Raw genomic sequence first — 55,193 nt, 5'->3', positions numbered from 1 at the left:
CCCCATCACCGCCGGCCGCGCCCGCCGCCGCGCTGGTTCGCGGGCCGGGGGGCCGGGGGTCAGGGCAGCCACGGGGCTGCCGGACTGTGTCAGTCGTCGCAGTCGTCGTCGTGGTCGTGCTTCGCCTTCTTCGACGGCTTCTTCGACGCCTTCGCCGACGGCTTGGTCGCCGACGGCTTGGTCGTGGACGGCTTCGTGGTGGACTTCGCCATCAGCTGCGCCGCGGCCTGCGGCTGCTGACCGCAGTTGTCGGACCGCTCGTCCGAGCAGGCGGTCAACGCGGCTGCCGCCAGGACGACCGCCGCGACGCCGAGCGCCAACTTCGTCATGCGCTTCATGGGCTTCCCCTTTGAACCGGAGGGGACCTCGGTGGTCCCGGAGCTCCCCATCACCCCCGGGCACCGGCGCCACCGCGCTGGTGCGCGAGACGCTGGCGGCCGGGGGGTCAGGGCAACAACGGGGCAGGATCAGCGGACCTTCGGGTCAGCTGGTGCCGGAGCGGGCCTGCTGGACCTGCTCCGGAGTCGCGCCGTAGACCCGGGCCACCTTGGTGAAGGCCTCCGCCTTCAGCACCGCCATCGGGTCACCCGGGTTGGCGAGGACCTCGTCGATCGCGCCGCCCGCGAGCTGGGCGGCGATCCGGGTGTTGATCTCGTCCGACATGTCGAGCTCCTTCCGGAGCCGGGGCAGTCCCGGAACTCCCCTTTCCGCCCCGGTCCGACGGCGCATCAAAACTGCGCTTCGGGCCGGGGGTTCAGGGCAACCACGGGGCTGCTGAGCCGCCTGGTGGTCGCGCGATCGCGGCCACCAGGCGGTGATGCATCCCGCCGACAGGGCGGGGAACGCCGGCCTCACGGAGCCGGTATCCGGGTGACGATCTCGCTGTCTCTCACCTGGAACAGGGCGAATCGCACGGGCGGGTGGCACACCCCGCAGGGCGTGTTCTCCAGAGCCGAACCGCTTGGCAGCTGCGACAGCACCCGAAGGTGCTGCTCTCGCCGACGGCATCCCCTGCCGCCTCGGGGGGCGATCTGTCTCATCTCGCCCTCAAGCTCGGGACCCGCTGCTCCTCCACACCCGGGGGTGTCGTGCCTGCCAGCACGAAGGAGGAGCAGCTGCGGCCGGGCGGCTCGGCGTCCGTCCCCGAGGGGTCGGACGGCGCTGCCGTGGCCGGCGCCTACGCGCCGGTCCCGTGATTGCAATGCTCATGACACGCTGTTGAGTTCTGAAGGTCCGGTTGCTGCAGGATTCAGTCCCCCCTCGGGGTCTGCCTCCGCGCATTCGATCCACCGCTCTCGCGGTGAGCCACCGTTAATACACTCGGAGTGATCACTTGGTGGCAGAGCTGGGCCTAGCCAGGTCCCCAACCCCCGCGCCGCCCAGACGAGTTCGCCTGGGGGTGGTTCGCGGAGGAAGGGCAACAGCTAGAACTGCTGCTCCATAGGGTGGTGAACGGCCAGGTGGCGCTAGCCCCGGCCTGCGGCCTTCGCGGCCTCGATGCGTGCCTGCTGCTCACGCGCCTGACGAAGAGCCTCTTCTGCCTGCTGGCGGGCCTGATCCTGCGGCGTCACCGGGGACCACCGGCCTGGTGGTCGGCGACCGCGAGGCTGACCCGGGCCGCGTGCGCCTCGACCGAGGCGGCGAACTGCTGAGTCGTCAACGCCGGTTGAACCGGAGCCGGCGCCTGCGCCTGCTGTGCCTTGGACTGCTCGGTGGCACTCATGCGGCCACCTGCCCGTTCGCGTCGACTCGGACGGAGACGGCGAACCGGCCCTTGGTGGTCATGATGGCCACGGTGGCGATGTCACCGGTGTGGCTGACGTCCTCGGACTCCAGGGCGCACACGATGGACTCGAAGCCGACCGGCGAGACGGCCCCCAGGTCGAGGTTGCCCACGGCGCCGAGCTCGACGGCGAGACCCAGGAACGTGAACATCGCGGCGAAGCGGTCCTCGGCGATGTCCTCCTCGGACAGCCCGGCCGCCAGGAAGTCGGCGGTCCTGCTGGTGGCCGGCGCGGTGCGGAACTCCAGCACCGGCGCTACGGCCGAGTCGTTCATGGTGGGGTCGGTGTGGTCGGACAGTCCGACCTGCGGCAAACTGCTCACGGCGAGTTACTCCCTCAGTGAAGTTGAGGTTGAAGGTGATCGCCGTGGTGCGGCAGGCGTGCCGCACCAGCTGCGGGTCCGGGATTGCGAGTCCCGGGCCCGCAGTGTTTTCACCGGGTTGCGAGTCCCGGGTCAAACACAGCGATCTGGTCTGCCACCAGCAGCATCCGGGTTGCGAGTCCGTACCGCTTGGCGACGTGACAACAATCGCATGACGGCTCGTCAGAGTCAAGAGTGTTCCGGAGCTCTTGCCATATTCAAGGAGAGTTCCGGAGTTCTGCGCGATGTGGTTGACTGTTACGACACTCGCGCGAGTAGACAGAAAGGAGGCCGAAGCGTGGCAGGCAGCACTCGCTGGATGGAGCTCGCAACCCATCTGAAGAAGGGCATCGACGACGGCACCTACGCCGTTGGGGAGCAACTCCCCAACTACAAGGAACTGGCGGCACAAGGCTGGACTTCGACCGGCACGGTCAGGGACGCCTACCGGTCGCTCGTAAGCCAGGGCTACGCCGTGGTCAAGCACGGAAGCGGGTGCTTCGTCCGAGACCGGAGCGTCGTCAGCATTCCCCTGAGTCGCTACGCGCAGGCCAGCGGACTGGACGGGCTGGGCCCCTGGGAGACCGCAACCCGGCAGCAGGGTCTGGCCGGCGAGATGGTTCTGGTCGATGTCACGACGGTGGAGGCACCCGTGAGCATCGCGGCGAAACTCTCGCTCTCCGAAGCAACCGGGTACCAGGTGACCTGCCGAAGTCGCCACGCGATCATCCGCAACGCGGCGTCTGGTGATGAGGTCCTGCAGATCCAACAGGCCTGGTACCCAGCCGAGGTTGCCCGTCGCTGCGGACTCGACCGCGCAGGGAAGCGGGAAGGTGGTGTTCTCCCGGCACTTGCTGCGGCGTACCACCTTGGAGCCGCGGGCACGGAACGCGTCGGTTTCCGTCTCGCCACAGAAGCTGAGGTAAGCACCCTCAACCTGGCTCCCGGCTGGTTCGTCCTCCGGGCGGAACGGTTGATCACCGACGAGTCCGGCACCCCGCTGGAACTCCTCCAGATCGCGGCCGTGCCAGATCGAGTCGACTTCGTCTACGACGGGCTGAACTACCAGCGCCTGCCGTCCTAAGCCCTTCCGATCGCTGACTTGGTGCACCATGCCTTCCCTCCCTCTCAGCGTGACCTGGGAAAGGAGACAGGGATCTGAGTCAGATCGCCATCACATCTGCGTCAACATCTTCATGAACACGATCATCAACATGTCTTCAACATCGGCATCAACAGGTGATTCACGCTCTGCCCCCTAGGCTTCGGCGGGTGAGCGATGAGAGGGGCGGGGCTGTGGCCAGGGGAAATCCCGATTGGCGTCCGGACAAGTTGCGCGTACAGCGGCGAGCGCATGGCTTGACGCTTGAGCAGGCGAGGGAAGCACTGCGCAACGCCTGGGAGTGGGCGGGGCTGACGGATGATCCGCCGGCCGCCAATCCGCAAACGCTGAGCCAACACGAGAACGGCGAGGTGTACCCAGGACCGGACTACCGTCGGGCCTACTGCCTGCTCTACCAGTCGACCGAGCCAGAGCTGGGCTTCCGTCGTGCCTGGCCGGGCGAGGAGTTGCCGAAACTGCAGCTGACGCCTTACGACGATCAGCGCAACGGCCAGCATGTGCTGGCTGTTGAGCGCGCCCTGCTGAAGATCACGGCCAGCTCCGACGAGGGTGACTCCTACGGCGTCCAGCAGAAGATCATGGATGCGTGGAGGCGGCGACGGACGGGGGGCGACCCCCATCGGCCGACCCTCGTCCTAGTCGGCGGCTTCGCAGGCAGCGGCAAGACCGAACTTGCCAAGTTCTTCACCGCGCTCACCGGCTGGCCACTCCTGGACAAGGACCCGCTCACTCGGCCACTTGTGGAAGGCCTGCTTGTTGCCCTTGGTGGCGATCCGAATGATCGCCACACGAACCTCTACCGCGAGAAGGTCCGGGCACTGGAGTATGAGTGCCTGATGCAGTCCGCCTACGCGAACGTCGAAGGCGGCATCAGCACGATCCTCAGTGCGCCCTTCATCGCCGAGATGGCCTCTGCGGACTGGATGGCCAGGCTGATCAACAAGTGCGAGGCGAAGGGCGTTGACGTCTCGCCGATCTGGGTGCAGTGCGATCCGGAGTCGATGCGGGAGTACATCAGCCACCGGTCGGCGGCCCGCGACTCCTGGAAGCTCCGCCAGTGGGACGACTACCTCAAGACCATCGACACCGAGCTGCGCCCGGTGGTACCTCACTTCGTAGTGGACAACCGGGCCGGCGCCGCTGTCAGCCTCGCCGACCAGGCCCGCGCGGCCGTTGCTGCGGCGGTTCGCTCATGAGCAACACGGGCATCATCCTGTACGGTCCCCCTGCTGCAGGCAAGGACACCGTAACCCGCGAACTCGCCAAGCTCTCATCGGAGTTCAGCCTGTTCTCGCGGGTGAAGATTGGCCCGGGCCGTTCCACTGGCTACCGTATGGGCACGCCGGCGCAGCTCGCCGAGCTGCGAGGCAGAGGCGCGGTGGTCTACGAGAACTCTCGCTACGAGAGCACGTACGTGACTGACCGGCCCGGGCTCGACGCGGCCTTCACAATCGGGGTTCCGGTCATGCACCTCGGCCAGATTGAGGGCGTCCGGGCTGTGCAGGTCGGCTACCCCGCACAGTGGCTGACTGTCCTGCTCTGGTGCCCTCGTGAGGCCACCGCCAGCCGTTCGGCCGGACGCGGCGATGCGGATACTCCCGCACGCCTCTCGGCATGGGACGCCACCCGGGACGACCTCGACGCCCACCCGGAGTTCGGCTTCGACCTGGTCATCGACACCACCCAGCTCACCCCGGAGCAGGCAGCTGAGCAAATCCGTGCCACCATCGCGCCTCAGGCCGAGCAGCGGCTTCTGCTGATCGACTTCGACGACACATTGATCGCCCGGCTCCCGGCGGTCACCGCCTGGGTCACCGAATACACCGACCGGCACCGGCTCCCGGAGACGACCCGCGATCGGATGCTCTCCGCCATGCGCGTACGGGCCGACCGCGATGTCCTTGACACCCTGGTCACCGAGCTCGACCTGCCTCACAGCGCCGAGGCCCTCTGGGCGCTCTACAGTACTGAGTTCCCGAAGACCGTTCGACCTTTTCCTGGCGTCACCGAGGCGCTCACCGAACTTCGAGCCGCAGGCTGGAAGGTGGTCATCGCCACGAACGGCGGGTCAGCGATCCAGCGCGCCAAGCTCACCGTCTCCGGGATCGCCGATGTAGTCGACGGGATCTGCATCTCGGAGGAAGCCGGGGCTCGCAAGCCCGACTCTGCCCTCTTTCACGCGGCCGCCGCTGGCATCGGTCTGCGCCTGGTAGATGGCGGCTGGATGGTTGGCGACAACGCCGACCTGGACATCCGCGGCGCCCAACAGGTCGGGCTAAGGACCGCGTGGGTCTCTCACCATCGTTCCTGGGCTGATGGGCCAGCCCCGACCGTCAGCGCACCGAACACCCTCACCGTGCTCAACCAGCTGCTCAATAAGGAGGCGTAATCGTGGGTCATACCCTTGGGATCCTCCACCCAGGCAGTATGGGAGCGGCCGTCGCTGCCTGCGCGGCCTCAACTGGCTCCACTGTGCTGTGGTGCTCTCAGGGGCGCAGCCCCGCAACGGTCGCCCGCGCCGAGCAGGCGGGCTTGGTACCAGCAGCCAGCTTGGAACAGCTCCTGGAGCGTAGCGACGTGGTGCTCTCACTGTGCCCGCCGGCCAACGCTGAGGAAGTCGCCCGCCAGGTCGCTGCTGCTGCCTTCGCTGGAGTCTTCGTTGAAGGCAATGCGATCAGTCCTGAGCGGGCCGCGCTGATCAGCGAGGTGGTCGGCGTCAGCGCACGCGCTGTGGTGGACGGTGCGGTCATCGGCTCACCACCTGTTGGTGCTAAGAAGGCCAAGCTCTACCTCTCCGGCCCCGCCAGCGCGATGGAGTTGGTTGCCAGCTTGTTCGCCAATACGGCTGTCGCGACTCCGGTGGTGGGCGAGCAAGTCGGTCAGGCGAGTGCTCTCAAGATCTCCTACACCTCGTTCCAGAAGGCCAGCAGAGTCCTCGTAGCGCTGGCGTACGGTCTGGCCGAGCATCACGGCGTCGGCCCAGCGCTTCTTGACGTCGCTGGGAAGCGGCAGGGGAGCTATCTGTCCGAAACCGATTACATCGCCACGACCGCGCGGCGAGCGTGGCGATGGGCGCCTGAGCTGGCCGAGGCAGCCGATGCACTGCGGGAGGCCGGGCTGCCGGACGAAGCGATGCGGGCCGTCGCTGAGACGCTCCGAACCTGGACCACCGCTAAGGATGACGCAGCTCTCACTGTCAAGGACGCACTCCACATGCTGAAGAGCTGACGGTGAGCAACTACGGGCCGGTGGTGTGATGAACGGTCAAGCCCGACACACACGCGCGAGGAGTGCAATGGCGTGGCAGGAGAGGGTGTCTGTGGGCGTAGGATCAGACACGGACCGCAACTGCTCGCGGGGGGTGGAATCCCTGCAAGGCGGTGAAGGTCCAGAAAGCCCAAAGCCCCGTTGCAACCGCGGCGGGGTGGAATAGTCCCCACCGGACTCGGTTGCCCGGGGCCGGGGGGTCAGGAGCTTCGTCGTAGTCGCTCGACTGACCCCGCACACCTACTAGGAGAGGTGGCGCTGTGAATCAGCGTACCCGTAGTTCGACTCGCCGGTGCAACAGCACCCGGCCGGTGTCGCGCGGCTCACTGCCGCGCCCGGCCGCTACGAGCTTGTTCAGGTCTGAGATTTCCCAGGTCGGCGGCGTTGCCCGCCGCGTTGGGTTCACCCGTCCGTGTGACGCCCGCGCTGTTGGGCTGGTCCGTTCGGGTTGTCCTGCGCTCCGTGTCGTCAGGAGCGTGGTGTCTGCTGTGGCCGCCTTGGGCGGCCAGCCCGGCGCGGGGGTGGGGATGACCTAGGCCTACTGGGGCGGCGCGTCCGTCCGCTTGTCCTCCTGCCAGGGAGGGCTTGCGGTAGCGCCGCCCGGGAGCCCACCGGGTTAGCAGCCCGGTAGTGCGCCCAGATGTGTTCCTCGTGAGTGACCGCCTTCGCCTTGTCGGGCGTCGGCCTGTCGACTCGCACTTTCATTCGGTTCTGCGGAGAACCGCTTCGACCCGGTGAGGGGCTTCTGCGTGCCCTCCCCGCGTCAGTAGGAGAGCAACGTCATGATGCAGCATCGCGCTGCCATTTTCCACTCCGGCGTGCCCGCACGTCGTCGAAACCGCCCGTTTTCGGCCTCTCCGGCCATGCGGGCCATTCGCGGTTCGCGCTCGGCTGAGCCGCAGCCGACCCGTGGCCGTGGGTGGGTTCGTGCTGTCACGACTCAGGCCGTCTCGCCGGAGGCACTGCTCCTGGGCGAGCCGATGCGCCTGCGACTGCCGGCGGCTGTCCACGCCCTTCTGGCGAACAAGACAGGGGCCTCGGATCCCGTATCGGCCAGTTCGGCAGACACGGTTCCGAGGACCCTGAGGTCGGAGTCGGAGTTGGCGGCAAGCGCCGACGGCCCGCGGTCAGCCCTCCAGGACTGGAGCGGAGACCTTCTGCTCCACGAAGGCCCACTGGCCTCCGGGCGCCGAGAGCGGCGTGCCGGGCGGGACGGTCATCCAGAGCGATCCGTCACCATCGACGAGGACCAGGCCTTGCGCGTGCAGGGAGTGCAACGACTCACGGATGTCGTCGGACGTGGAACCCATCGATTGCTGCAGCTCAGCCGCAAGGGCGCTGTCCCGCAGGATCAGGTCGAGGTGACCGGCAGCGGCGAAGGGCACCTTCGGTCCGTAGAACGTCCGGTACTCCAGCATCAGGCGCATCGTGAAGACCTCGCCGGAGTCTGCACCGTAGGTCTCCGTGAGCATGGCGATCACCTCTTCGTCGTCACCGACGGGGGTGTGCCACTCCTCGTAGTAGGCGCCCGGCGGCTTGAGGGAGTGCAGGGTGCGCGGACGCGGCGTCATGACCGGGCGGGGGCCGATGCGTTCGGCTGCCGCTGCGCGACGGGTGGCTTCGCGGGCGCGGCGCGCGGCGGGGTTCTTCTTGGCTGCCATGTACGTCACAACGATTGCGGGCTCCCTGCGGCACGTCGTTCGGGGGTGGCGCTGTGACGGCACAGTCTGCCGCCCAGCACGGGGCGCCCCGCGCTCACAGGACGTCCGTCGGACCGATCCCGGGTCAGCGAGTAGCTCGCGGCCGCGGATGGGTCCGTGCTGTCCCGAACCAGGCGGTCTCGCCGGAGCCGCTACTGCTGGGTGAGCCGATGCGGCTGCGGCTGCAGGCGGCGGTCCACGCCCTGCTGGCGGACGAGTCGATTGTGGGGCTGTCGGACGCCGCGCGCTTGGCCGCCGTGGTGGTCTACGCCAAGGGCGCGGTGGCGAGCGGCCGGACCGTGCTGTCTTCCGGCAAGCTCGCCCGGTGGCTCGGTGTGAGCGTCTCGATGGTCAGCCACAAGGTGCTGCCGCCGCTGCGCTCCCGCGGCGCCCTGCGGACCCTGGTGGTCACCAACGAGCACGGCGAGCCGGTGGCCCTCGACCTCAGCCTGGAGCCGGTGGCTCGGCTGCGGCGTGCCCGCGATGTCCGGCACCCGCTTGCCCTCTCCCTCCCGGAGTTGGTGACGCTGAAGCGGCTGTGCGAGGCGCTGTTCGGTACGGGGCGGACCCCGAAGAACTCCGCGCCGACCCCGCCCGGCCTACTCGCGCTCCGCGAGCGGGAGCAGCGGCACGGTGCGGCGACGGACCGTCTGGCGCTTCTGTTGCTGGTGCTGTCGTGCCGGGAGGACGGCCGGCTGAAGCTGTGCTCGGGTTCCTTGAAGGCGCCGGAGCTGGGCCGGGGTGCTGCCACCCTCGGTCTGCTGATGCGGGGCGGCGCGAAGGCGGTCACCCCGGCGGTCGCCGACCGGGTGCTCTCGCGGCTGGAGGTCAGCGACCTGGCCTTTGTGGAGCGGGACGAAAACGGCGTGCCGACGGGCCGGGTCATCCTGGTGCCGGTGGCAGAGAGCTACGCGGCGGTGCGCCCGGGCAAGAAGGTGCCGGGCGCGCGGCCGGCTGCCCGTCCGGAGCTGCGCGAGGTCGAGGTGCCGCAGGCTGCTGCGCCGGCGGCTGCTGCGGCGTGCGCGGACGCGGAGGCCGTGCAGGAGGCTCTGGCGGCTTCTTCGTTGCCGTCGGTGAGTACCGAAGGAGATCTTGAATGCCCCGAGCGGCTGACGGAGGCTCAGGAAGGCTCTGGACCTGCGGAAATGCCGGTCGAGGCGTCTGGTGCGGCGGTTTCGGCGAGTGCCGACTTCCACGCTCCCCACGCTCTTGTGGCTACTCCTGGTGATCCTGTTGACGAGGTAGATGGCTTTTCCGGCGCTTGCGCCGTTGGGGTTGACCAGCGTCGGCCGGAACGCGCGAGTGCGCGCGAGAATGCACCGGAGTCCGACCTGCCCCGACTTCGGCTCGTCGGTGGCGAGGACGGCCCGCTTCGCGGGGAACAGCCCGAAAACTCCAGCTCGATCGGCACAACACCCGGCCCGCAGATGGCCCGCCAGCCCCGGAGAGGGCACCTGTACGCGGTCACCCGCACCGCTCCCCCGACCGACCTGGCCATGGCGATCGCTCCGGTGCTCGCCGTGTGGGAGTGCTTGGACCGGCCCTGGCTTCGTGACAGGGCGGCCACCGCGGTTCGGGAGCAGCTGACGGCGATCGGTCGGTGGACCGGCGAGAGCCGAGCCCCGGAGGTGCTGGCGGAGCGGCTCAAGTACCGTCTGAAGCTTCAGGGCGGCGCTGCCAAGGTCACCTCGCCGCTCGGCTGGCTGCTCGACAAGGGCCTGCCCCAGCGCAAGATGTGCGCCCACGACGGCTGCGACGACTCGATCCGGCTGCTCACCGGCGAGGACTGCACCACCTGCACGATGGGGGTGGTGGACCGCCGCTCCACCCGCAGGGCCATCATCCAGCAGGTCGTCCGGGCCACCCCTGGCTTCACCTTCGAAGAACGACAGCCGATGATCGACGCACAGCTGCGCGAGGACGCCCAGGACCGCGCGGAGCGGACCGCGCACGCCCTGGCTCTCAAGCACGCCGAAAATCAGCGCCTGGCGCAGGCGGAGGAAGCCGCCCAGGCCCGCCGCCTGGCACGGCCCTGCGCCGACTGCGGCATCCAGGAGGCAGATGGGCTGTGCACGCTCTGCACGGTCAAGCGGGCCACCCAGGCCGCGATCGTGGAGGTCGTGAACCTCGCACTCGTGGGCCGTGCCGATCTGAGGGACCCTCAGAGCGTCCGGGCTGTCAACACGCAGGTGCGGGCGGAACTTCGGGAGGAGATGCTCAGCGCCGTACCGGCCGGCGCCGACCAGCACGGTGCGCACTCCAGCTACATGCACACCGCTCAGGCCGCGGTCCAGATGTACCGGGCCGAGGCTCTGCGCAAGCTCGCCTGCAGCCCCGAGGCTGACGCCGACGCCGCGCTGACCCAGGAGGCCGAACTGCGCCGAATGGGCAACCCGGACAGTGACTCCGCCCAGCGGGCGGCCCGGCGGACGGCTCAGGAGAGCCGACGCCGCACTGCCCGGCACCTGCTGGAAGCCCGCCTGGCGGCCGTGCTGGCGCTGCGTCAGCACGGTGGCCGCCCCTGCGCGCCCGCCGGTCGCTGATGTTCCGCGGCCATGCAGGAACCACTCGATTTGAGTGCCACGTACGGAAGGATGGACTTCATGACCAAGCAGCCCGCCCCGCCCGGCAGCCCCATGCGCCCGGTCGGCATCGAGGGACAAGACCTCGCCTGGGACCTCCTGCGGGCCTACAAGGAGAACGCCCGGCGCCGAGGCGACTTCAGCCTGCGCTCCGGGCTGTCCCGAACACCCATGCCGCGGTTCCGGGTGAACAACGAACCCGAGCTGGCGCTGAGGATGTTGATCGAGGAGCTCCAGCAGGTGGAGATGTACCAGCGCATCGCCCCGCTGGCCCACCTGCAGGCAGCCTGGGGCTGGATCGTCGGACCTGAGATCGCCGAGCACGCGCGGCCGATCGCCTTCAACGCGAACTCCGGCCTGCTCACCCTCGCAACGGACTCCACCGCCTGGACTACCCAGCTCGGCCTCCTGTCCCGGCAGTTGATCGCCCGGGTCAAGCACGAGCTCCCCCACGTAAACGTCCGCGCCTTCGAATTCTCCGCGGAAGCGGCTGGCAGCAGAACCTTCGACCCCGCTACCGCCCACCGCACTCCACCGCCAAGGAAGTACCCCGACCCGGTCCCCTACCGGCCGCGAACGGCCCTGCCCGGAGCCGAAGCCGCACGCGCGCACCTTCACCATCGCCTGGAGGCCGATCAGGCCGGGCGAGCCGCCCGGCGCCAGGAGGACGAGCGGACGCTCGCGGTCCCTGCCGGCTGGCTGAGCGGCACCGAGAACCTCAACCCCCGCCCGCCCTCTGCAGCAGCCGAGCGCAAGCGATTCGCCGCCGCCACCGCGGCCGCGCTCCGAGCCCGGCAGCGCCACTACGCCCGGCCCGAAGCCTGACGGCCATTCAGCACAGCGCCACGAACGTGGTATGACCATGCACAACAGGGCATTAAGTCAGCGGAAACCGAGTACCACCGAGGGGCTGGGACCTGATGAGCGACGACACCGAACCGGTCACACCGGCCGAGCCCGACCCGCAGCCGGCCGACTACGACCTGGACGAGCGCGGCCTGCTCAGCGCCATGATGCGCTCGCCCAACGTCGTCGCCGACGTCCTGGAAACCATCGAATCAGCCGACTTCCGCCTCCCGGCCCACGGCCTGATCTACCTGGCCGTCCTGGAGCTCTACGGCCAGAACGAGACACCAGACCCCATCGTCGTCGGCAAGCACCTGGCCGACCTCGGCGACCTGGACAAGGTCGGCGGACAAGCGTACATCGACGCCATCGCAGCCACCGACCCCAGCGCCCGCCGGGCGGTACAGCGAGCACAACGCATCCACCAGAGCGCCGTCCGCCGCCGCCTGGGCGAAGCAGCCGTCAACATCGACCGCGCCGCCGCCAGCGGAGCACCGATCGAAGACGTCATCGCGCTCGCCGAGGCCGAAGTGTTCTCCGCAGCCGACCCCAACCGCCACCGACTCCACGTCCCCCTCCTGAGCACGTTCATCGAAGAAGCCCTCGACTTCATGGAGCTGGCCGGCACACCCACCGCACCCATGAGCGGTATCCCCACCGGCTTCGCCGCACTGGACGCCCTCACCAACGGACTGCAGAACGGCAACCTCATCGTCATCGGAAGCCGCCCCGCCATCGGGAAGAGCACCCTCGCGATGGACATCCTCCGCAACTGCGCCATCACCCACGGCATCCCCGCAGCCCTGTTCACCCTGCAGATGCGCCGCAGGGAAGTCTCCCTGCGACTGCTGTCCGCAGAAGCCCGCGTCGCCCTGCACCACATGCGCAGCGGCAACATGACCGACGAAGACTGGATCAGAGTCGCCCGTCGAATGCCCGACATCGCCGCTGCTCCGCTCTACGTCGACGAGTCTCCGAAAACGCTTCTGGAAATCAGGTCGAAGGCGCGTCGCCTCAAGGCCCGCAACGACATCGGGCTGATCGTCATCGACCCTGTTCAGCTCCTCCATTACGGCCTGCGCCAGTTTTCCAGCCGCTACGAAGAGGTCAACGAAATCTCGCGGCACGCAAAAGCGATGGCCATGGAGCTGGACATCCCCGTCGTCGTCCTGTCCCAGCTCAACAGGGGACCGGAGCAACGCGCCGACAAGCGTCCACAGCCCTACGACCTGCGGGATTCCGGAACGCTTGAGGATGATGCGGACCTGGTCATCCTTCTCCACCGAGAGGACGCCTACGAGAAGGAATCACCTCGGGCAGGTCTGGCCGACCTCATTATTGCCAAGCATTCGCAGGGGCCGAATGCCACAATCGAAGTAGCATTCCAGGGGCATTATTCGCGATTTGTCGATATGGCACCGGATATTGCCTGACTTTTTGTAGCGTCTCAGATTCCGTGTCATTTTCTCAGCCGCAGTCTCACGCCGATGTCATGTCGCAGGTCAGCGGCTCGCATCGAACGGGAGTGCTGAGGAAATGACATGGATCGTGAGACTGCGACCGCCTGACACGGCGTGAGACAGCGGAAGAACGCCCAGCTCACAGCGTCGGCGGATGACACAGGGATTGAGAACCTACACGAGGCCTGCCAGGCCGTCGGGCGAGCAACGTGCACACCGGAACGACACCCCGGCTGCCGCGAGTGGATTCATCGCCGGCGCATGACGATCCATCACCCCGCGACGCACAGACCGTACTCACGGTCGGCACGAGGTTGCGTCCCGGACCGGTCGAGTAGTGCATGATGGTGCGTCAGCGTCAGAGATGACGGGTGCGGAAGGGGACCGCTGATGCAGACGAGGACCGGCAGAGACGGCCTGCAGAACGCGCGCCTTCACGCAACCAGCCCGTCCAGGACCCTGCGCTCCCATGCCGAGGGCCGATGCCGCTGGTGCGGCAACCGAATCGTCTGGTTTGACCGTTATGACGGCGGACGCATCCCCCTCACCCCCGTCGAGTTCCCCAAGGCCGGCATCCCCCAGCGCTACCGCTGGACCGTGAGCGGCGGCCTCGCCCAGCCAGGCAGCCACGGCCGGCTCGACCAGTTCTGCCGGATCGCCCACCCCGCCATCTGTCCCGCCGCCCAGCACGAAGACCTCGACGAGCGTCTCCTCCCACTCCTGCAGAGCCTCGGCGTTCTCACCCAAAAAATGATCCGAGCAGGCGAGTTCACCCCGCCCCCGCAGAGCGAAGCGGCCACCGAAGAGGCCGTCCAGGACGCCGAACCCGAAGCGGCACCAGCAGCCGACAGCCGACCCGTCCGACACGTCATCGCCTGGAACGACCGCCTGCGCATCGCCCCCGGCCCGGTCGACGACCTGCGCTGCGTCGCCTTCGACGACAACACGCAAGAGCGGTGCGACCGCCCGGTGTTCGACGAGACCGAAGGATGCTGGCAGCAGATCCCCCTGCCCCCGCCGGCGACCCGCCGCCGCACCGCCGCCCCACGCGGGGCGATCTGGGTCTGGGAGCTCACCCCCCTCGCCTACATGGACGCCCTGCGCTGGGTCCGCCAGCACTGCCAGGCCCACCACGGAAGCGACGCGACCAACGCCGTCGCCGTCGAGATCGTCGACTTCCACCCCGACCGGCACGCCGCCTACCTCACCCGCACCCGCCCCGAGGGCTACCAGGACGCGGAGAAGGACACCGGCGCCGAGGAGCCCAGCGGCCCCAAGCGCACGACCTGCGCAAGTACCGACTGCCACAACGCCACCCTCGACCGCCGCGCACCCAAGGGCTGGCTGTGCTGGCAGTGCACCCGAACCGCCAAGCGCCGCGTCACCACACACCGCCGCTGGCAGAGCGACCCGACAAGCGAACAACCCGCACGCCCCTGGCGCCGCCTCCCGGGGCAAGGAGACGCACCATGACCACCCCCTACCTGGCTCGGGGGATGAACCCCGTCTCGTGGGTCACCGAAGGCTTCCCGCCCGTGCTCCTGCACGTCCTCGCCAAGAACTCCGGCGGGCTGCCTCCGGACGTCCCGGCCCTGGTGCACGACCAGCTCGCTGTCCGCACACCCGCCGAGATGCGGGAAAGGATCGAGCGGCGCTGGTACCTGCTCTACTCCGGCCTGCACAACGGCGAGCTCAAGAAACGCGCCGACGAGATCGCCGTCGCCCTGGTCCGACCAGGCAACTGCACCGACCCCAACTGCGAAGACGGCGACCTGCGCGACGAGCGCGGCACCTGCGTCCTGTGCCGCCCCAGCCGCTCCGAGTTCAACATGCGCGCCGAGGACATCCCGGACGGCCGCCGCTCCTCCCCCGAGACCGTCGCCCGTGCCGCCGCCTCGATCCGCGCGCAGCTTCGCCGTACCCACGGCACCAGCCGCAGCGAGAGAAGCCGCCACACCCTGCGCGACAACCTTCCCGCCTACCAGCCGGCGCCCTACCTCCTCCGGGAGCCGGAGGAACCGGCCGAGGACGACATCGCACAGGAACCACCGGCACCACGCTGGCGCCTGCGCGAACCCGAGCACCACTTCGCCGGGCAGAGCACCGCCCCGCTCACCCAGGAGCAACGATCGTGAACCTCCGCCCGGCCAGCCCCACCGTCCTCGCCGTTCTCCTCGCCGACGGCTGGCACGACGTCGAACCCGGAACCTTCACCACCGGCACCTTCAGCAGCCCCGCCGGCGGCCGCCAGCACGGCAGCAGGCGCAGCGCAAAGCAAACGGTCGGCTTCGCCTTCACCGCCACCGACGGCCAGCGCATCGCCGGGCCGTTCACCTCCGTACACGCCCTGCGAAGCGCCCCAGCCTTGGAAACTGCCCCACAGCTGCCGCAGTGGTGCGGCAGCTGCAACGACGGCAAACCGACCGCCAACCCCAGCGAGCGGTGGGTGGAAAGCGAAAACGGAAGGCTGAGCCGCTGCCCCGACTGCAACCCGAACGCCGGAGCGACAGCGGATGCTCAGCACCTTCCATGGTGCGGACGGTGCCAGGCATCCGCCGCCCGCTGGACCTTGTGGAGGTACGAGAAGGACGGCAACGTCTATCACCAGTCCATCCCCTGCCCGCAGTGCCATCCGGACCCTCAGCAGCTCCTGATCAAGGTTCCCCGCGCCCGTGCCTCCTACGAAGCCTGCATGACGCTGCTGAAGATCAGCGCCGAAGGTCGCGCCCGGCCCTGAGCCTGCGCGGGAGACGACGAAAGGGGCAGCCGGGCGAGTTGTCCGCTCGGCTGCCCCTACGGGCTGCTGGTCAGTGCCCGGTGTACCAGGTCGGTCGGGTCGGTGTTGCTCCCGCGCTGCATGAACTCCAGCACCAGCCACACCTCGCAGGGCTGCCCGGGCGCTCGTCCAGGGGGTCGCGGTGGGCGGTGCGGGTCGCGCTCGGGTCCACCGACAGGTGCGCGGCGGCGGTGTTGACGTCGGTGGTCTCCACCTGGCCCGGGTCCTCGGCGTAGGACTCGTACTCGTGCGGGTCGTCCGCCAAGTCCGCCTCGGTCAGCACGGTCTTCCAAGGCAGTGGCATGCCGGTCCACTCGGCGTCCCCGTGGCGCCAGTAGCCCCGGATCACCTCGCCGTCCTGGGCCGCCGCCCAGGTCACCGCGTCGGCGAACGGGTCCTGGTAGTACACCTGGGCCCGGCCGCACGCCGTGCTGAGCCGTTCGATCACCTCGTGCGGGCCCCACGTGGTCGCCCCCAACGGCTCGTAGGCGTAGATCAGCCGCCAGCCCGTGTACTCCCGGGTGACAGACACCCGGTGCACCTCGTCCGGCGAGTACTTGGCGTCCTCCGACTGTGCCTCCTGCAGGGGTGGCGCGAGTACTGGGGAATTTCTGATGCAGCCCGGCTGGATTTCCTCTCTTCACGAACCTCTTTGCTGGATACCTTTCCGGGGTGAAGACACTACGGAAAGTGGCTCTGTTCGCGGCGGCCTGCCTGGCTGCTCCCCTGCTTACATCGTCCCCGGCGGCCGCAGCCGACCGGGAGTTCTGCGGGAAGACCGTGTCCGGCGCGATCCTCGACAAGTACATCGCGCTGGGCGACCTGTCCTCGCCGCTGAAGTGCCCGGAGACGGGCGAGATGGCCACTCCCGACGGGCGTGGCCGGTACACCCGCTTCCAGGGCGGCTCGATCTACTGGTCGGCGGCGACCAGCGCCCACCCGGTATGGGGGGCGGTGCGCGACAAGTGGCAGGCGATGGGCTGGGAGCGGTCCGCGCTCGGCTACCCGAAGTCGGACGAGCTGAGCAACCCGGGTGGCAAGGGGGTGCGTCAGGTTTTCGAGGGTGGCACCGTGTACTGGTCGGCGGCGACCGGCGCCCACCCGGTGTGGGGGAGGATCGGCGCGACGTGGGGCGAGTACGGCTGGGAGAACAGCGCGTTCGGCTACCCGGCGTCCGACGAGACGGACGGCACCGACTCGTGGACGGATGTCGATACCGGGCAGGTCCACACGTACCGGATGGTTACGCAGAGGTTCGCCTCGGGTGCGACGCTGTTCTGGATTCCGGGCGGCGCGACGGAGGGCTGCGGCGGCGAGTGCACCGGCTACGAGGTGAGGGCACCGGGCAGCCTCATCAGTCGGGTGCGAGTGAACCTGCCGACGGATTCGGACAGGTTCGTGCTGATGGTCTTCCCGACGGATGCCGGGTTCCGGGGCGGCATTGACAAGGCCGTCGCCGGATGGCAGGAGGTGTGGACGAACACGCCGAATCCGCTGCGCCTGGATACGGCCGACGAGGCAGAATCTCTGCGTCTGCAGTATGCATGTCACGCCGCGTACGCGCGCCAAGAGTCCGACGGCAGCTGGAACACCGGCAATTCGTGGGATCTTGAGTCGGACAGGCCGAATGTCAGCTGGACGTACGCCACGAACGCCCTGTCTGTAGCGATTCACAAGTGCAACTGGACTTGATCACGTGCTGATCGCAAAAGCCCGGGACAGGTGCGGTCTGACCAAGCAGTCAGAATGAGTGCGGCCGGTGCGCGCAGGGAGCACCCCGGTGACTTCAGGCCGGGTGGGGTGTTGGCCTTCCCGTGTGTCAACGGTCACCCAGCCCGGCCGCGACCGATCCCGACCGGCCGCATCACCACCTGTCCGGCCGGCCTCTGCTGACGCACCATCAAGGCGCAGCAGTCCGGGACCTCCTCGGCTGGGTCTTCGCGCTCCGATTGGCGGGCGTGGAGGCCCAGCTCCTCGCGGTGGCCACTCGGTCAGGGCGGAGTCTGGGCTGAGCCCGGCTGACCCGCCAGCGGCCGTCGCCGCACTGAGGGCCGCCGGCTGGAAGGCCGGAACGTCGGCGCCCCGGGGCACGCTGTCCTTCCCGGGGTCCTGACCGCTACTGCGAGCGGAAGGGATCCCCGATTATTGGCTTTCTCCGTGTGCCCTCGGGGGTGAAGGTCAACGATCTGCGGAAGGAGCCGCCGCCGAAACGCACTGCAAGGAGAAACGGTTGTGCATGCTCGGGCGGCCACGGTTCGGTCCCCGGTTCGCTGCCGTTCCACAGGTGGAAGACCACCATCGGCTGGTGCAGATCCTCCGGGCAGTAGCCAAGCGTCTTGCCGTACAGAGGATTGTTCCCTCCGAACAGCACAGAGGGAGGGCCGAACTCCGCCGTCACGTCAGCCCAGGTGCGGTTGACTGCGGCCCACCCCCGGACTTGGCCTGTGAGGGCCTCGTACTCCTCGGCTGTGAGAACCCGATCGGGCTTGAGCCAGCCGCGCCGCTGTGCGAACTCCGCATATACCGAGGCGACTTCGTAGCCGCCACCCTGCGCGGGAAAGACTTCCTGGAAGGCCCCGCTGGGGCCAATGGAGGTCCAGAGCCCCTGCTCTTCCCAGCCTTGGACCAGCTCGGACCACTCCTCGGGCTGGCCCTCCACGAACAGCAGGTGGTCAACCAGGACCCGAAGGGCCACCTCGCCCCCGAACATCCCGGGCCGGCGAAGGGCGAGGTTGAGCTGATCAATGAGGTAGTCGTGGATCTTTTCGGCAGAGGCAAGCTGAGTAGGAAGCGTCACGCACTCAGTTTTCCGCATGAAGATCACTACGATCCACCAACGGGAACGAGTGGATGCATCACAAACTCGCGATCGGCCGGTTTGTGGAACGGTGTCCGGCCCGGCGGGGTGAGCGCGGTGTCGTTCAGGATCCGGGCAACGGTGTCGTCCAGGGAGCTGTCCTCTCCGACGACGACTTCGTGACCGTCGGGCAAGAGGTCCAAAGGCCGGTACCAGCCGGCCATCTGCTCGGCGCTCACCTCGGCGGACAGCGGCCGGGTGGCGTGGCGCCGCACTGTCTCGGCGAAGTCGACGTCGAGGTAGTAGAGGAAGCTGCGCCCGCGGTGGCGGGCCACCAGGTCGCTGAGCATCGCGCCGTACCGGCCGGCGTCGAGAATGCCCTCGACGACAGTGTGGAAGCCGCTGTCGCGAGCGTGCCGGGCAACCAGGCCGATCAGGCCGATGTTCGCGCCGCCGGCGACGTCCCGCTCACGCAGCACCTCACGGCGCAGCTGGTCCTGACCCACGATGGCCAGGCCCCGGCCGTACACGGAGCGGATCCTGGCGGCGGCGCTCGACTTCCCGGCACCACTCGGTCCGCGAACGACCACCAGCACGGTGTCCGGCGTGCCCGCTCGGGCACCGGCACCCCCGGTGGATGGCTTCTCCACGTCGTCGTTCACACCGCTGACCGTACCCATGGTCGGGGCTGACCCATCCTCATTTGTCCGGCTGCAACATTGGACCGCGTGCCTTGTCCGTGGTTGTGCAGCAGCTGCTCACAGTCACGACTGAGCTGCCGTGGTCGGCCGCCTGACCTTCACCGGTCGGCGTGGTCGTCACCCGGCGATCGAGTCTGAGGATCTCGTAGATGGTGTCGCCCCAGGTGGCCCACAGGCTCAGCTGCTCACCGTGGATGAGGTGGATGCCGAGTTTCGCGGCGTCCCGGGTGGCTTGGTCGGAGAAGGTGGAGTTCGTGCAGACCACGGCGATGTCGGCGTCGTGGAGGTCGCGGGCGGTGCCGTTGAGCTCGTAGACCACCCGGGGGTTGATAGCCCCCCGTTGCCGGTACTTCGTCTGGATCACGAACCGCCGTCCGTCCGGGGCGACGGCTATCAGGTCCGCTCCCTGGTCACCGGGCCCGCCACTGGCCCGCAGCAACGTCAGCCCGTCGCGGGTGAGGAGCCGGGCGGCCAAGTGCTCCAACGAGGTGCCGTCGAGGGAACGGAGTTCCTGCGGGGTGCAGCCTGCGCCGCTCGCCGCGAAGGCCTCCCGGCGGCGCGAGGCGGCGATGAGGCGGCTCGCTTCCTGGTTGGCCTGGATTCTGGTCGCGCAGAACTGCTGCCATACCTCGGCGGCGGCGCTGTGGCTGGACATGACGGCGTCGGCCGCCCTGCGGGCGCTTTCGTCGGTGAGGAGGGCGTGGGGGACCCTGCCGTAGGTGGCTTGCAGCCGTGTGAAGGCCACGTCTCCGGCTTGCTTCGCCTGTCGTAGGAGCTCCAGGTGGAGCCGATACGAGGAGACCGTGGTCCTCAGGAGGCGTTCGGCCTCCCAGCGGAGTGAGGGGTCGTAGTCGTCGGCCTTCAGCAGTTGTTCTTCGCGTGCTCGTACCTCGGCGGTGACGAGGTCGAACCACTCGTTGATCTCGTCGTAGGCGGTGCGGGCGGCCCGGGCCTCGGCCTGGAGGAGGAATGCCGCGAGCACGTCGTCCTCAGTGGCGGAGCCGATGAGATTTCCGATGACCTGCCGGAGATCGCGGTGCTTATAGCGGACCGGTCGGACGGGGGAAGAATAGGTCAGCTGGAACTGGTGGGGGGACGTGCCGGTGGCGCGTTCGTTGAGGATCACCGGCGCACCTTACAGAGGGTCACCGACACGGTCCGCGCGGGGCCTTCGGCAGCTGTGACCGGTGCGCCTTCGTCGAGGGCGGCAGGCGGTGTGACCGGTGCCCGACTCGTACGGGTGAATCGGGTGAGAGCGGTACCCAGCTGGCTGGGCTGGTCGGTACCTTCGGCCGTGGCGAAGGGGGATGCGGTGCTGTCGGGGCGTAGGTATCGGCTGGAGCTGACCACCGAGCAGGCTGCTCTGGTCGAGTCGTTCGGCTCGATCTGCCGGGCCGTATGGAACGTCGGGTTGGAGCAGTACCGGGAGTACCGGCGTCGCGGTGGGTCGATCGGGTATGTCGAGCAGTGCCGACAGTTGACGCAGGCGAAGGCGGAGTTCGGGTGGCTGGGTGAGGCGCCGTCGCATCTGCTGCAGCAGACCTTGCGTGACCTGGAGAGTGCGTGCCGGCGGCACGGTCCGTTCCGGGTCCGGTGGCGCTCTCAGCGCCGGTGGGCGCCGTCGAGGGGGGGGGCGGGGCGGGCCCCCCCGCCCGGGGGGGGGGGGGGGGGCCCCCCCGGGGGGGGGCCCCCCCCCCACCCCCGCAGGGGGGGGGTTTGGGGGGGGCGGGGCCCGGGGGGGGGGGGGGGGGGGGGGGGCCCCCGGGGGGGGGGGGGGGGGGGGGGGCGGGCCCGGGCGGGGACGCCCATGCCGGTGGAGCGGGTGTCGCGCAATGTGGGCCGGGTAAAGCTGCCCAAGCTCGGATGGGTGCGGTTTCGCTGGTCGCGTCCGCTGGGCGGCGAGGTACGGGCGGCGACAGTGTGCCGCGACGGGGGGCACTGGTACGTCGCGTTCCGGGTGGACACCCCGATGAAGGAGCGGACGGTGTCACTGGAGCGCGGCCGGCTTGGGGTCGACCGCGGTGTGGTGCAGACGGTGGTGGCCAGCGACGGGCGGATGTTCAACCGGGCCTTCGTGACGGCGGGCGAGGCCGAGCGCCTTCGCCGGCTGAACAGGCAACTACACCGGCGGTGCAAGGGTTCGGGCCGGTGGCACGCGACGGCGGACGCGATCGCGTCGGTCAACGTCCGGGTTCGCCACCGCCGTGCCGACTTCAACGCCAAGACGGCCCGCGAGCTGGTGACCGGGTGCGCGCTGCTGGTGCTGGAGGACCTGAACGTGCGGGCGATGTCGTCCGCGGCCGCCGGGTACCCGGGAACGGGCCCGGCTCAACGGCGCGGCCTTCACCGCTCGATTCGGGACAAGGGCTGGTTCGCCCTGGAACTGGCCTTGCGCAACGCGGCGCGGACTACGGGGACAGCCATCCGGAAGGTGGACCCCGCCTACACGAGTCAGACGTGCCCGCGGTGCAGGCACGTGGACAGGAAGTCGCGCAAGAGCCAAGCCGACTTCGTGTGCACGTCCTGCGGACACCGTGAGCACGCGGACGTGGTGGGTGCGAAGAATGCTCTGGCCGCCGGGCTCGGCGGCTACAGGACGTGGAGACCTCCAGCCGATCGGCGGGTCCGTGAAGCGTCAACCCCCTGTGAGCGGGCGGCCGCCGTGCTGCCTCGCCCCCGGGAGTCCGCAGCGGCCGTCGGGCCGACGCGGAGGAGGCCAAGCAAGGGTGTGTGTTCTCCCGGACAGCTACCACTGTGGTGATGGTCGGCCCAGCACGACAGTGGGGTGGTGGAGATCCGGAAGGGTGAGCTGGACCGCTGGTGCGGCTCCTCGCACAGCAACATGAAGACGGCCATGCGGATCCTGCGGGGCACCGCGCTCGCGGAGGGCGTCCGGCCCACGGTGGCCGACGCGCCCGACGCCGGTACAGAGGGATCGGTGGAGTCCCTCCGCCTGCAGGTGCTGCCGCTGTGGGACGCGATGGCGACCGCGCAGAGACCGGCTCGACGCTGCCCGGAAACCGGTGAGCGTCACCCGCTGGTACTGGACCAGACCGAGCTGAAGGTGCTCTTCCACCTGGTCGAGCATTTGTTCGCGCCGGGCTGGACCCGAAGCTGGGTCCACCAGCAGATCCGCACGGCGCGCAGCACTGCCCGCCACGTCCGCTCCGCCCGCCGGAGCACTGGCGCCGATGGTGGCTGACTGGCCCGTCCGCGCGACCTACGCCTCCGGCCCTTGCTCTCCGGGCCGGTCGGGCACGGTTCACGAACCGTGCGGCTTCCTCATCCTGGCCATCAGACGACCGTCGTACCGGAGGACCAGGCCGCCATCACGGTCTCCAGGCTCGCGTCCGGGTCGAGCTTCACGCGCCGCATATCCTCGCACCGCACGTCGGCGCCCATGAGGGCGATCGTCTCGCCGTCCTCGTCGTACAGCTCGAACTCGTGGCCGTCCCAGTCCTGGGCCATGGCCTCCGGGAGAGTGCCGAAGTCTCCCTTGGCGATCTTCTCATCGCCACTCGGGCGCAGCACGATGTATGCGCGCACGACAACGGCATCCGGCTTCACGGTCTTGGCCATGGCAGATCGACCTCTTTCAGGGGCTGAGAAGTGGATTTGGTCGGTGACTGCCGACAGCAGTGACGCTACGTACCGGGCGGGCAGGCCTCAACTTGCCGGGCGCGGCAGGAATTTGACTGGCGGGGCGCAGATGGGCGAGTCCGGCGGGCCGGCGGCGGCACCTGGTCGTGGCCGCGGACGTGGTCGGCGATCCCGACGCGGGTGCGAGGCGATGTTCGGGCTTCCTGAGCTGGGCCACAGGTGTGAGTAACGAATTGATAACGATGATGCTTCTGGCCGCCTGGCCGCCTGGCCGCCGGCAGATCCGGGGCGTGCGCGGCACCGCTCGCCACGTCCGACGGCCCCGCCAGAGTGGCGGAACGGCGGCCACCCCCGAGCATCAGGGGGAGATGGCCAGCCTGGTCCGCCAGTAGATCCGGACCGCGCGCAGCACCGCCTGGCACGTCCGCCGACCCCATCGAACCGGTGGCACAGATGCCTGATGACCTGCGGGCTGCGGGCCTTCGGCATGTGGAAGCCCAACTGGATCAAGAGCACGTTCGACGGCAACTATTGGAACGGCCCCAACCTCGCCGCGAGGGGACCTTTCAAGGTCGACCCGAACCTGCGTGAAGGCCGGATCAAGCGGCTTGACGGCGGGCTGCTGTCCGTTCAGCTCTCCGGCCACAACCTGCTGCCGATCCTGGAGTCGCTGCGGACTGGGTCCGCCGGCGAGGGGCTGGCCAACGCGGCGCGCTGCCGGACTCTTTACGGGAAGTTCGCCGCCTTTGTCGCCCTGATCGACCCGGATGCGCCGGCAGGCCGCAGTACAGGGGTCGAGTACCGGATTAACGACAGCATGGCCCTCGTCGCAGCGGCGTAGCCCGGCCGCTCCCGGTACGCCGATTGCCGGGAGCGTCGGAACGGCACCGTGGCCCTGGCCGCTGCTTCAGACGGCGGGCAGGTTCAGGTAGCCGCTAGGCCTGGTGGCGCCAGCCCGTACGTGCGCCAGTCCGTTGACGAAGATGGTGGCCCCGTTGTGGAAGCGCACCGCCAGGCCGTAGCCGATCGCCGGCGCAGGGGTGCGGTTGGAGAAGGTGTCGACGGAGGCGACCTCGTCACTCGCCGCCGCGACCGCGGCGGCGAGTGCCTCCTCGACCGCGGCGGTGCGCAGCGGCTGGGCGGTGAGGTCTGGTGCCGGCCGGGGTTCGGCAGAGGGCCCGGTGACGGCGGGGCCCTCCTCAGTGCTGTAGACGTCGCCGGGCGCCGACACTGCCGTGATCTGCCACCAGAACTGGGCACCCGAGGCGAACTGGATGGCGATGCCATTGGGATGTGCGGTGTGCTCGGCCTGGGCGAGAGTGGCTACCCGTTGTACGCCCGGCAGGTCCTTCGCCACGTTCACCAGCAGGGCCTCGAACCGGGGTGGGCGCACCGTCATCATCTCCTTTGGATCATCAGGCCAGCGCGTGTGCTGCCCGACGTGCCGAATCGTACTGATGTTCCCTGCTTGCCATCGCGGGGCGAGCCGGTGGGGACTGGCCACCCAGTCTTAGCCGACGGGCGGGAGCAGCCGGCGCCCGTGGCGGGCTGATCACCGCCGGGTGACAGCGCGGCGCTGCGCGGGCTGTCGGTGCGAAGCAGGGGCTGGCCGCTGTTCGCCCGGTCCGGCCCGTAGCCGGCGCTGAATGCCAGGCTGGGGATGAACCGGGTCTTCGCCGCGCCAGAGTTGTAAAGTCTTTACATGACTACGGAGTCGCAAGGTCGTCCGGATCTCCCGGCGAACGTTCCCACCGTGGCGCTGGCTGACGCTCGCGCTGAACTTTCCAAGATCGTGACGCTGGCCGAGCACACCGGCCGGATCACCGCCATCACCCGCTACGGCAAGCCTGTCGCCGCAGTCGTCCCGGCCGCGCTGCTGCACCTGCTGTCCGGCGCGCACATCGGCCCGCGCCCCATCGAGTCGTCGGAGATGGAGCGGCTGGCGTCCCGAGCCCGTGCTGCCAGCCAGCGCCTGTCGAGCGAGGACATCTCTGCTGCCGTCGATGACGTCCGGGCCGAGGGCGTGGGGCAGGCCGAGTCCGCACACATCCGCGTCTTTGCGGAGTCCGCCGCCTCGACGCTGGCGGCGGCCGCGCAGTCAGGCGAGCCGGGGATCGTGGCTTGGAACGTGCTCGCCGCCCGGGTGCACGAGCTCTTCGAGAGTCGCGGGGCCGACCCCGAAATGGTCCAGGCCTTGGCCGCGCTGCCGGAGGACCTGACGATGGCGGACCTGCTGGAAGCCTGGGCCGAGAAGCAGCAGGGCGGCAGCCGGTGATCGTGGTGGATGCCAGTGCGGTGGTCGAGGCCCTTGTCGGGGCGGGGCCGACGGCGGACCGGGTGCGGCAGCGCCTGGTCGGCGAGGACGTCTACGCCCCGGCGCATCTGGACCACGAGGTGTCGAGGGTGATCGGCCGGCTCCTGCAGAAGAAGCTGCTGTCCGAGGAGGGTGCCCAGGCGGCGATCGAGGACCTGGACGCGCTGGAGGTCCAGCGGATTCCGATCCCGGGCCTGCTGCTGCGGGCGTGGGAGCTGCGGCACAACACCTACGTCGGTGACGCGATCTACATCTCACTGGCGGAGACGCTGAGCTGCCCGCTGGTGACCACCGACGGCAAGATGGCAGGAGTGCCCGGCATCACCTGCGCCGTGGAGCACATCCCCAAGGTCTGACGATCGCGGCCGGTCGGGCCCGACGGTTCGCCGTCGGGCCCTGTTGGGGTGCTGTGGTGGTCGCGGGCCTGGTGCGGAGGGTCGTCGCCCCCGGAGGGCGTCGTGTGCGGGGGCGGTTTCGGACGTTCGGGGTTGGAATCGGGAAGAGGCTGGCCTGCGCGGAGGGCGGGGCAGGGGTCTGGTGCGGTCTGTCCGTGCTGGTCGTGGGCGGAGCGGCGGGTGGCGGTGGGGTGGCCGGGTAGTGCTGTAGTCCATTGCTCTTACTGCTGTAGAGAGGGCAATCTCAGTGCTGTAGAAGTGCACAGCACTTGATGGATTGAGGGGGCAGCACCATGACGTTCCACTACCAGCCGCTCGCCAACGGCATCAGCACCGACCACCCCGTTCCCGACCTGCCGTTCGTCGACGACACCCACATCCCCCTGGACGAGGGTCCCGAGGCGATCGAGGCTGTCGGCCGAGGTGTCGGCAACGGCATGTGGGGCCGCTACGACAATCTCCCGGACGGCGCCTGGCACGCCTTCACCACCGACCCGATCCGCCACGACTACGGCTGGTCCGTGCGCTATCACCCCCTCCACGGCCGCACCGTCCTGCTGATGAGCGACAACGACATCGCCTCCATGCACAGCCACTGGGGCGGCTCCGAGCTGCTCTTCCGGGCAGGCGGGTACTGGTGGGACGGCACGACCTGGTACCGGCCGGGACAGATCTGGCACCCCGTCCACCAGCGGCACGAACACCGAAGGGTCACCGCACCGGTCACCGTGACCGCCGCCGACCTCCTCGACGCGAGCGCCGACCCCACCCGCGCCTACGTGGCCAAGGTCGCGAACTTCCGGCCCGGAGCCGGGACGGCCCGCATCTGGACCGACCACCTCGCCCTGTGGGCCCGCACCCAGGGCACCCGCCCCGGCGCACTCCCCCTGGAGCGGGCCGTCGTCAACCTCGCCAGCCCCGAACTCGGCGCAGACCAGCTCATCGGGACCCCCGAGGTCGCGGCCCTCGCCGGGATCTCCGCCTCCACCCTGCGCTCGTACATCACCCGAGGCGAGAACTCCGTGCCGATGCCGCAGGCCACGGTCGGCGGCCGCAACCTGTGGTCCAAGCCGGTCGCCGCAGACTGGGCCGAGGCACGCCGGCGGTCGGCAGAAGGCGTGGAGACGATGCTCTCGGCCGGAGAGGAAAAGGACCTGTCCCCCGGCGCGGCCGAGGTCCGCGCCCGCTTCGCCACCCGCTTCTTCCACGCGCTGTGGCACCCGGCCATGCGCAAGCGGTGGGTCCTGCGCAGCCGCAACGAGACGGACGTGCAGGACGTCGCGAACGAGCTGGCGTGGAGCGTCGCGGCCAACCTGAACGAGCTCATCCCAGCGGAGCCGCTGAGTGCCACCGTCCGGCACGCCGTCCTGGACGTGTGGTCCGATGGCCTCGAACTTCAGCGCCGGGACCCCGCGTTCGAGCTCAATTCGTTCCACCTCAGCCTGAGCGTTCCGATCGTCAAGATGCTCGACTGGTACATCCGGCACGACCCGTCCTGGGCGATGATTACCCTGCGAGAGATCCAGTACGAGGCTTCCTCCCGATTGGGGATCTCCGCCGGGCTCAGCGGCCGGGCTCTTCGCCGGGCCCTGTCGATGGACGGCAAGCTCGACGAGGCCCTGCGGGAGGAGTACCTCGACCGCGTCTTGGCCGCCGACGAACCGGCCTGACCCGGACCTCGATGCCCCCACCCTCCGCATCAGCGTTCCGGCCAGGGTGACGAAGCGCCTGTCCGCGGCTGCGCTTCCCCATCCGCTGTGAGGCGGAGCCAAGCCCTCGTGCACGGCGGCCGACCGACCTGGACGATCCCGCCCACCCGCCACGTCTGGCTCGATGACCTGCGCAGGGCCGCGAAGGCCAAGCCACCGGTCAACGACACCGGCCGTGCCCTCTCGGAATGCCCAGTTCGTCGTCGGCGAGCGGGCCCCGCACGTCGTAGCGGTGCGGGGCCCGCCCGGCTGTCGGGCCGGTGTCGGATTTCAGCGTCGCAGCGGCTCGGCCTGGCCCGCGGCCTGCCGGATTACGGCGAACTCCTCAGGCCAGCGGGCCTCCCACGCGCTGATCACCGCCTCATCGGTATGCCGGAACAGGAGCTCGATCTCCCCGGGCCGGCCATCCCCCGGCGCCAGCCGCATCCGGCATCGGGACGCGCCGCTTTCCCGGCACGCGTGCCCGTCCACCTGCAGGGGCAGGCCGGCTGCGGGATCCGTCAGCAGGGCCGCCAGCCGGTCGTGGTCGAGCCGGTGGCCGGGGATGAACTCCAGATCGAATTTCCAGCAGTCGGCGAACGTTCCAGCGGTGGTCCAGCCGGTGACCAGCGCAGGCACGCCGGCCGCGGTGAACACCCCCACCCGGCGCAGCAGGGCGCTGCCGAGCCAGTGCGGACGGGGACCTGCGGTGGCGGGATCGAACCAGGTCAGGTCCCTGGCCTCCTCCCGGGTCGCCGGTCCGGTGTTCCAGAGCGGGCGGTGGCCTCCGGTGCGGAGCTCGGCTTCGAAGTCGGCGGTCAGGGTGCGCCATTGCCCGGCGGAGATGCCTCGCAGGACCACGCTGGCGTTGGTGCCGGCCAGCCGTAGGACGGGCGCGCCGGTGCGGTCACGGTCGGTACGCAGGCCGGGAACTCCGCTGACCTGGCTGTCGGTGTCGATCGAGGGCAGGACGGTGCTGACGAACCAGCGCAGGTACGACGGCGTGGAGGTCAGCTTGAGCTCCAGGCCCTGCGGGGTCGGGCTGACCTGTTCGAAGCCGAAGGGGGCGACTACCGCCTCGACCGGCCACGCGCAGCAGTGCATGATCCACCACTCCAGCTTCTCCTGGGCCGGGTCGGCGGGGTGCGGCACCGTTGGTGAGCCGGGGCCCAGGGCGGTGAGGTGCCGGACGGCTGACTGGTGCGGCTCGCGCGTGAGCTGGGAACGCTGGGCTGCGAGTCGGGTGAGCTTGGCCGGGGTCACGGCTGGTCCCTTCCGTGCCGCCGGCCCGGCGCGTCGGGATCGTCGATCGGGGTGCGATCGGATGGTGATGAGCAGCGACTACGGGCGGCTCTACGGAGCCTTCGGGCCGGGGATGCGGGAGAGACCGGTTCCCGCTCGGCGTGGCCGCCACACGGCCAACCAGATCATCGTCCACCGGATGGTTCGGATGCAACGACCCCGGCGTGCGTGTCTGCGGCCTGGCCGTCCCGCGCTCGGCACCCGTCGGCGTTAGCGTCAGCGCGGGGGCGAGGCCACAGGCAGTCGAGGCGGTGGCTCACACCATCTGCAGCCCTGAGGGGAAGCAGCTGCGGCAGTCCCGGTCGTGGAAGGCCTCGCGCGTCATCGCCTGGTGGTTGGCGGCGAAGACCTGCTCCCACAGTTCACGGCTGTACTCCAGGTACCGGACCGGCTCCGTGGCCTGCATCCCGCGGTCGTCGACGACGAAGTAGGGGAACCGATGCCGGGCGGCCGCGGTCCGCGGGTCGGCCCCGCGGGTGACGGCGGCGGGGTTCACCCAGATCCGGGCGATGCCGTCCACGGAGCCGTCCAGGTAGACGAAGCGGTGCCGGTCCAGCCAGGCCAGCTCGGCCTCCAGCCGCTTCGGCGTCAGGCCGAACTCCTCGGCGGCGAACGCGAGCCGCAGGCGCACCGGTGCGTCGCCGTCGAGCAGGCCGCCCAGGAGGTACAGCGTGCTGGCTGGCTCGAAGTCACCGCGGCGGGCGCGGAACGGCCGCCCGGCCGCCGTGCGCTCCGCCCTGATCTGGCTCCAGTACAGGTACGTCGAGGCGATCACGCCGGGCCCGGCGCAGATCGGGCGGGTACAGATGCAGGTCATCGTCATTCGTCGTCCAGATCGTCGTCCGGGTCGTCGTCGTCATCGAAGTCGAAGTCGAGGTCGAGGAAATCATCCAGCTCGGCCACCGCGGGGCAGCCCTGCACGCAGACCGGGTCCCACACCGTCCCGGTCCACCGGTGCCCGCAGGCCAAGGTGGAGTCGTCGAGGGCCGCGAACGGCTCCGTGGCGAGGGCCTCGCGTTCGGCCGTGCAGTAGCCGTCGCGGTCGCCCTTGTCCGGATGCCCGCACTCCAGCAGGTAGTTCACCTGCACATCGTCGTGCCGCCCAGGGCCGGGGACGCGACGCCGCGCCCTGCCCCGGTGAAGTTCCCGCGCGGGACCAGCAGCGCCGGGTCGTCGCCCAGCCGCGTGCGCGGATCAGCGGCCCGCCGGCCGTTGCGCGCACCGACGACCGCCCTCGTGAAGCTTGTCCCCTACGCCTACAACGGCGCCGACGCCGTTGCGATCCGATTCCCGGCTCAGCCGACGCGGGCAGCCGGGGCCGCACCGCCCTGTCCCGGCTGCCCGCGGCAAAACCGGCAGAGGCGATGGCATGTTCGCGTCCGAAAAGCCGCAGGTCAAAGCCCTGGCCATGGCAGATCGAAGGGTCTAGTGTCTCCGCCACGGCAACCCCACCACATCACCACCGGGCTGCCGGGCAGAGCAGCCGTGCCACGCCCCCGGCACGGCCGGCCTCCCACCGGCCGGGCCCCGCCGAGCGTCCCCCGTCGCTCCCGGGCCCGGCCGCTGCCGCCGACGGCCCGGTGAACCGGGGCGCCCCGGATCCGGCGTCAGGTCCCACTGCTCAAGGATGAGCAGATCAGGCAGACGTGACGAAAGCGGTCGGATCGCGTTGAGAGGGAGGAATCGGTACAAACGCGGGACGGGGTTGGTATGGGTAAGAGCGCGCAACGGAAGCGGTTGGGCAAGATCAAGGGGTGGAAGCAGCAGCAGGGGTCGGCGCGGCCGGCCGCACCCGCCGTCGGTGCCGTGGTGGCGCAGGTGAGGATGGCCACCGCGGCCATGGACTTCGGGCCGATGGACACCCCCTGGGACGCCTTCACCGGTACGTACCCCACGGTGGCGGACGCGATCGCCGCCGCGGAGGACACCGGCGCCCTGACGTGCTTCGCCTTCGACGAATGGGGTGAGTACGAGCGGGGCGTCCGCAGGGGCCCGAACGGCTGGTTCTACGAGGTGACGTTGTACCCGCGGATGATGCTGCGGCAGTTGGTGAAGGCGTGCTGGCTCAACGCGGTGGACCGGGACCAAGCGGTGGAGCAGCTGCGGCGGGCGTTGGCGGAGTACGTGCCCGAGGCACTGCGCCGTCCGGAGATCGAGGTGGTGCACCGGCCGTCGACCACGACGGTGCCACGAATCGGCTGGACGCAGTGCCTGTCCGCAGCCGGGCTGGAGACCTGGGAGGACGTGCACCTGGTGGAGAAGGAACTCCCCCTGCACGACCTCGCGACGGTTGCCGAGGGCCAGCCTGACGGCCAGCGGTACGCCTCGACCGTGTCGGAGCAGACCTTCGCGCTGTTCCGCTCGCACGGCCTGGCGGCGCAGGCCTGCGCCGGATGTGGCATGGCGGTAACCGACCGCCACCCGCACTGGCCGGGCGTCTGGGCGGCCGTGGAGCACGAGTTCGGTCCGACCTGCGACCGGTCACTGCTCGGACGCACCGAGTCAGCGCAGCGGGTCGGGCACGTGGTCGAGGAGGCCGACGCCCGGCCCGCCCAAGCGCTGACGGGTCAGGAGCCGACGGTCGTCTGCCAGAACTGCGGGGTGCGGGTGAGCGATCAGCACCCCGACTGGCCGGGCACTTGGGCCGAGGCTGGCAGGCACAGCGATCCGGTCTGCGCCGTGATGGGCTCGATGGGCGCTGACGACGCCGGCGAGTACGACCTGCTCGACTGCGTCTACCCGCACGTCCCCGACGGCGCGGACAGTCCAGCCGCTGCCGCGATCGCCGCCGCGAAGAAGGCACGCTACTTCCTGCAGCACTGACCAAGCCTACTCAGCGGGGTTCTCGCCGCGCAGGTACTGCCGGGCCGAGAAGCCGATGGCGCCGAGGAGACCCAAGCCACCTGCGGCGAACGTCACCAGTGGACTGAGGTTCAGGGCCTTGCCGGCTGCAATCAGCGCGGTTGCCAGCAAGAAGGCCATGATCAAGCGGTAGAACACCTGCGGCATTTCTTCCTCTTCCTGAGTTCGATGCGCTCATGATGCGAGGGCCGGATAAGCAACCGCTAAATGATCAGCTACGGAGCAGATGCCCTTCAGCCCGGCGGCCTCCGGGTGGTCGCGTTCCCGCCCGGACGCGCCCCGGTGGAGGGGCTACGGTGATCTCGACACCGGCGACCAAGAGGTCCGATGACCCGGGGCAGGCAACCCGCCCACACCGTCGTCACGGAGGCCCTGCGGACCCGGATCGCCGCCGGCGAGTGGCCACCAGGTGAGCGCCTGCCATCACGGGCCGCCTTGGCAGCCGAATACGGCGTCGGCGACGCGGTCGTCCAGCGCGCCCAGGAGGCTCTGATCCGCGAATGCCTTCTCGACGGCCGGGCCGGCTCCGGCACCTACCTCTCCCAGGACCGCCCCCGGCACCAACTGCGCCTGGACGCGGACGCCAAGTTCGGAGTCCGCCCCGGACCAGCCGGACACTGGGCGCTGCTGTGTCGCCGAGAGGGCCCGGTGACCCTCGCGTACTTCGTCCAGGACCGCCCGCTACCCCTCGGCACCTGCCTTGCATCGCAGCTGGTCGGGGAATGAGAGGCGGATACGACGTCGAACCGCATCCACTTCGGATATCTGCACTGTCATCTCGTCGCCTACCTGGATGGCGCTCTCGCCAGCCCATTGCGACAGCTCAGGGCCGTGGATCAGGCCGTCCATGCCCTCGTCGACGCCCACGAAGACGCCGAACGAGAGCACCCGTGTCACACGCCCGGTGAAAACAGAGCCCACCCGGTCGATCCATGCCAGCCAGGGATTCGGCTGCAGGGCGATCAGGGACAGGGTGGCCTGCCCGCGCACCTCGGCGTCGATGCCGAGGACCTCGCCAGTCACCCGTTGTCCAACCGTCAGTGCCTCACCGCAGGAGGACAGCCACTTCCACGACACCTCCGGCGGCGGAATATGGCCCACGGACGACTCGGGCGCTCCGTCGAGATCGACCAGCACACCGAACTGATGGATCGAGGCAACCACTCCCGAGCACACCTCGCCACGACGGAGGGTCGCCAGAAAGTCCTTGACAGTCGAGGAAGGAAGCGGATCCGTCACGACCCAGACCCTACGCCGCCCGCACTCCCACGAACACACACGCGATCAACCAGGCCCCGGCCCGCGCACCGGGCGTGGGGGTGCGCTGAACCTTCCCGCTGGCCCTCCAGCGAGGCCTCCACGAAGGTGTCTACCCGCGGTCGCGGTGAAAGCATGGATACTTCGCGGGGTTCTGACCGCCGGACACACCGGCCGCTGCCCAACTAGGGCCGCCTGATTTGGCGTCAAGTCGCCCGCGGCGTACGACTGTCCGCCCCAGCCGATACGCTCGCGAACCGGCCCGATCCAATTTGCCCGGCCGTACCGCCGACAGCCTGCCGGAGTTCCCCGTGTTCCGAAGTACCATGCTGTACCGCACCGCGCTGACCATCGACTGTGCCCACAGCGAGCAGCCGCCCGACATCTTCAAGACCGTCCGCCGTGGCGCTGCCTCCTGGCTGGACAGCAAGAACTACAGTGCGACGGCCCTCGGCTCCTCCGGGCTCCACCAGCTTGATGCCAGTACCACGCTCGACGTTGTCGGGTCCTACGGCCCCGATGGTGACGAGGTCGGCCTGCGCCTGCAGTTCGTCGAACAGCGAGCCCAGCGGTGGACCACCACCGTCACCGCTGTGGGGCCGGACGCCGATCTCACCGGCCTGGTGGCGATCGACCTGGAGTGCCACGGCACCGGACCCGCTCCCGCGAGCGGGCCGCCCCGCATCATCCGGGAGCTCGTTGCGGCACTGCCGGTCATCGACGGCCTCACCACCGACGTCGACGGGGTCTGGGCGCCCGTCACCCGCCTGACCGACTCGCCGCAGAAGATCGGTGCTGACGACGTCGAGCAGCTCCTGGCCGTCCTCACCCACCAAGACCGCCGTCGGCCCGTCATCGTCGCAGCCCGACCCCACCTGGAGTCAGCCGACTGGACGTGGCGGACCGGCAAGATATGGGAAGGCGCCGCTGGGTTCGCCTCGCTCTACCTGCTCACCGACGCGGCCGCCATCACCGCGTTCCGACGCGAGATCGGGCCGGACCACTGGGTGGCTCCCGGCGCCGTGCGCACATATCTGCCCGGCGTCGACCCGGCGTGGGCCTCCGATGGCTACCGCCACCGCTACCTGTCCCATCAGCGTCTCAGTGACCGGCGGGACGGGGCCTGGCAGCACATCGCCGGTGGCGCCCAGGAGCACACCCTCGACTCGCCGGTCCCGGAGCGGCTCGCCCGCCTGGTCCTGCTGAACACCAGCCCCGTGCAGCTGCCCCACCAGCAACCGGCGTCCGGAGCGCAACAGCACGAGAGCGTCGCGGAGGACCAGCGGGAGGTCGGGCGGCTGACCGGGATGGTGTCCGCCCGGGATGAGGAGATCATCCGTCAGCAGCGCACGCAACTGAGCCTCCAGCAGCAGCTCAACGACGCCAACGCCAAACTGACCGTGTCCGAGGCCAACAACGACAGCGAGCTCGCCCAGCACCTCGACTCCCTCGACCTCCTGGACCGGGCAAACCGGGAGATAGGCCGGCTCCGCGTACTCCTCCTCGCCTCCGGTGCTGGCAGCGAGGCCTATGCCGAGCAAGACACCGAGGACGCTCCCCGTACCTTCGAGGATGTCCTGGAGCGGATCACCTCCCTGCCGGGAGTCCAGTTCACAGGCGACCGCTCCCGCACGCTGCTTCTCGACGACACCGATACCCGCAAGGTGCCGGGATGGGCCCGCAAGGCATGGCTGGCCCTGCAATCCCTGAGCAGCTACGCCGAGATCTCCACCGGCGAGGGCTTCAAGGGCAACTTCCGGGAGTTCTGCCTGCGCAGCCCGCGCGGAGCGGTCGTCATCTCGGGCAACACCATCGCGATGGTCGAGTCTGCGGAGACCCTTAACCAGTGGGCCGCAGAGCGTGTGCTGCCGGTACCGGTTCTCGTGCACCCGGACGGGAAGATCCTGATGGAAGCCCACATCAAGCTGGACGTTCGAGGGTCCATCTCCCCCAGGATCCACTTCTACGACGACACCGCCGGTCCGACCGGCAAGATCCTGGTCGGTCTGATCTCCCGTCACCTCACGAACACCCGGACCTGACTCGGCCGCACCGGGGGCAGTCGGGCCGAAGGGCGGCGAGGCCGTGGTGGCCACTGGCTGGATGGGCGGCGAGCTGGCCGCCGTCTCACGCAGTAGCCGTTCCGCCACCGGCCCGCCGGTCCTCGGCCAAGGGGAGCACTGACCCTTGCGGACACCACCGACCTCGTCGTCAGCATCCTGGCAAGGCGCCGCCGGAGCGGCTCGTCGAGCTGCCGACTGGCCCGTGTAGCGGTGACCGCGGGCTCGGAAACCGCCCGCGTCGTCCCGCGCTGCCGGAAACCGGGTGCCGGGCCGCGGGCGTGCCCTCTACGCTCCGGGGATGAGCAACGTGCTGATGCCGACCGGTACCTATGAGTGCTTCTGGTCCCTGGGCGACGAACCGTGCACCGGGCAAGTGGTGCTCGAACCGGGACAGGGTGCAACCGGCTTGGTGCGCAACGCTCCTGGGCTCTGGAGTGAGGACGACAGCTACCGCTGGTTCGACCAGCACACCACCGAGCACGCCCGGCTGGCCGGTGACCTGACGGTCGGTCAGAGGGTGCTGCTGATCGACGCCCTGATGGCCCACAACTCGCCCGAGGTGAGCGACGTCTTCGCCCGGCTCGCCCTGGTCGGCAGCTTCCCGGCGGGCGATGACCCGTTGTTCGACGCGGTCCGGTTCCAGGTCGGCGGGCTGAGCAGGCTGGCGGGTGTGCCGGCGCTGGACGGGGTCCGTTTCCCGCGCGAGCCGGAGCGGTCCTTCACCGCTACGGTGCACCCGAACGCGGCGCAGGTATGGAAGCGCCCGTCGGGTGACCGCATCAGCCTGGAGTTCGAGATCGCCTTCCAGACCGACATGCGGTTCAGGGCGGCAGTAACTTCCCAGCCGATCCTTGAAGTCACCGGGGCGCCGCGGACGGCGGAGCAGTGGGTCGACGACTACGTGCGCCCGATGGCCGAGCTGGCCGCGTTCGCCACCGGCCGGCGCCAGGACGTGGAGTGGGTGCTGCTGCGCCCGGAAATGGCGGGGCGGGCGTTCACCACACAGCTGTTCGCTTCGGGGATCAGCCAGGTGCCGTACCTGGCGGAAGCGCCCACGGACCCCCGCCAGCCTCTTCTGCTGCGGCTCGGCCCCGACGGTGCGGACCTGGGGGTGCTGCTGGAGCGCTGGCAGGGCCTGGCCGAGCAGCACCCGGTGCTGCACAACCACCTGGTCACCGTGGCGCGGCAGACACCGAGCCGCACCGCCCGCTTCATGGGCGTGGTGCCGGCGATCGAAGCGTTTCACGGCGAGAAGCACGTGAAGGTGCCCAAGGCCGTGTTCAAGCAGCGGCGCCGGGAGGTGCTGGAACGCCTCGTGGGCGCGGGCGCTGGGCAGGCGGATCTCGCGTGGCTCGACGACTGGCTGCCCGCGTACGGGGACCGCGCCCTGCACGAGCGCCTGCAGCAGCTTGCCGAGGGCCTCCCGGAGGGGGTGCGGACCCGGATCGAGGCGGTCACCGAGCCGTTGCCCGAGGCACTGAAGGGGGTCCAGGGCACGCCGTTGAGCGTCTGGCACGTGATGGCCAAGGTGCGGAACAACCTGGCGCACGGCGGCGAGCATCCCCGCACCGATCAGCTGGAGCTGCTGTGCCACCTGGCCGACACGGTGGCCGCCGCCTTGGTCCTTCAGGAGATCGGGGCGTCGGAGGACCTGCTGGTGCGGGCGATCGACGACCACAGTTGGGATGTGGTCTGAGCCGGCAGGCGCCGCCTTCGAGTAGCGCGACCCGGCTCTCGAAGCCCAGCCAAGCGAGTACGCGACCAGCGCGCTGCGAAGCTGGCTGCCGCCATGAGCGCGGTCCGGTACGACTTCTCCCTCTTGGGGGTGGCCCGCCGGCTGACGGGTACTCAAGATCCCGCCAGAGCGGTAGGAAGGTCCACGACAAGTCGTCGACGAAGGAGTCACCTTGCGGATCCCTGCCCTGACCAGGACAGCACTCACCCTCACCGCAACAGCAATCCTGCTCGCCACCCTTGTTGCTACGCCCGCCCAGGCCGGCGGCGGACCGCCGCTGAGCGAGCGGCGGGAAGCCGGCCAGACCGTCACCGTGCCGCTGTACGAGGCGATCGAGCAGCTCACCGAAGGCGACGAGGACCGCACGGGCTACGTCCGCACCGCATTCCGGCACTGGGTCGACGCCGACCGCGACGGATGCGACGCCCGCAAGGAAGTCATCCTCGCCGAAGCCCTCGTAGCGCCGACCGTCGGGCCCAAGTGCGCACTCACCGGCGGGCAGTGGCTGTCCCTCTACGACAACATCACCATCACCGACGCGTCCAAGATCGACGTCGACCACATGGTCCCCCTCGCCGAAGCCTGGGACTCCGGCGCCTCCGCCTGGACCCCGGCCGAACGCCAGACCTACGCCAACGACCTCGACGAGCCCCGCGCGCTGATCGGCGTCAGCTTCCAGTCCAACCGGTCCAAGGCAGACAAGGACCCCGCCCAGTGGCTGCCCACCGCCACCGACTACCGCTGCACCTACCTACAGGACTGGACCGCCATCAAAACCCGCTGGAACCTGACCGTCGACCCCGCCGAACACAATGCCCTACGCAACCTCGCGGCTGACTGCGACAACACCGAACTCACCGTCACCCTCGCCCGCTGAACCGACTCCGCCGTGCGCAGCATCCGCTCCCGACCGAGCAGCAAAACCTGGTCGACTGGGCGGTGGGGGCACGGATGCGCGGTGCTCGCACCCGGCAGGAGAGGACAACCGGTGGCCCCGCCCACCACGGCTGGCCAGGCCGAGCATCACTTCTATCGGATCGTCGCCAAGCGCCCGGACGACAACCACCCCGGCGACCAGGAGGGGCTCTTCCCACGGGCCATGGGCATGTTGCCCAGCCAAGGGAAGGCCCCCGGCCAGGACCGAGGCCACGTCGGCGCGGACCCCTACGCTGTCAGAACGCGAAAGAGGAGGCTGACGTGAAGCGGGCGCGAGCCGTCGAACTGGTCGAACAAATGCTCCACCGGCTCGACGGCGACGGCAGCTGGCCACTGAGCCTGGTACGGCAGGTCTGGCTGTTCGGCAGCTTCACCCGAGGCGCGACCGAGCCCCACGATGTCGACGTGGCCGTTCGCTTCGACCGCGACGAGCAGATGATCGCGGCCGTGGTCCAGGTCCTGATGTCCGGACGGGGCAACCCCTTCGCACCGCTGCGCCGTGCTCTTGCCGGGACGTCGCGAGGGCTCGAATTCCAGTTTGAGGACCAGGCCCGGGAGCAGCTCCAGGCGGAGGGCGTGGTGATGCTTCCACTGTGGCAGCGCGGGAACACGCTCTCGCAGGCGCTCACGGTGCTGCACGGCATTGACGAGGACCCGGGCGCTGGCCGCGCCGAGCGTGACGACATGATCGACGCCTTCACCGGCCTCGACCGGTACATCTCCCGCCCCGTGCGCGCCGAACTGATCGGCTGGCAGCAGCAGGACCTCATCACCGTCTCCCAGTGAGGAGACCCCTTGAGTGTGGACACACCTGACAATGGATCTTGAAGGTCCAGGAAGGTGTAGATCTATATGGCAAGGCCCTCGAAGTACAACGCGGAGTTCCGGTCCGACGCGGTGGCGTTGTGGCGGGCTTCGGCTGGCCGACGGACGTTCAAGTCCGTCGCCGGCGGTCTCAACATCAACCACGAGACCCTGCGCACCTGGGTGCGTACCGCCGAGGCCGATGCGGGGCCCAGCCGTGACGCAGAGCCGGAGGGTGTCCAGGCGGAGCTGGTCCGCCTGCGGACGGAGACCGCCAGGCTGCTGAAGGCCGAGAAGGAATGGCAGCTGGAGCGGGAGATCCTGCGTCGGGCGGCCGCCTATTTCGCCTCGGAGATGAAGTGAAGACCCGCCGCTGGGGCTTCGTCTCCGCCCACGCCGAGACCTTCGGCGTCCAGCGGATATGCCGGGTCCTTGCAGTCTCCCGGTCCGGCTACTACCGGTGGATCGCCGGCGCGAAGGCCCGTGCCAGGCGACAGGCCGACGATGACGCCCTGGTCGCGGAGATCCGCGAGATCCACACCGAGCACCAAGAGGCGTACGGAGTGCGGCGCGTCCACGCCGAACTGCGCGGCTTCGGACACGCCGTCAACCGCAAGCGCGTCGAACGCCTGATGCGGATCAACGGGATCGAGGGTCGCCATCTGCGGCGGCGCAAGCGCACCACGCTCCCCGACCGGCTCGCACCGCCCGCCCCGGACCTCGTCCACCGCGTCTTCTCCGCCGAGCGGCTGGACGAGAAGTGGTGCGGCGACATCACCTACGTGCAGGTCGGCGGCACGTGGCTCTACCTCGCCTGCGTCCTGGACATCTGCTCGCGCCGCGTGATCGGCTGGTCGATGGCCTCCCATATGCGCGCCGAACTCGTCATCGACGCCCTGAAGATGGCCGTGGCAACCCGCGGCGGAACCGTGGACGGGGTGATCTTCCACGCGGACAGGGGCTCGCAGTACACCTCCGCCGCATTCGCCGGGGTCTGCGACAGCTTCAAGATCCGCAGGAGCATGGGCCGGGTCGGCTCGAGCTACGACAACGCCCTCGCCGAGAGCTTCTGGCAGGGACTCAAGAGAGAGACGATGCACCAGAGGCTGTTCTCGACGATGAGCCAGGCAAGGCTGGAGATCTTCCAGTGGCTGACGTACTACAACGCCCGCAGGCGCCACAGTGCCCTCAACTACCTCTCACCCGCCGAGTTCGAACAGCGGCATCAGAGAGAACGTAGAATCACACTCGCAGCATGAACCCCTGTGTCCGCACCCCGGGGGTCACCTCACCCAGCTCGTACTGCCCGATGCACCGGACACCGCAGACCTGTTGGCCGACCCGCACATGCAGTGGGCCTTCGGCCGCTGGAACGACGACAGCCCGCTGCGGCGTGCCGCGCTCGCGGGCCTGGCCTATCTGCGCAGCCAAGGCGCGGAGCTCGATGACATCGAACTGGCGGGTGAGCGACTGCCCACTGAGCGCCGGAGGGCAGGGCAGCGGTCCGAGGCCCGGTGGTGGGTCAACTGGAAGTGGCGCGGATATTCCGGGATTCCGTACTGCCTCAGGGAAGGGGACGCCTGGTTGGAGGTTGTCCAACCCACCCGTACGCGCCCGCTCACTGCTCTGATGATCCGCCCCGGGCCAAAGGCTGATAGTGCCTCTGCCCGATAGGTCAAACTGGCAACTGATCTGCTGGTGATCGGGAGTCAGGCCGTCACCCATGATCTGACCATGGAGGTGGTACTGCTTCCGTGGGAAGTCCGGCGGACCGTTGGCGGCGGCGCCGGGCATCCGCACTTCCAGCGCCGGTAAGTCCTTCGTCGCGATCCGCACCTGCTGCTGCGCTACACCACCCCCGAAGCCGAGGACGCCCCGCCGCTCGCCGACCACCCCTGGCTGGCGCAGCACGCCGACCAGCACCGCCAGGCCGGGGTGAACCTGGCCGGACCCGGAGAGAAACCTGGTGTTCCAGTTCCCGGGCGGTCCACTGCGGCTGGACGAGATTCCCCTACCGGCCGAGGCCCCAGTGGCCCTCGGGTAGGTCCGCCCCGCAACCCGCCCGGGTGTCGCAGCCGGCATGAGGAGCTCGGCTCCATATCGACGGCGTGCTTTGGTAGACCTGCTAGGACCGGGCCGCCGACGGACTCCGGCGTCGGTGGCGGGCGGACCAGACCTCCGGCAGGCAATGTCCCGCTCGGCCCGGCCGCCCGGTGCCCGGACGCTGCCTACCGGGCGGCCGGCCCGCAGATCACCAGCGCGGCCTGGGCGGTGTGCCGCTCCCACCAGTGTGCCCAGAGTGCCTGGGCCGCATCGAGCGGATCCTCACAGCCGCCGGTGAGCAGTTCCTGAGCCCGGCGGCTCACTTCGTCCGCAGGCAGATCGGTTCCGGTCATGCCGGGACAACGCGCAGCCGCCGGGGCGGGTCACCGTGTTCACCCGGTCGGGTCCGGCCCTTCGTCGACCCGGCCTGCCACCCGCGCGGCGGCCGGCGCCAACGCTTCGATCCGGAACCCGCGCGGAATGCGGTGCGGGCTTCCGGGGGACGGGAGCGGCAGATAGCCGAGCTGCATCGCGGCGCCGTCCATCGCATGGTTCCAGGTGAGGTCCGCGTGGGCGGCATAAAGGTCCTGGGCGCGCTGCATCAGCAGCGCCGGATGGTCACCCAGCAGCAGGTCCGCCGCCTCCATCGACTCGTCGCGGCTCATCTGCGGAGAGTCCTCGTAGAGGGCATCGGCCAGGATGATGAGAGCGTCCGAGAAGACGCGCTGGGTCATGGTCAGGTTTCGTGTGCCCCGGCGGTGCTGGGGCAGATCGGTGATCGCTTCGACAGTCACGGCGGACACGATCCCACCGCGAGGTCCAGCCGGGTGGATCGCGGGCGTCAAATTGAGCCATCCATCGGTGGTCGCAAAGCCGCTCCGACGCCGCGAGGCAGTGGACCTGCCAAACTGGCGGGCATGAGTTCCGACCGGCGCCCGCTGTGGCAGCCTTTCTCCGAGCCGGCCGCCGACACGGCCGTACCTCCGCCCAGCGGTGCCCGGCTCCTCGCGGTCGAACGGGCACCGTTCCTTGAGCCCATCGCCGACCCGGCCGAAGTACCCGAGGTGCCCACCTCCCGCCGCCCGCTGGGCCACGGCCCCCTGGTGGCCGCGATCGTGCCGGACGACCAGCACTGACCTCGCCAGGACCGGAGCGCAGCCGCACTTGAACTTGAATGGGTCCGCGGGCCTGCGGGCGGATCACCAGAGCGTGCCCTGGTGGACTTCGGCAGGCACCGCGAACTGGTGAGCTCGGGGTGCCTGAAGAACCGGCCTCGGCCCAGCCTGCTGTTCGGCCGTCAGCCGGTCGGCAAGACGCTGCCCGCGCCGACGCCCGCCCCTCGTGTAGGCCCTGGCGTGACTCCTGATCTCTTCTGGCCACGGCAGAAGCGCCATCAGGTGGTCCACGACCAGGCTCGCCGTGGTGAACGGATCGGCCAGCAGGGGCACGGCAACGTCGCTGCTGCGGGTGAGCTGCAGCGGATCCTCACGGACCCGCACCACCGTCCAGCCCGGTCGAAGCTGCTCGACATCCAGGGCCTTGCGCAGGTCCCGCTCGTGGGAGTTCCGGTGCCAGTAGGACCCGTCGAACTCGACGACCACCCTGCCGTCCGCCACGGTGGGGAACACCATGTCCAGCCGCCACACCCCCGTGGCCGCCCGTAGCCGGTGCTGCTGCACCCCGCCGCCCAGGACATGCTGAAGCTCGGCGAACAGGTCGGTCTCCTGCCGCGAGATGCCGCTGCGTCGGCATCCGGGGCAAGCCTGATGGGCAAGGAAGACCATGGCCACGATTGCCTGCCAGGGCTCGTGCCCGCGAGGGCATGTCCACCACACGTGCTGATTCGAACCGGCCGTCACATCCGCCGGGGTGAGCATGCCGTTCAGGGTCGGGTGCCAGTTGGCGGCGAGCTCCGGGTTCTCGGTGGCCAGGTCCCGGTAGCGAACCAGGCGAGAGCAGTGCGGGCACCGATTCGTGCCCCGCACCCGGTTGAACACCCGTGCGCGGAACTCTCCCTTGCAGTCGCCGCACTGCCACCAGACGACCCGGTGGGATCCGGAGGTGATCTTCGCCAGGGGCAAGCCGTCGTTGCGGGCGGGGTGCCACTCGGCGGCGAGCGCCGGGTGGGCCTCCTCCAACGGTGGTGACGGCGCCCGCCCTGCGCAGTGCGGGCAACCGGAGCCCGCGATGGCCCGGTCCCGGACCTTGGCTGACCACCGATGATCGCGAGCGCACTTCCAGGTGAGTCTCAGACTGGAGTTGGTGAAGATCTCCGTCAGGTCGACGCCGGGGTTGGCGGCCACGTCGACTTGCCCTGCCAGGTCGGCGAGTTCGCGTAGTGGCCGGGGCTCGGTGCCGTCCCGGCCGCACGCCGGACACCCGGTGCCCCGCCGGCGGCTCGATATTCGGGCCTCGAAGTCGTGGCCATGAGGGCAGAGCCACCACACCTTCCGGTGGGAGCCGGGGCCCACGCTGTCGGCGGCCAAGGTGTTGCGGGGGTGCCACTGCGCCGCCAGCTCGGGGAAGCTCTCGGCCAGGTTGGTGCTCCCCGGCGGAATGTACCCCGCGCACCGGGGGCAGCCTCCGCCCGCCACCCGGCCGTGGACAACGGCCTGCCAGACGTGCCCGGCCGGACACTGCCAGAACACCCGGCGGTGCGACCCCGGACCGATAGTTGCCCGGTCGAGGTCGCCGTTCAGCGTGGGGTGCCACTGCGCAGCGATGTCTGGGCGCTCGTTGACGAGGAAGCGCGTACGTCGGGTCATGATCACGAACCGTAGGCGGGCACACTGACACCCCCACTGGCCTCTGACCTGGACGAACGCCACGGGCGGACAGCGCAGAGCGGAAGGGCGCCCCATCACCCGGAACTCCAGCTGCAGTTGACTTGGGTTGCACTCGGGTGGCGAAAGGCAACTACAGCTGGAGTTCCGCTCCGGCCGCGCCACAGCCCGAACAGGCCGGCCCAGGCGTGCGGCCACCCGGCGCCCTGCCATGGACGCGGCCACGGCCCCTCTTAGATGTCAGTGCCAGCCGCGATGATGGACCTATGACAACCCGCGCTGACCTGGCCTCTTCCGCTGACTACGCCACCGCCGTGGCCACCGCCGTGAGCGCCGCAGGCGACTACTACCGCGACGGCTCCACGCCGCTCGGCGACGACGAGTACGACGCCCTGGTCCGCGCCATCGAAGCCTGGGAACAGCAGCACCCCGACGAGGTGCACCCCGACTCCCCCACCGGCAAGGTGGCCGGCGGCGCGGCCGTGGGCGACGTCCCCCACTCGGCGCCGATGCTCTCGCTCGACAACGTGTTCAACGACGAAGAACTGACCCACTTCGCGGCCGGACTGGAACGCCGCCTCGGCCGACAGGTCACCGCCTGGTGCGTGGAACCGAAGCTGGACGGCCTCGCGGTGGCCGCCCGCTACGAGGGCGGCCGCCTGGTGCAGATGCTCACCCGCGGCGACGGCCTGGCCGGTGAGGACATCACTCACGCCGCCGACGCCGTGCTCGGCCTCCCCGCCACACTGACCGAGCCGCTGGACATCGAACTGCGCGGCGAAGTCCTCCTCACCACGGCTCAGTTCGAAACCGCGAACGAGATCCGGATCGCCCACGGCGCCGCTCCGTTCGCGCACCCGCGCAGCGGCGCGGCCGGAACCCTGCGCGCCAAGGACCGCCCCTACCGCATCGAGCTGACCTTCTTCGCCTACAGCGCGATCGGCCTCGACGACCTCGGCCACAGCGCCCTCCTGGAGGCCCTGGCCGCGCTCGGCGCCAACACCGCCGCCAGCACCGCCGCCGCACCGCTGCGCTGCGAGACCCTGGAGCAGGTCCAGGAGCGGATCGCGGAGATCACCGCGCTGCGCAGCGCGCTGCCGTTCGGGATCGACGGCGTGGTCATCAAGGCCGACTCCGCCGAGGACCAGGCGCAGGCGGGCAACGGTTCCCGGGCGCCGCGTTGGGCGGTCGCGCGGAAGCTGGCCGCCGAGCACAAGGTCACGCGGCTACTGGAGGTGGAGTGGAACGTCGGCCGGACCGGCGTCATCGCCCCGCGGGCCGTTCTGGAGCCGGTCAACATCGAAGGCGTGATCGTTAGTTATGCCACGCTTCACAACCCGGGTGACATCGCCCGCCGCGACCTGATGCTCGGCGATCAGGTGTTCGTCTACCGCGCGGGGGACGTGATCCCCCGCGTGGAGGCACCGCTGGCGGACCAGCGCACCGGCGCCGAGAAGCCGATCGTCTTCCCCGAGGCGTGCCCGCGGTGCGGCGATGCGATCGACACGTCCGGGCAGCGCTGGCGGTGCGTACGGGGCCGTGGCTGCCAGGCGGTTGCGTCGGTGATCTACGCGGCCGGCCGCGACCAGCTCGACATCGAGGGCCTGGGCCGCACCCGGGCCGTCCAGCTCGTCGACAGCGGCCTCGTCTCCGACGTCGCGGACCTGTTCACCCTCAACAAGCAGCAGCTCCTGACCCTGGATCGGATGGGCGACACAAGCGCGGACAACCTGCTCGCGGCCATCGAGCAGGCCCGGGGCGCGGCACTGAACCGCGTGTTCTGCGCGCTCGGGGTGCGGGGCACGGGCCGGACGATGTCGCGGCGGATCGCCGCGCACTTTGGCAGCATGGCCGCCATCCGGGCCGCCGACGCGGACACCCTGGCAGCAGTTGACGGCATCGGACCGGAGCGGGCCCGCCTGGTCGTGGACGAGCTGGCCGAACTCGGCCCGGTCCTCGATAAGCTGATCGCCGCCCAGGTCGGTACCGCCGTCACCGAACCCGCCGCCCCCTCAGCAGTCGACGCCGGTGAGGATGCGGCCGCCGGGCCGCTCGCGGGACAGAGCGTGGTGGTCACAGGCTCGATGACCGGTGACCTGGCCTCACTGTCCAGGAACGAGATGAACGAGCTGATCGAGCGTGCCGGAGGCAAGGCCTCCAGCAGCGTCTCCAAGCGCACCGCCCTCCTCGTCGCCGGGGAGAAGGCCGGCTCGAAGCGCACCAAGGCCGAAGACCTCGGCATCCGGATCCTCGCGCCGGAGGAGTTCGCCGCCTTGATCACCGACTACCTGCACCGCTGACCGAGCAGGACGTCACCATCCTGGGTTCGCCCCGGCCTCCACCTGGAAGCCGGGGCGAACCCATCTCCGGCCCCAGCCTCGGGAAGGCGCCCGCGCCGGGCTGGTTACCGGGTAGAGCCCCGCGAACCCGCCGCGGACGGCTACCGTCGTCTGCACAGGGACCGGCCACCGGCCGGGCCGAGCCGACAGGAGAGGGGGGTGGGGATGAGCGCCCAGCCCACCGAACACGGTGGAGGCCGCTTCGGGCTACCGCCAATGGACACCGTGCAGGAACTCCGGGCCGCCCTGCAGGCCGGCCACGGCTTCGCCGGCGACGCCGAACACCTGGACAGCGAGCTCGCCGCCCAGCTGCTGCGCCGGGTCCCGGTCGACCAGGTCGCCGACGTCGCGGAGGTCGGCACGGTGATCGACCTTGCCGCCGTCGCCGAGATCTTCGCCGCCTACCGGGGCCGGGTACTGCTGGCCGCCGACCGGGACACCGCAGATGCGGTCGACGAGACCGTCTACGACCTGCTGGCCCGGCAGGGCGCCGAGTGAGCGATCCGGACCAGCAGGAGGGAGCGGTGGTCGCCGTCGTGACCGAGCGAGCCGCCCAGCGCGCCAAGGAGCTCGGCGCCGAAGAAGTCCTGGAGGACCTGCGCCGCGAACTGGAGCACCAACCCCGTCTCGGTCGGCTGATCCGCACCGTCGCCGAAGGCACCCAGCGGGTGGAGCTGTACTCCACCCGGATCGAGGGAGACGTGGCGGCCGGCCGTCCGGCCGTCAACACGGTGCACGCCTACGCCCCCGCTCCGCCGTGGCCGCCGACCGTACGCATCGCCGCCATCGTCCCCGAAGACCCGCCCCGGCCCCAGCTGTAACCGGGCCGGGCCCAGGTGAGACACCCCGGTCCCCAGCCTGCTCTTCCACCGGCGCAGCCCGGTGCCGGGCAGCAACGGCCCTGGCCTCGCGCAACCGCGAGCGCGATGATGGGAGACGGGGAAGGAAGAAGGTGGCCGCCATGAAGACGGCCGACGTGCACGTCGGCGAGAGCTACCTGGTGCGCGTGCCCCAGCGGCTGCCGTACGACCGCTACCCGCCGGGCGACACCGAGCGCAGCGTCCGGATGCACTGGCTCAGGTTCATCAGCTCCGGCGAGGAGTTCGAGCTGACCGTCACCGAACCGCCGCAGGCGGACGGCGAGCACTTGGTGGCCGGGCTGATCGTGAAGCCGCACTCCGGAGTGCGGGTGCAGCTCACGGACGACCAGGCCGAAGGCCTCAGTCTGCCGCCCGGGGTCGGGTACGTGGTGAGGGGTAGCCTGGAGGACCTTGCCGGCACCCGGGTCGAGCTGATGAGCGCCACCCCGATGACCGTCCCGGTCCGGTGGCTCCGCCCGGTCGACGCAGCTCGAAGCGGTGGCGAACCGGAGACTGCCGACCAGCGTCCGACGGTCGCCTGACCCGGGTCTGGCGGGACTCACCAGGGACGGGGGCTCCGCTGCCGAGGGCCCGCTGATCCGTGTTGGTACTCGGCCACGGCCGACAAGAGCTGGTACCGCGCCCACGCCCACCGCTCGTCGAAACCTTGGCCGGCCGCCACGGCGTCCGGGTGGAACCCGACCAAGCCGGCTTCGTCGCTCAGGTTCCGCAGCGCGGACGCCAGCTCCGACAGGGCGGCCTCCCACGACACCAGGCCGCCCAGGGCGGCGCGCACTACGGTGTCGATCACACTCACCGGATTCAGGCCCGCCGAGCGGGCCTGCCCAGCATGCTCGTGGAGCTCGTCAGCGTCGGTGGACAGCACGTCGTCCTCCCAACCGGCGACCTGTTCCTCGCAGGCTTCGACCAGGGCCCGGGACTGCTCGACCAACTGCTCCAAGGCCGCAGTGGGCAGCCACCGCGGCCGTCGGGCGGCGGGGACGGCGGGGACGGTGGGGGTGGCGGAGATCAGATCCAGGGCGGCCCGCCCCAGATCGAGGGAACGTCGGTTGGCCATGCCTTTCCAACGAGCCCGCCGGACGCGGCGATGCGCCAGCGAGAACGGATAGTCCCGTGCTCGCGGCCGCATCTGGTCCGGGACAAGGTCATTGGCCCAGGACGGCTGCCGCGAGGAACGCCCGGTACTGGCCACCCGGCTGAAGGCGGATGCCGTGGCACTGCAGGTACGCCGAGCTGTGCCAGCCGGTACCAGCTGCTCCCCGAGGGTCATGGTCCCGCCCAGGCTGGCGGCGCCGATCCCGGGGACCGCCCCCGGTCCGGTGACGGCGCTCGCGAGCTTCGCGTCACTGGTGGAGCACTCCACGGCTGGCCCGTCCACGATCACCGACGCGGCGGCCTTCTCGGCCGACTCGGCGCGCACGGCGGTCGCACTGCTGGTCCCGGCCGGGCGGCCGTGACCCTTGACGCCGTGCGCGGGACGGCGCTCCAGGCTGTTCCAGCGCTCAATGGTGGCCCTGGTCCAGAAGGCGACGCCGTAGAAGACGGCGTCCGGCTCGGGGAGCCGGGTCGCCTTGCTCCCGCGGTAGTACGACTCCATCGTGGACTTCGTCGGCCGGCGCTCCTGGGGGACCGCCATCCGGGCCTCCTCCAGGGTGAGGAGATCACGGCCGCGGACCCACGCCCGCAGGTCCTCCACGCCGAGTGCGTCGGCCTGGACGATCGTCAGGTCCCCCACGACGCCTTCCCGCTCCTCCTCCAGGAGGACACGGCAGACCTCGGCGCGCAGCTGCTCCTCGCTGAGGGCGCAGGCGTCCGTCGCCGCCGGGACCTGCGGCAGGTCGTCGGTCCTGGTGCGCGGCAGGTGGCTGGCCAGGAAGCGGGCCTGCTCCAGGTCGTAGAGCTCCTTGGTGCCGCGGCCGCCGCCGGCGACCGGGGTGAGGGCCTTGAAGGCGCCGAGGTTGCGGAGTGTCCCTGCGGCCTTGCCTGCCAGTGTGGCCACGTCGTCGCGGTCGATGACACTGTTCCCGAGGCTGATCATGTTGCCCTCTCTCAGAATCCGGCGGCCACCCGTGGTGACTGAATAATATTTACCATGGATTCCTAATCATGTCCATCTCGGGCCGCTCCTCCGCCGGGCCAAGGCGCCTTCCGGTGCCACAGTGGCCCCTTGTGGGGCCTATCGGGTTGGCGTTGTCGGTGCTGCGCGGTGCATCTTGCGGGGGGTGAGTGAATCGTTGCGCGGGGTGGTCCGGACGCGGTGGGCACACCGGGGCCACCGTCGGGCTGCAGGCCAACCGTGGCTGAGGATCGGGTTCTTCGGGGCGTGGGCGGACTGGTCGTCAGCCGGGCGGCGGGGAAGGCCCGTTGATGGTGAGCGGAATCGGAGCGAGGCCGTCGTGGGTCTGACCGCTTCCAGGTTCGGCCTGCGCGGAGCGCCGCGTCCTGGCGACCTTACGACCGGAGCCCGTTTTTTAGGTGGTTCGTCGGCCCGGCCCGGCAGCGGCATCGCCAGCACTCTGCATGGGCCGGTGCCTGCCGTGCTGTCGCAGCCTGATGACATGATCCTCCAGACTGTGCGGACGAAGGGGCGGGTATGGACCTGACGGTGGAGCAGGCAGCGCGGCAGATGACGGCGGATGTCGTCGCGAAGGCGCCGGAAGGCTGGGCGGAGTGCGTGCTGCGGGGCCACGCGAGCGGGTCCGGCTTTGGCTTGCGTGGCGGCGGGTACGTGGTGCCGAGCCGCCCGAACAGCTTCTTCCACGTGCCGTTCCCGCACCAGGGCCTCGCATCGCTGGCGTCCCGGTTCCGGGAGAGTCACGGTTGGGAGTCCATCGTCCTTGAGCTGACCTGTCGCCCCTCGGGTGCATTCGAACTGGTGGTGTTCCGGGACACGCTGCAGCCCGGCTCCTCCCCCGGAGAGGGCTGGACGCTGACCCTCAACCCCGGCTTCCAGCCGCCGGAACCGGGCGCGGTAGACGGCGCGCAATCACCCGGGCTCCACCCGACCGGGGACCCGGTCGAGGCGGTCGAGCTGCTGCAAGCCCTGCTCCGCCGGCACGCCGAAAGCGAAGGCGAGGAACCGAAGACGCCGGCGCCCGTCACCGAGGCGCAGCTCGCCGCCGCCGAGCGCCACCTCGGTCGAGCGCTGCCCGTAGACCTGCGGGCGCTCTACCTGGAGGCCGACGGGGACGGCGGCAGCGAGGCGCTGGACAGGTACAGCTGGCTGTCGCTCGATGCGGCCCTGGCCGAGCGCGACGACTACATCGGCGTCCCGACCTGGTTCGGTTGGCAGCTCGGCTGGCACCACGTGGTCTTCGACGCAGACCCGGCGAACACGGTGCGCCGTTGCTCAGGGCATCCGGGCTGGCTTCCCTTCGCCACCGGCTTCGACGGCAACTTCCTCGCCGTGGACCTCGCGCCGGCCGCGGACGGCCGCCCCGGCCAGGTGATCGAGGTCGGCCGGGACTTCGACGACGGCCCACGCCACGTCGCCTCCTCTGTCACCGCTTGGCTCGGCCTGACCCTGGGCCGGCCAGATCCGGACGCCCCGCAGCAGTCCGACGACTCGTACCAGTTGGTGGTCTCCACCCTGGACGAGCGACTCGCCCCGCGCGTCCAAGCAATACACCTCAACGATGCCCCCTCCCCCGTCGACCTCGCCCCGCTGTCCGCCACCCCGCACCTGCGCCGCCTGCACCTCAACCGCTGCGCCACCACGGACCTCTCCCCGGTGGCCGCCCTCCCCGTCGAGGATCTGGCCGTCGACCTCGCCCCCGGGGCAGACCTCGGCCCGCTCACCGACCATCCACACGTCACCTCACTCGCCGTCGGCTCCGAGGCCCCGGTGGACCTTGCCCCGCTGCGCACCCTGCCCGCGCTGCGCTCCCTCGACCTGTCCCGTTGCCCCACCCCGGACTTGGCGCTGCTGACCGACCTCCCCCGCCTGCACTACCTCGCCCTCTCTCCCGCCCAGTGGGTCGACCTGATCAACGCAGACCGCCTCCCCGCCCACCTCGCCGCAGCCCGCCTGGCCGGCAACCCACCGCTCACCGCTGCCCTCGACCTGCTCACCGCCCTCGGCATCGACACCTCCGCCGCCTACCGCTTCTCCGGCACAACCGAGGACAACGGCTAACGCCCCGAGCCGAGATTCGGCATAACCCCTGGATGGCGCCGGTGAGTCGGGAACCGTACTCACCGGTCTGGCCGTCAGGGGGCCGGGCTACGGTACTGCCGTGTCGAACTCCTACACCACCTTGTGGACCAACAACCTGTGCCGGAACCTGGAGCGATCCGGCCATGCTGGGCGGCGGCTGACGATGATGTTCGGTGGTCCGCACAAGTCACTGCCGAGCTTCGAACGAGCGGGTGTACGCCCCGGCGACCGGATCTTCCCTATCCGAGTCCTCCGTACCCGTCTGTACGTCCTGGGCGTGATGGAGGTCTCCCGGGTCATCCCGTACGAGGATGCCGGTTCGGAACTCCACGACGACGACTACACCAAGCTCCTCGACTGGCGTCCTCTGAAGGCAGGTTGCGTCACCGAGGTCCTGCTCGGCCCTCCGGGTTCCCCCCTCGCCTTCGACCAGGTCGTCCCGGCCGACCTCCTGGAACGGCTGACCTTCACCTCCGCCCGCCGGGGCGACCGCACACTCAAGTACGTCGAGGACGGAATACTCACCCGCAGCACCAGCCTCCACGGCATCTACCGTCTCGCAGCCCACTCGGCAGCGGAACTCAGCCAACTCGTCATGATGGGCGGCCCCTCGGCCGGTCGTCCCGCGCCGAGCTTCCGGCCGCTGGAGAGCGACGGAAAGCCCTCAGGCATGAGCGCGATCAAGCCAGAGGCGGCCCGCAGCTGACGACCTGTCATCCGTAGTGGACAGCGAAATCCGGAGTGGTAGAGCGGTACCGGGCCAGCTGGCGGCGCAGCGCGGCTGCAGCCTCTGGCGCTCGAAGCTCCAGCTCGGCCCAGTGGACGAAGCACAGCTCGCCGGGCATCTCGACCAGGCCGGTGATCGCGTCCCAGAAGGCATCCCAGTTCATGCCGTAGAAGGAGGGAAAGCGCAGGTCCTGCTTCAGGAGGCGGTGGAGATCGCGCTCGTTGCTGACTGCGCTGACGTCGATCGTCACTTGTTGATCCACTTCTGGATCCGGATCCTCCGGGTGTCCCCAGAAGGACGGGAGCCACCAGCACAGGACCGACCTGTCGGTGGGCCAGGGGCGAGGCGCGTCGCTCGTCGAGCGCTCGAAGGAGTCCGTGGTCGGGTCGATCGGGCGCCAGGCGGGGTCGAGCGGTTCATCGTCCGCCGGCGGTCGGACGAACCGCCTGCCGCGCTGATCGCACGCGCCGTAAGCCTGGAAGTTCTGCTGAGCCTCGACAAGCGAGAGCTGGTTGGCACCACCCGGCACGAACGGCCAGCGGAACTGCACCAAGTCGTCTTCCCAGAAGCAGACCGGGCAGATGCCGTACGAACCTGGCCACCCATCCTCAACATTGAAGACGAGATGACCACAACAAGGACAGGGGCGACGGGTATCCACCGGATCAGCCTGATCTGGTTCCCCGACCTGCGGCAACTCAGTTTCGGGAAACGATCACTCGTCGCCCGGGAAGCGATCTTCAACCGCTGTCCCCAGGCCCTGATCAGCCCCACTCGTGAACAGCCCCCCGAAGCCACTCACAGACTTCGACTCGAAGCGCGCCGGTGACCAGCGGCTTCGCGGTGGCGACTCGCAATCTGTCGGCCCCAGTCGCAGCTGGATGTGAGGGTGTGGAGGCCCGCCCGTCCCGCACCGTCCGGCGGTGGATCCGAGGGGTGGCGTGACTTTGTAACTTGTTGCGAAGTTAGGGCCTGCTGCGGTAACTTCGAAACAAGTTACAAAGTTCACTTGCTTGGAGGGCTCATGCTTCAGATCCAGATCGGGCCCGAGCGCCTGGCCCGCTCCGACGACCTGCTCGGCCGCACGACCATCGGCTGGCGAGAGGGGATGAACGAGGACGAGGCGTGGCAGGCCGGCCGGGGCATCTGGAAGTTCAACGCCGATCGCGCCCTCGCCCAGCACGAAGTGCAGATCGTCAACACCGCCGGCACCGTCCTGGCCGTCGCCACCATCACCGGCGTCACCAAGAAGGAGGACCGGTACGCCCTCGAAGGTGACCTCCTGCGCGGCGACCCCAGGGTCGGCCGCCCCACCGCGCACCCACACCGCTCCCGCAACTCCGTCGGCTACTTCGACGAGTGACGGCCACCCGCACCGCAACTGCCTCCGCACGGCCCTCACTCCCACCTGGAAAGGTCACCATGACCACCCGCCAGACCGCCGCACCGCTCGCCACGACCAGCCTCGTGGCCACGGCTCGCCGGGCCCACGAACTCTCCCGGTCCTTCCGTGAGGACTTCGGGATCCTCCTTGACGCGCCGTACCAGCGCGGCACCGTCTGGAAGCCGATCAAGAAATCGCCCTCATCCGCTCCCTCATGACGGGCATCCCGACCGGCACCCTGATCCTCGCCAACCGGGACAACGCCGCCTGGATCGCCACCTACGGCACCCGCCCACACAGCGAGGGCGAGCCGATCTACGCCGTCATCGACGGCAAGCAGCGCCTGACCACCGTCTTCCGCTGGTACGACAACGAGCTCGCAGTCCCGGCCTCCTGGTTTCCCGACAACGAGGTGGAGAAGACCACTATTGGAGTCCGACGACGGGCCCTACGTCACCTTCGAGCAGCTGACCAAGCTGGGCCAGCGCCACTTCATCGACCGCGCCTCACTGCAGGTCGCCGAGGCGAAGCCCGCCACGCTGGAGGAAGAAGCCGCGATCTACCTGCTCGTGAACGGCGGCGGCACCCCTCACACCGACGCCGACCTGGACAAGGGCAGCCGCGTCGCCCACCAGGGCAGCCCGCCCTCGCCCTGACCGCCGCTCCGAGAACCGCCCGCCAAGGCCCACAGCTCCGCTGCCAGGCCAGCCGATCGACGGATGAAACCGCGTGCACCGTGACCCGGCATCCGGACAACAACGATGAGGAGAAGCAGCGAGATGACCGACGACCCGCAGCGAAGCGACCAGGACGGGATGCAGATCCACTTTGCGATCGCGTCACTCAGCTGGAAGGAGACACAACCGGGACCCCGCGGCCTCTACGGGACGCCGTACGTGCAGTACCTGGTCCAGTGGTCGTCCCTGGTCAACGTGGATCCAGTCAACGGCCGCAAGCAACTCCACCGGGACGTCTTCGGCTGGGCACGGCAGCACTACGGCGCCCCCGACACGGCCGCTGTGGAGCTCATCTCCGTCGAGCCAGACGCACTGCCGCAGATGATTGGCGCTGACGGGCTTCCCGTCAGCCAGGACTTCTACTGCGCGGTGACGGTCAAGTGGGTCGACAACCACGTGTCCTACACGAGGACGTGGGACGACGTCGTGCCGGTGGAACCGGGAACCAGCCGGGAGGAACTCGTGACGCGCCTGGCAGAGCGAGCCCGCACGGCCTGCTGGGCCCCGGCGGATGCCGTCGTCGTGGCCCTGACCGTGCTGCCCAACGCCCTGCCAGTCGAGCGCGAGTCTCTGCCCGCCTGACACCCGCCCAGACCGGAAGCCCACGCCCACCAGCCGACCCACCCTCAGACCCTCACCGATGAGGAGCACCTCGTGCCCACCCTGACGCTCCCCGCCGCCGCCGTTGTCTCGGCGCCCACCGTGGGCTCCACGCCCGTGGAGAAGGCGGTAGTCGACGGCATCGTCGGCGATCATGACCCCGAGACGTTCCTGTGGATCGTCTTCCACCCCGCCAGCGGCGGCGCCCGCGTACGCCTGGACCGGCGGCGGCCACCCCGTCGGCGACCGGATCGACCAAGCCGCGCTCGCCGCCGGGTACGACTGCTCCGACTGGTTCCACATCGGCAGCCGCCACCTGACTAAGTGGTCGAGTTCGGAAGTCCTTCGGGGGTTGATCACGTGGCGAGGCGGAAGGAGGATTCCTCTGGGTGATCGGCGGCGCGCCGGTCGAGCCTGGCCAGCAGATCGTCCAGGTCGGAGGTGGTGAACCTCCACTGGAACGGCTGTGCCGCGGCGTTGTAGCGGTCTTCGAAGGCTCGGAGCCGATCCCCGACCTGGGCAAGGTCGGTGAAGTCGTTGGGCGAGACGACCTTGCGCTGAACGACGGAGAAGTAGATCTCCACCTGGTTCAACCAGGAGGCGTGCACGGGGGTGTGCACCAGTACGGCGTTGGGGAACGCAGCGGTCAGCCGGTCTGCCGCGGCCTTGCCGCGGTGCGAGGAACCGTTGTCGACGACCCAGAACACCCGCTTCGCGCTGGCGTAGGGCTCCTGGCTCATGACCTGGGTGACCAGGTTCATGAACGGGTCGATACCGGTGGTTTTCTCGCAGCGGTCGAAGACCGTCGCGCGGTGGACGTCGTAGGCGGCCAGGTAGGCCAGTGCACCGCCGCGGCCGTAGGTGTGGTTTATCCGCATCGCCCTGGCCTGCCCCGGTGCGAGAGTGGGGTGGCAGCGGCAGCGGGCCTGGATGGAGGTCTTCTCGTCCGCGCTGATCACGTACTCGTCCGCGCCGAGCGGTGTGCCTTCCCAGACACGGGCGTACAGGTCCAGCACGCGCCCGGCCTTCGGGCGGAAGGCGGGATCGGTGATGAAGATCCAGGACTGGTGCTGCCAGGGCTTGATCGCGTCCTTCTGTGAGCGGACACCTGTAAATCCTGTTGAGCGGACGGTTCAGGTCCTCGTCTGCGGACAGCTCAGCTCCCTGTCCGAAGGGCCGTTCGTGTCGAT

57 protein-coding genes and 2 pseudogenes are annotated in these 55,193 nt (G+C 69.6%); 37 read left to right on the top strand and 22 right to left on the bottom strand.

Going from position 1 to position 55,193, the window contains the following annotated elements:
* Positions 1–89 precede the first annotated feature (89 nt).
* The 4 genes from ACIRPK_RS20690 to ACIRPK_RS20675 form a co-directional block, all read right to left on the bottom strand.
* Positions 90–338: a hypothetical protein gene (locus ACIRPK_RS20690; protein ID WP_403040711.1), complete on the bottom strand. Its 249-nt coding sequence runs from the start codon at positions 336–338 to the stop codon at positions 90–92.
* Positions 339–483: 145 nt separating this feature from the next.
* Entirely contained in the window at positions 484–663 is a 180-nt protein-coding gene (locus ACIRPK_RS20685) for a hypothetical protein (protein ID WP_403040710.1), read from the bottom strand.
* Positions 664–1,567: 904 nt separating this feature from the next.
* Positions 1,568–1,723, bottom strand: a complete 156-nt coding sequence (locus ACIRPK_RS20680; RefSeq protein ID WP_403040709.1) for a hypothetical protein — start codon at positions 1,721–1,723, stop codon at positions 1,568–1,570.
* On the bottom strand, positions 1,720–2,106 hold the full coding sequence (locus tag ACIRPK_RS20675; RefSeq protein ID WP_403040708.1) for a hypothetical protein: 387 nt from the start codon (positions 2,104–2,106) through the stop codon (positions 1,720–1,722). Before ACIRPK_RS20675 ends, ACIRPK_RS20680 begins: the two co-directional genes overlap by 4 nt.
* Positions 2,107–2,443: 337 nt before the next feature.
* Here ACIRPK_RS20675 and ACIRPK_RS20670 point away from each other — a divergent pair, with 337 nt between their 5' ends.
* From ACIRPK_RS20670 to ACIRPK_RS20655, 4 genes are all read left to right on the top strand, one after another.
* Entirely contained in the window at positions 2,444–3,229 is a 786-nt protein-coding gene (locus tag ACIRPK_RS20670) for a GntR family transcriptional regulator (protein ID WP_403040707.1), read from the top strand.
* 188 nt (positions 3,230–3,417) lie between these two features.
* Positions 3,418–4,464 carry an AAA family ATPase gene (locus ACIRPK_RS20665; RefSeq protein WP_403040706.1) on the top strand — a complete coding sequence of 349 codons (1,047 nt, stop codon included), beginning with the start codon at positions 3,418–3,420 and terminating at the stop codon, positions 4,462–4,464.
* Complete coding sequence (locus ACIRPK_RS20660; protein ID WP_403040705.1) at positions 4,461–5,657, top strand: HAD-IA family hydrolase; 1,197 nt, start codon at positions 4,461–4,463, stop codon at positions 5,655–5,657. Before ACIRPK_RS20665 ends, ACIRPK_RS20660 begins: the two co-directional genes overlap by 4 nt.
* A gap of 2 nt (positions 5,658–5,659) precedes the next feature.
* Positions 5,660–6,496 (top strand): DUF1932 domain-containing protein, encoded by an 837-nt coding sequence (locus ACIRPK_RS20655; RefSeq protein WP_403040704.1) that lies wholly within the window; start codon positions 5,660–5,662, stop codon positions 6,494–6,496.
* Between the two features lie 1,166 nt (positions 6,497–7,662).
* Here the strand turns inward: ACIRPK_RS20655 and ACIRPK_RS20650 are convergent.
* Entirely contained in the window at positions 7,663–8,196 is a 534-nt protein-coding gene (locus tag ACIRPK_RS20650) for a hypothetical protein (RefSeq protein WP_403040703.1), read from the bottom strand.
* A gap of 209 nt (positions 8,197–8,405) precedes the next feature.
* Here ACIRPK_RS20650 and ACIRPK_RS20645 point away from each other — a divergent pair, with 209 nt between their 5' ends.
* The 6 genes from ACIRPK_RS20645 (at position 8,406) to ACIRPK_RS20620 (ending at position 15,860) form a co-directional block, all read left to right on the top strand.
* Positions 8,406–10,778 carry a hypothetical protein gene (locus tag ACIRPK_RS20645; protein ID WP_403040702.1) on the top strand — a complete coding sequence of 791 codons (2,373 nt, stop codon included), beginning with the start codon at positions 8,406–8,408 and terminating at the stop codon, positions 10,776–10,778.
* 60 nt (positions 10,779–10,838) lie between these two features.
* The gene (locus ACIRPK_RS20640) at positions 10,839–11,642 is read left to right on the top strand and encodes a DciA family protein (RefSeq protein WP_403040701.1); all 804 of its coding nucleotides are present in this window, start codon (positions 10,839–10,841) and stop codon (positions 11,640–11,642) included.
* 95 nt (positions 11,643–11,737) lie between these two features.
* Positions 11,738–13,096, top strand: coding sequence for a replicative DNA helicase (locus ACIRPK_RS20635; protein ID WP_403040700.1), 1,359 nt, complete (start codon positions 11,738–11,740; stop codon positions 13,094–13,096).
* A gap of 417 nt (positions 13,097–13,513) precedes the next feature.
* Complete coding sequence (locus ACIRPK_RS20630; protein WP_403040699.1) at positions 13,514–14,596, top strand: DUF6083 domain-containing protein; 1,083 nt, start codon at positions 13,514–13,516, stop codon at positions 14,594–14,596.
* On the top strand, positions 14,593–15,258 hold the full coding sequence (locus ACIRPK_RS20625; RefSeq protein WP_403040698.1) for a hypothetical protein: 666 nt from the start codon (positions 14,593–14,595) through the stop codon (positions 15,256–15,258). Before ACIRPK_RS20630 ends, ACIRPK_RS20625 begins: the two co-directional genes overlap by 4 nt.
* Positions 15,255–15,860: a hypothetical protein gene (locus tag ACIRPK_RS20620; protein WP_403040697.1), complete on the top strand. Its 606-nt coding sequence runs from the start codon at positions 15,255–15,257 to the stop codon at positions 15,858–15,860. Before ACIRPK_RS20625 ends, ACIRPK_RS20620 begins: the two co-directional genes overlap by 4 nt.
* A gap of 70 nt (positions 15,861–15,930) precedes the next feature.
* On the opposite strand, the gene ACIRPK_RS20615 is transcribed toward ACIRPK_RS20620, so the two are convergent.
* On the bottom strand, positions 15,931–16,431 hold the full coding sequence (locus ACIRPK_RS20615) for a hypothetical protein (protein ID WP_403040696.1): 501 nt from the start codon (positions 16,429–16,431) through the stop codon (positions 15,931–15,933).
* 158 nt (positions 16,432–16,589) lie between these two features.
* Here ACIRPK_RS20615 and ACIRPK_RS20610 point away from each other — a divergent pair, with 158 nt between their 5' ends.
* Positions 16,590–17,591, top strand: a complete 1,002-nt coding sequence (locus tag ACIRPK_RS20610; RefSeq protein ID WP_403040695.1) for a DUF2599 domain-containing protein — start codon at positions 16,590–16,592, stop codon at positions 17,589–17,591.
* 424 nt (positions 17,592–18,015) lie between these two features.
* Here the strand turns inward: ACIRPK_RS20610 and ACIRPK_RS20605 are convergent, their stop codons facing one another.
* From ACIRPK_RS20605 to ACIRPK_RS20595, 3 genes are read right to left on the bottom strand one after another with little or no spacing between them, the layout of a single operon-like run.
* A complete protein-coding gene (locus ACIRPK_RS20605; RefSeq protein ID WP_403040694.1) occupies positions 18,016–18,696 on the bottom strand; it encodes a hypothetical protein in 681 nt (226 codons plus the stop codon).
* 26 nt (positions 18,697–18,722) lie between these two features.
* Positions 18,723–19,358 carry a kinase gene (locus ACIRPK_RS20600; protein ID WP_403040693.1) on the bottom strand — a complete coding sequence of 212 codons (636 nt, stop codon included), beginning with the start codon at positions 19,356–19,358 and terminating at the stop codon, positions 18,723–18,725.
* Between the two features lie 37 nt (positions 19,359–19,395).
* Entirely contained in the window at positions 19,396–20,523 is a 1,128-nt protein-coding gene (locus tag ACIRPK_RS20595; protein WP_403040692.1) for a restriction endonuclease, read from the bottom strand.
* Between ACIRPK_RS20595 and ACIRPK_RS20590 the strand changes: the two are divergent.
* From ACIRPK_RS20590 to ACIRPK_RS20580, 3 genes and pseudogenes are all read left to right on the top strand, one after another.
* Positions 20,434–20,832: pseudogene (locus ACIRPK_RS20590) on the top strand (helix-turn-helix domain-containing protein); the annotation flags it as partial. The gene ACIRPK_RS20595 and the pseudogene ACIRPK_RS20590 sit on opposite strands and share 90 nt — an antisense overlap.
* Positions 20,833–21,204: 372 nt before the next feature.
* Positions 21,205–22,158, top strand: coding sequence for an RNA-guided endonuclease InsQ/TnpB family protein (locus ACIRPK_RS20585; RefSeq protein ID WP_403040776.1), 954 nt, complete (start codon positions 21,205–21,207; stop codon positions 22,156–22,158).
* Positions 22,159–22,185: 27 nt separating this feature from the next.
* Positions 22,186–22,599: a hypothetical protein gene (locus tag ACIRPK_RS20580; protein WP_403040691.1), complete on the top strand. Its 414-nt coding sequence runs from the start codon at positions 22,186–22,188 to the stop codon at positions 22,597–22,599.
* 92 nt (positions 22,600–22,691) lie between these two features.
* Here ACIRPK_RS20580 and ACIRPK_RS20575 read toward each other — a convergent pair whose 3' ends face one another.
* Complete coding sequence (locus tag ACIRPK_RS20575; RefSeq protein WP_402878944.1) at positions 22,692–22,976, bottom strand: hypothetical protein; 285 nt, start codon at positions 22,974–22,976, stop codon at positions 22,692–22,694.
* 481 nt (positions 22,977–23,457) lie between these two features.
* On the opposite strand from ACIRPK_RS20575, the gene ACIRPK_RS20570 reads away from it, so the two are divergent.
* Positions 23,458–23,838: a hypothetical protein gene (locus tag ACIRPK_RS20570; protein ID WP_403040690.1), complete on the top strand. Its 381-nt coding sequence runs from the start codon at positions 23,458–23,460 to the stop codon at positions 23,836–23,838.
* Positions 23,839–23,904: 66 nt separating this feature from the next.
* Here the strand turns inward: ACIRPK_RS20570 and ACIRPK_RS20565 are convergent, their stop codons facing one another.
* Complete coding sequence (locus ACIRPK_RS20565) at positions 23,905–24,390, bottom strand: hypothetical protein (protein ID WP_403040689.1); 486 nt, start codon at positions 24,388–24,390, stop codon at positions 23,905–23,907.
* Positions 24,391–24,699: 309 nt separating this feature from the next.
* Between ACIRPK_RS20565 and ACIRPK_RS20560 the strand changes: the two genes are divergently transcribed.
* The 3 genes from ACIRPK_RS20560 (at position 24,700) to ACIRPK_RS20550 (ending at position 27,376) form a co-directional block, all read left to right on the top strand.
* Positions 24,700–25,272, top strand: coding sequence for a type II toxin-antitoxin system Phd/YefM family antitoxin (locus ACIRPK_RS20560; RefSeq protein WP_403040688.1), 573 nt, complete (start codon positions 24,700–24,702; stop codon positions 25,270–25,272).
* Positions 25,269–25,667, top strand: a complete 399-nt coding sequence (locus ACIRPK_RS20555) for a type II toxin-antitoxin system VapC family toxin (protein ID WP_402878836.1) — start codon at positions 25,269–25,271, stop codon at positions 25,665–25,667. The genes ACIRPK_RS20560 and ACIRPK_RS20555 overlap by 4 nt, the downstream gene beginning before the upstream one ends.
* Before the next feature lie 332 nt (positions 25,668–25,999).
* Positions 26,000–27,376: a helix-turn-helix transcriptional regulator gene (locus ACIRPK_RS20550; protein ID WP_403040687.1), complete on the top strand. Its 1,377-nt coding sequence runs from the start codon at positions 26,000–26,002 to the stop codon at positions 27,374–27,376.
* A gap of 309 nt (positions 27,377–27,685) precedes the next feature.
* On the opposite strand, the gene ACIRPK_RS20545 is transcribed toward ACIRPK_RS20550, so the two are convergent.
* The 3 genes from ACIRPK_RS20545 to ACIRPK_RS20535 all read right to left on the bottom strand — a co-directional run bounded on the left by ACIRPK_RS20545 (position 27,686) and on the right by ACIRPK_RS20535 (position 29,779).
* A complete protein-coding gene (locus ACIRPK_RS20545; protein WP_403040686.1) occupies positions 27,686–28,657 on the bottom strand; it encodes a hypothetical protein in 972 nt (323 codons plus the stop codon).
* A gap of 295 nt (positions 28,658–28,952) precedes the next feature.
* Entirely contained in the window at positions 28,953–29,519 is a 567-nt protein-coding gene (locus tag ACIRPK_RS20540; RefSeq protein WP_403040685.1) for a hypothetical protein, read from the bottom strand.
* Positions 29,516–29,779, bottom strand: coding sequence for a hypothetical protein (locus ACIRPK_RS20535; RefSeq protein WP_403040684.1), 264 nt, complete (start codon positions 29,777–29,779; stop codon positions 29,516–29,518). The genes ACIRPK_RS20540 and ACIRPK_RS20535 overlap by 4 nt, the downstream gene beginning before the upstream one ends.
* Before the next feature lie 627 nt (positions 29,780–30,406).
* Here ACIRPK_RS20535 and ACIRPK_RS20530 point away from each other — a divergent pair.
* Complete coding sequence (locus tag ACIRPK_RS20530; protein ID WP_403040683.1) at positions 30,407–31,519, top strand: hypothetical protein; 1,113 nt, start codon at positions 30,407–30,409, stop codon at positions 31,517–31,519.
* A gap of 6 nt (positions 31,520–31,525) precedes the next feature.
* On the opposite strand, the gene ACIRPK_RS20525 is transcribed toward ACIRPK_RS20530, so the two are convergent.
* On the bottom strand, positions 31,526–31,705 hold the full coding sequence (locus tag ACIRPK_RS20525) for a hypothetical protein (protein WP_403040682.1): 180 nt from the start codon (positions 31,703–31,705) through the stop codon (positions 31,526–31,528).
* Positions 31,706–31,885: 180 nt separating this feature from the next.
* Here ACIRPK_RS20525 and ACIRPK_RS20520 point away from each other — a divergent pair, with 180 nt between their 5' ends.
* The gene (locus ACIRPK_RS20520) at positions 31,886–32,284 is read left to right on the top strand and encodes a winged helix-turn-helix domain-containing protein (RefSeq protein WP_403040681.1); all 399 of its coding nucleotides are present in this window, start codon (positions 31,886–31,888) and stop codon (positions 32,282–32,284) included.
* Here ACIRPK_RS20520 and ACIRPK_RS20515 read toward each other — a convergent pair.
* The gene (locus tag ACIRPK_RS20515) at positions 32,240–32,797 is read right to left on the bottom strand and encodes a S1 RNA-binding domain-containing protein (protein WP_403040680.1); all 558 of its coding nucleotides are present in this window, start codon (positions 32,795–32,797) and stop codon (positions 32,240–32,242) included. The genes ACIRPK_RS20520 and ACIRPK_RS20515 overlap by 45 nt on opposite strands.
* A gap of 329 nt (positions 32,798–33,126) precedes the next feature.
* On the opposite strand from ACIRPK_RS20515, the gene ACIRPK_RS20510 reads away from it, so the two are divergent.
* The 5 genes from ACIRPK_RS20510 to ACIRPK_RS20490 all read left to right on the top strand — a co-directional run bounded on the left by ACIRPK_RS20510 (position 33,127) and on the right by ACIRPK_RS20490 (position 39,612).
* Positions 33,127–34,857, top strand: coding sequence for a hypothetical protein (locus ACIRPK_RS20510; RefSeq protein WP_403040679.1), 1,731 nt, complete (start codon positions 33,127–33,129; stop codon positions 34,855–34,857).
* Positions 34,858–35,176: 319 nt separating this feature from the next.
* Complete coding sequence (locus tag ACIRPK_RS20505; RefSeq protein ID WP_403040678.1) at positions 35,177–36,574, top strand: hypothetical protein; 1,398 nt, start codon at positions 35,177–35,179, stop codon at positions 36,572–36,574.
* 211 nt (positions 36,575–36,785) lie between these two features.
* Entirely contained in the window at positions 36,786–37,490 is a 705-nt protein-coding gene (locus tag ACIRPK_RS20500; RefSeq protein ID WP_403040677.1) for an HNH endonuclease family protein, read from the top strand.
* A 356-nt stretch (positions 37,491–37,846) separates the two neighbouring features.
* Complete coding sequence (locus ACIRPK_RS20495) at positions 37,847–38,335, top strand: nucleotidyltransferase domain-containing protein (RefSeq protein ID WP_403040676.1); 489 nt, start codon at positions 37,847–37,849, stop codon at positions 38,333–38,335.
* A gap of 66 nt (positions 38,336–38,401) precedes the next feature.
* Positions 38,402–39,612, top strand: a protein-coding gene (locus tag ACIRPK_RS20490; protein WP_403040675.1) for an IS3 family transposase whose coding sequence is annotated in 2 segments (ribosomal slippage) — positions 38,402–38,648 and positions 38,648–39,612 — 1,212 coding nt in all. Because the reading frame shifts where the segments join, the coding sequence is not laid out codon by codon here.
* 969 nt (positions 39,613–40,581) lie between these two features.
* On the opposite strand, the gene ACIRPK_RS20485 is transcribed toward ACIRPK_RS20490, so the two are convergent.
* On the bottom strand, positions 40,582–40,749 hold the full coding sequence (locus tag ACIRPK_RS20485; RefSeq protein WP_403040674.1) for a hypothetical protein: 168 nt from the start codon (positions 40,747–40,749) through the stop codon (positions 40,582–40,584).
* A 39-nt stretch (positions 40,750–40,788) separates the two neighbouring features.
* Positions 40,789–41,190, bottom strand: coding sequence for a hypothetical protein (locus ACIRPK_RS20480; RefSeq protein WP_403040673.1), 402 nt, complete (start codon positions 41,188–41,190; stop codon positions 40,789–40,791).
* A 123-nt stretch (positions 41,191–41,313) separates the two neighbouring features.
* Between ACIRPK_RS20480 and ACIRPK_RS20475 the strand changes: the two genes are divergently transcribed.
* Positions 41,314–41,532: a hypothetical protein gene (locus ACIRPK_RS20475; RefSeq protein WP_403040672.1), complete on the top strand. Its 219-nt coding sequence runs from the start codon at positions 41,314–41,316 to the stop codon at positions 41,530–41,532.
* Positions 41,533–41,595: 63 nt separating this feature from the next.
* On the opposite strand, the gene ACIRPK_RS20470 is transcribed toward ACIRPK_RS20475, so the two are convergent.
* A complete protein-coding gene (locus tag ACIRPK_RS20470; protein ID WP_403040671.1) occupies positions 41,596–43,161 on the bottom strand; it encodes a zinc-ribbon domain-containing protein in 1,566 nt (521 codons plus the stop codon).
* Between the two features lie 284 nt (positions 43,162–43,445).
* Here ACIRPK_RS20470 and ligA point away from each other — a divergent pair, with 284 nt between their 5' ends.
* The 4 genes from ligA to ACIRPK_RS20450 all read left to right on the top strand — a co-directional run bounded on the left by ligA (position 43,446) and on the right by ACIRPK_RS20450 (position 46,920).
* Positions 43,446–45,479: an NAD-dependent DNA ligase LigA gene (gene ligA, locus ACIRPK_RS20465; protein ID WP_403040670.1), complete on the top strand. Its 2,034-nt coding sequence runs from the start codon at positions 43,446–43,448 to the stop codon at positions 45,477–45,479.
* A 255-nt stretch (positions 45,480–45,734) separates the two neighbouring features.
* Positions 45,735–46,016 (top strand): hypothetical protein, encoded by a 282-nt coding sequence (locus ACIRPK_RS20460; protein WP_403040669.1) that lies wholly within the window; start codon positions 45,735–45,737, stop codon positions 46,014–46,016.
* Positions 46,013–46,339: a hypothetical protein gene (locus ACIRPK_RS20455; RefSeq protein WP_403040668.1), complete on the top strand. Its 327-nt coding sequence runs from the start codon at positions 46,013–46,015 to the stop codon at positions 46,337–46,339. The genes ACIRPK_RS20460 and ACIRPK_RS20455 overlap by 4 nt, the downstream gene beginning before the upstream one ends.
* Positions 46,340–46,479: 140 nt before the next feature.
* Positions 46,480–46,920, top strand: a complete 441-nt coding sequence (locus ACIRPK_RS20450) for a hypothetical protein (protein ID WP_403040667.1) — start codon at positions 46,480–46,482, stop codon at positions 46,918–46,920.
* 17 nt (positions 46,921–46,937) lie between these two features.
* On the opposite strand, the gene ACIRPK_RS20445 is transcribed toward ACIRPK_RS20450, so the two are convergent.
* Positions 46,938–48,437 (bottom strand): hypothetical protein, encoded by a 1,500-nt coding sequence (locus tag ACIRPK_RS20445; protein ID WP_403040666.1) that lies wholly within the window; start codon positions 48,435–48,437, stop codon positions 46,938–46,940.
* Positions 48,438–48,992: 555 nt separating this feature from the next.
* On the opposite strand from ACIRPK_RS20445, the gene ACIRPK_RS20440 reads away from it, so the two are divergent.
* Both ACIRPK_RS20440 and ACIRPK_RS20435 read left to right on the top strand, forming a co-directional pair.
* Complete coding sequence (locus ACIRPK_RS20440) at positions 48,993–50,534, top strand: SMI1/KNR4 family protein (RefSeq protein WP_403040665.1); 1,542 nt, start codon at positions 48,993–48,995, stop codon at positions 50,532–50,534.
* A gap of 100 nt (positions 50,535–50,634) precedes the next feature.
* On the top strand, positions 50,635–51,261 hold the full coding sequence (locus ACIRPK_RS20435; RefSeq protein WP_403040664.1) for a hypothetical protein: 627 nt from the start codon (positions 50,635–50,637) through the stop codon (positions 51,259–51,261).
* Between the two features lie 7 nt (positions 51,262–51,268).
* On the opposite strand, the gene ACIRPK_RS20430 is transcribed toward ACIRPK_RS20435, so the two are convergent.
* Positions 51,269–51,943 carry a CPCC family cysteine-rich protein gene (locus ACIRPK_RS20430; RefSeq protein WP_403040663.1) on the bottom strand — a complete coding sequence of 225 codons (675 nt, stop codon included), beginning with the start codon at positions 51,941–51,943 and terminating at the stop codon, positions 51,269–51,271.
* A 363-nt stretch (positions 51,944–52,306) separates the two neighbouring features.
* Between ACIRPK_RS20430 and ACIRPK_RS20425 the strand changes: the two genes are divergently transcribed.
* The 5 genes and pseudogenes from ACIRPK_RS20425 to ACIRPK_RS20405 all read left to right on the top strand — a co-directional run bounded on the left by ACIRPK_RS20425 (position 52,307) and on the right by ACIRPK_RS20405 (position 53,985).
* Positions 52,307–52,645 (top strand): hypothetical protein, encoded by a 339-nt coding sequence (locus ACIRPK_RS20425; RefSeq protein WP_403040662.1) that lies wholly within the window; start codon positions 52,307–52,309, stop codon positions 52,643–52,645.
* Between the two features lie 59 nt (positions 52,646–52,704).
* On the top strand, positions 52,705–52,884 hold the full coding sequence (locus ACIRPK_RS20420) for a hypothetical protein (protein ID WP_403040661.1): 180 nt from the start codon (positions 52,705–52,707) through the stop codon (positions 52,882–52,884).
* Positions 52,881–52,997: pseudogene (locus tag ACIRPK_RS20415) on the top strand (hypothetical protein); the annotation flags it as partial. The gene ACIRPK_RS20420 and the pseudogene ACIRPK_RS20415, both read left to right, overlap by 4 nt.
* Positions 52,998–53,094: 97 nt before the next feature.
* On the top strand, positions 53,095–53,322 hold the full coding sequence (locus ACIRPK_RS20410; RefSeq protein ID WP_403040781.1) for a hypothetical protein: 228 nt from the start codon (positions 53,095–53,097) through the stop codon (positions 53,320–53,322).
* 123 nt (positions 53,323–53,445) lie between these two features.
* Complete coding sequence (locus ACIRPK_RS20405) at positions 53,446–53,985, top strand: hypothetical protein (protein WP_403040780.1); 540 nt, start codon at positions 53,446–53,448, stop codon at positions 53,983–53,985.
* Positions 53,986–54,359: 374 nt separating this feature from the next.
* On the opposite strand, the gene ACIRPK_RS20400 is transcribed toward ACIRPK_RS20405, so the two are convergent.
* Positions 54,360–55,019, bottom strand: a complete 660-nt coding sequence (locus ACIRPK_RS20400) for a transposase (RefSeq protein WP_403040660.1) — start codon at positions 55,017–55,019, stop codon at positions 54,360–54,362.
* Positions 55,020–55,193: the final 174 nt, after the last annotated feature.

The sequence above is a fragment of the Kitasatospora sp. NPDC101801 genome, from assembly GCF_044766665.1.
Taxonomy (GTDB): domain Bacteria; phylum Actinomycetota; class Actinomycetes; order Streptomycetales; family Streptomycetaceae; genus Kitasatospora.
This window is presented reverse-complemented; position numbering and strand designations above follow the sequence as displayed.

Excerpts from the sequence above, each read along its gene's own strand:
- ACIRPK_RS20575 (WP_402878944.1), bottom strand. The coding sequence starts at position 22,976 with ATGGCCAAGACCGTGAAGCCGGATGCCGTTGTCGTGCGCGCATACATC.
- ACIRPK_RS20560 (WP_403040688.1), top strand. The coding sequence starts at position 24,700 with ATGACTACGGAGTCGCAAGGTCGTCCGGATCTCCCGGCGAACGTTCCC.
- ACIRPK_RS20640 (WP_403040701.1), top strand. The coding sequence starts at position 10,839 with ATGACCAAGCAGCCCGCCCCGCCCGGCAGCCCCATGCGCCCGGTCGGC.
- ACIRPK_RS20420 (WP_403040661.1), top strand. The coding sequence starts at position 52,705 with ATGACCACCCGCCAGACCGCCGCACCGCTCGCCACGACCAGCCTCGTG.
- ACIRPK_RS20470 (WP_403040671.1), bottom strand. The coding sequence starts at position 43,161 with ATGACCCGACGTACGCGCTTCCTCGTCAACGAGCGCCCAGACATCGCT.
- ACIRPK_RS20445 (WP_403040666.1), bottom strand. The coding sequence starts at position 48,437 with ATGATCAGCCTCGGGAACAGTGTCATCGACCGCGACGACGTGGCCACA.
- ACIRPK_RS20530 (WP_403040683.1), top strand. The coding sequence starts at position 30,407 with ATGGGTAAGAGCGCGCAACGGAAGCGGTTGGGCAAGATCAAGGGGTGG.
- ACIRPK_RS20685 (WP_403040710.1), bottom strand. The coding sequence starts at position 663 with ATGTCGGACGAGATCAACACCCGGATCGCCGCCCAGCTCGCGGGCGGC.
- ACIRPK_RS20520 (WP_403040681.1), top strand. The coding sequence starts at position 31,886 with ATGACCCGGGGCAGGCAACCCGCCCACACCGTCGTCACGGAGGCCCTG.
- ACIRPK_RS20550 (WP_403040687.1), top strand. The coding sequence starts at position 26,000 with ATGACGTTCCACTACCAGCCGCTCGCCAACGGCATCAGCACCGACCAC.
- ACIRPK_RS20570 (WP_403040690.1), top strand. The coding sequence starts at position 23,458 with ATGACCTGCGGGCTGCGGGCCTTCGGCATGTGGAAGCCCAACTGGATC.
- ACIRPK_RS20485 (WP_403040674.1), bottom strand. The coding sequence starts at position 40,749 with ATGACCGGAACCGATCTGCCTGCGGACGAAGTGAGCCGCCGGGCTCAG.
- ACIRPK_RS20660 (WP_403040705.1), top strand. The coding sequence starts at position 4,461 with ATGAGCAACACGGGCATCATCCTGTACGGTCCCCCTGCTGCAGGCAAG.
- ligA (WP_403040670.1), top strand. The coding sequence starts at position 43,446 with ATGACAACCCGCGCTGACCTGGCCTCTTCCGCTGACTACGCCACCGCC.
- ACIRPK_RS20425 (WP_403040662.1), top strand. The coding sequence starts at position 52,307 with ATGCTTCAGATCCAGATCGGGCCCGAGCGCCTGGCCCGCTCCGACGAC.
- ACIRPK_RS20625 (WP_403040698.1), top strand. The coding sequence starts at position 14,593 with ATGACCACCCCCTACCTGGCTCGGGGGATGAACCCCGTCTCGTGGGTC.
- ACIRPK_RS20645 (WP_403040702.1), top strand. The coding sequence starts at position 8,406 with ATGCGGCTGCGGCTGCAGGCGGCGGTCCACGCCCTGCTGGCGGACGAG.
- ACIRPK_RS20650 (WP_403040703.1), bottom strand. The coding sequence starts at position 8,196 with ATGGCAGCCAAGAAGAACCCCGCCGCGCGCCGCGCCCGCGAAGCCACC.
- ACIRPK_RS20460 (WP_403040669.1), top strand. The coding sequence starts at position 45,735 with ATGGACACCGTGCAGGAACTCCGGGCCGCCCTGCAGGCCGGCCACGGC.
- ACIRPK_RS20440 (WP_403040665.1), top strand. The coding sequence starts at position 48,993 with ATGGACCTGACGGTGGAGCAGGCAGCGCGGCAGATGACGGCGGATGTC.
- ACIRPK_RS20525 (WP_403040682.1), bottom strand. The coding sequence starts at position 31,705 with ATGCCGCAGGTGTTCTACCGCTTGATCATGGCCTTCTTGCTGGCAACC.
- ACIRPK_RS20630 (WP_403040699.1), top strand. The coding sequence starts at position 13,514 with ATGCAGACGAGGACCGGCAGAGACGGCCTGCAGAACGCGCGCCTTCAC.
- ACIRPK_RS20495 (WP_403040676.1), top strand. The coding sequence starts at position 37,847 with ATGCTCCACCGGCTCGACGGCGACGGCAGCTGGCCACTGAGCCTGGTA.
- ACIRPK_RS20690 (WP_403040711.1), bottom strand. The coding sequence starts at position 338 with ATGAAGCGCATGACGAAGTTGGCGCTCGGCGTCGCGGCGGTCGTCCTG.
- ACIRPK_RS20405 (WP_403040780.1), top strand. The coding sequence starts at position 53,446 with ATGACCGACGACCCGCAGCGAAGCGACCAGGACGGGATGCAGATCCAC.
- ACIRPK_RS20475 (WP_403040672.1), top strand. The coding sequence starts at position 41,314 with ATGAGTTCCGACCGGCGCCCGCTGTGGCAGCCTTTCTCCGAGCCGGCC.
- ACIRPK_RS20450 (WP_403040667.1), top strand. The coding sequence starts at position 46,480 with ATGAAGACGGCCGACGTGCACGTCGGCGAGAGCTACCTGGTGCGCGTG.
- ACIRPK_RS20680 (WP_403040709.1), bottom strand. The coding sequence starts at position 1,723 with ATGAGTGCCACCGAGCAGTCCAAGGCACAGCAGGCGCAGGCGCCGGCT.
- ACIRPK_RS20540 (WP_403040685.1), bottom strand. The coding sequence starts at position 29,519 with ATGACGATGACCTGCATCTGTACCCGCCCGATCTGCGCCGGGCCCGGC.
- ACIRPK_RS20585 (WP_403040776.1), top strand. The coding sequence starts at position 21,205 with ATGCCGGTGGAGCGGGTGTCGCGCAATGTGGGCCGGGTAAAGCTGCCC.
- ACIRPK_RS20635 (WP_403040700.1), top strand. The coding sequence starts at position 11,738 with ATGAGCGACGACACCGAACCGGTCACACCGGCCGAGCCCGACCCGCAG.
- ACIRPK_RS20505 (WP_403040678.1), top strand. The coding sequence starts at position 35,177 with ATGAGCAACGTGCTGATGCCGACCGGTACCTATGAGTGCTTCTGGTCC.